The organism is uncultured Thiodictyon sp., from assembly GCA_903837595.1.
Taxonomy (GTDB): domain Bacteria; phylum Pseudomonadota; class Gammaproteobacteria; order Chromatiales; family Chromatiaceae; genus Thiodictyon.
On the sequence record CAILVI010000359.1, the window covers coordinates 1 to 53,632 of the forward strand.

Annotated in this window: 50 protein-coding genes and 2 pseudogenes; 19 read left to right on the forward strand and 33 right to left on the reverse strand. The window is 66.5% G+C overall.

Annotation, left to right across the window (positions count from 1 at the left end):
• Positions 1 to 432 precede the first annotated feature (432 nt).
• The 4 genes from QZY44_RS20375 to argH all read right to left on the reverse strand — a co-directional run bounded on the left by QZY44_RS20375 (position 433) and on the right by argH (position 3,879).
• On the reverse strand, positions 433 to 702 hold the full coding sequence (locus QZY44_RS20375) for a UPF0175 family protein (protein WP_295450961.1): 270 nt from the start codon (positions 700 to 702) through the stop codon (positions 433 to 435).
• 182 nt (positions 703 to 884) lie between these two features.
• Positions 885 to 1,763 carry a hypothetical protein gene (locus QZY44_RS20380; RefSeq protein ID WP_295450963.1) on the reverse strand — a complete coding sequence of 293 codons (879 nt, stop codon included), beginning with the start codon at positions 1,761 to 1,763 and terminating at the stop codon, positions 885 to 887.
• A 332-nt stretch (positions 1,764 to 2,095) separates the two neighbouring features.
• Complete coding sequence (locus tag QZY44_RS20385; RefSeq protein ID WP_295450965.1) at positions 2,096 to 2,461, reverse strand: nucleotide pyrophosphohydrolase; 366 nt, start codon at positions 2,459 to 2,461, stop codon at positions 2,096 to 2,098.
• Between the two features lie 5 nt (positions 2,462 to 2,466).
• Positions 2,467 to 3,879: an argininosuccinate lyase gene (argH, locus tag QZY44_RS20390; protein WP_295451137.1), complete on the reverse strand. Its 1,413-nt coding sequence runs from the start codon at positions 3,877 to 3,879 to the stop codon at positions 2,467 to 2,469.
• 178 nt (positions 3,880 to 4,057) lie between these two features.
• Here argH and QZY44_RS20395 point away from each other — a divergent pair, with 178 nt between their 5' ends.
• Positions 4,058 to 4,459 (forward strand): LytTR family DNA-binding domain-containing protein, encoded by a 402-nt coding sequence (locus QZY44_RS20395; RefSeq protein WP_295450967.1) that lies wholly within the window; start codon positions 4,058 to 4,060, stop codon positions 4,457 to 4,459.
• A gap of 60 nt (positions 4,460 to 4,519) precedes the next feature.
• Here QZY44_RS20395 and QZY44_RS20400 read toward each other — a convergent pair whose 3' ends face one another.
• The 4 genes from QZY44_RS20400 to QZY44_RS20415 are packed head-to-tail and all read right to left on the reverse strand — an operon-like array spanning position 4,520 to position 8,611.
• Entirely contained in the window at positions 4,520 to 5,695 is a 1,176-nt protein-coding gene (locus tag QZY44_RS20400) for a serine/threonine-protein kinase (RefSeq protein WP_295450969.1), read from the reverse strand.
• 11 nt (positions 5,696 to 5,706) lie between these two features.
• The gene (locus tag QZY44_RS20405; RefSeq protein ID WP_295450971.1) at positions 5,707 to 6,318 is read right to left on the reverse strand and encodes an OmpA family protein; all 612 of its coding nucleotides are present in this window, start codon (positions 6,316 to 6,318) and stop codon (positions 5,707 to 5,709) included.
• A 38-nt stretch (positions 6,319 to 6,356) separates the two neighbouring features.
• The gene (locus QZY44_RS20410; RefSeq protein ID WP_295450974.1) at positions 6,357 to 7,688 is read right to left on the reverse strand and encodes a DUF4384 domain-containing protein; all 1,332 of its coding nucleotides are present in this window, start codon (positions 7,686 to 7,688) and stop codon (positions 6,357 to 6,359) included.
• 2 nt (positions 7,689 to 7,690) lie between these two features.
• Positions 7,691 to 8,611: a CPBP family intramembrane glutamic endopeptidase gene (locus tag QZY44_RS20415; RefSeq protein WP_295450976.1), complete on the reverse strand. Its 921-nt coding sequence runs from the start codon at positions 8,609 to 8,611 to the stop codon at positions 7,691 to 7,693.
• 264 nt (positions 8,612 to 8,875) lie between these two features.
• Here QZY44_RS20415 and QZY44_RS20420 point away from each other — a divergent pair, with 264 nt between their 5' ends.
• The 4 genes from QZY44_RS20420 (at position 8,876) to QZY44_RS20435 (ending at position 14,418) form a co-directional block, all read left to right on the forward strand.
• Positions 8,876 to 10,135: a phosphatase PAP2 family protein gene (locus QZY44_RS20420; RefSeq protein ID WP_295450984.1), complete on the forward strand. Its 1,260-nt coding sequence runs from the start codon at positions 8,876 to 8,878 to the stop codon at positions 10,133 to 10,135.
• A 37-nt stretch (positions 10,136 to 10,172) separates the two neighbouring features.
• Complete coding sequence (gene asnB, locus QZY44_RS20425) at positions 10,173 to 11,990, forward strand: asparagine synthase (glutamine-hydrolyzing) (protein ID WP_295450987.1); 1,818 nt, start codon at positions 10,173 to 10,175, stop codon at positions 11,988 to 11,990.
• A 386-nt stretch (positions 11,991 to 12,376) separates the two neighbouring features.
• The gene (locus QZY44_RS20430) at positions 12,377 to 13,501 is read left to right on the forward strand and encodes a glycosyltransferase (RefSeq protein ID WP_295450991.1); all 1,125 of its coding nucleotides are present in this window, start codon (positions 12,377 to 12,379) and stop codon (positions 13,499 to 13,501) included.
• Positions 13,489 to 14,418, forward strand: coding sequence for a glycosyltransferase (locus QZY44_RS20435; RefSeq protein WP_295451001.1), 930 nt, complete (start codon positions 13,489 to 13,491; stop codon positions 14,416 to 14,418). The genes QZY44_RS20430 and QZY44_RS20435 overlap by 13 nt, the downstream gene beginning before the upstream one ends.
• A gap of 1 nt (position 14,419) precedes the next feature.
• Here QZY44_RS20435 and QZY44_RS20440 read toward each other — a convergent pair whose 3' ends face one another.
• The 3 genes from QZY44_RS20440 to QZY44_RS20450 form a co-directional block, all read right to left on the reverse strand.
• Entirely contained in the window at positions 14,420 to 15,049 is a 630-nt protein-coding gene (locus tag QZY44_RS20440) for a hypothetical protein (protein ID WP_295451004.1), read from the reverse strand.
• A 23-nt stretch (positions 15,050 to 15,072) separates the two neighbouring features.
• Positions 15,073 to 15,489, reverse strand: coding sequence for a type II toxin-antitoxin system HicB family antitoxin (locus QZY44_RS20445; protein WP_295451007.1), 417 nt, complete (start codon positions 15,487 to 15,489; stop codon positions 15,073 to 15,075).
• Between the two features lie 664 nt (positions 15,490 to 16,153).
• Positions 16,154 to 16,261, reverse strand: coding sequence for a DUF1778 domain-containing protein (locus tag QZY44_RS20450; protein WP_295451010.1), 108 nt, complete (start codon positions 16,259 to 16,261; stop codon positions 16,154 to 16,156).
• A 174-nt stretch (positions 16,262 to 16,435) separates the two neighbouring features.
• Between QZY44_RS20450 and uvrD the strand changes: the two genes are divergently transcribed.
• The 6 genes from uvrD (at position 16,436) to QZY44_RS20475 (ending at position 20,336) form a co-directional block, all read left to right on the forward strand.
• Complete coding sequence (gene uvrD / locus QZY44_RS20455) at positions 16,436 to 18,619, forward strand: DNA helicase II (RefSeq protein WP_295451013.1); 2,184 nt, start codon at positions 16,436 to 16,438, stop codon at positions 18,617 to 18,619.
• Entirely contained in the window at positions 18,619 to 18,816 is a 198-nt protein-coding gene (locus QZY44_RS20460) for a type II toxin-antitoxin system HicB family antitoxin (RefSeq protein ID WP_295451016.1), read from the forward strand. Before uvrD ends, QZY44_RS20460 begins: the two co-directional genes overlap by 1 nt.
• Positions 18,817 to 18,831: 15 nt before the next feature.
• Entirely contained in the window at positions 18,832 to 18,948 is a 117-nt protein-coding gene (locus tag QZY44_RS35880) for a toxin-antitoxin system HicB family antitoxin (RefSeq protein ID WP_365304943.1), read from the forward strand.
• Between the two features lie 31 nt (positions 18,949 to 18,979).
• Positions 18,980 to 19,276, forward strand: coding sequence for a hypothetical protein (locus QZY44_RS20465; protein ID WP_295451018.1), 297 nt, complete (start codon positions 18,980 to 18,982; stop codon positions 19,274 to 19,276).
• Positions 19,277 to 19,369: 93 nt separating this feature from the next.
• Positions 19,370 to 19,891, forward strand: coding sequence for an acyl-CoA thioesterase (locus QZY44_RS20470; RefSeq protein WP_295451020.1), 522 nt, complete (start codon positions 19,370 to 19,372; stop codon positions 19,889 to 19,891).
• A gap of 7 nt (positions 19,892 to 19,898) precedes the next feature.
• Positions 19,899 to 20,336: a phosphate-starvation-inducible PsiE family protein gene (locus tag QZY44_RS20475; protein WP_295451140.1), complete on the forward strand. Its 438-nt coding sequence runs from the start codon at positions 19,899 to 19,901 to the stop codon at positions 20,334 to 20,336.
• Positions 20,337 to 20,702: 366 nt separating this feature from the next.
• Here the strand turns inward: QZY44_RS20475 and pepN are convergent, their stop codons facing one another.
• Positions 20,703 to 23,363, reverse strand: coding sequence for an aminopeptidase N (gene pepN / locus QZY44_RS20480; RefSeq protein ID WP_295451023.1), 2,661 nt, complete (start codon positions 23,361 to 23,363; stop codon positions 20,703 to 20,705).
• Positions 23,364 to 23,516: 153 nt separating this feature from the next.
• On the opposite strand from pepN, the gene grxC reads away from it, so the two are divergent.
• The 6 genes and pseudogenes from grxC to QZY44_RS20505 all read left to right on the forward strand — a co-directional run bounded on the left by grxC (position 23,517) and on the right by QZY44_RS20505 (position 27,851).
• Positions 23,517 to 23,771: a glutaredoxin 3 gene (gene grxC, locus QZY44_RS20485; RefSeq protein ID WP_295451026.1), complete on the forward strand. Its 255-nt coding sequence runs from the start codon at positions 23,517 to 23,519 to the stop codon at positions 23,769 to 23,771.
• Entirely contained in the window at positions 23,768 to 24,160 is a 393-nt protein-coding gene (locus QZY44_RS20490; RefSeq protein ID WP_295451029.1) for a S4 domain-containing protein, read from the forward strand. The genes grxC and QZY44_RS20490 overlap by 4 nt, the downstream gene beginning before the upstream one ends.
• 728 nt (positions 24,161 to 24,888) lie before the next feature.
• Positions 24,889 to 25,827 (forward strand): LysR substrate-binding domain-containing protein, encoded by a 939-nt coding sequence (locus QZY44_RS20495; RefSeq protein WP_295451032.1) that lies wholly within the window; start codon positions 24,889 to 24,891, stop codon positions 25,825 to 25,827.
• A gap of 414 nt (positions 25,828 to 26,241) precedes the next feature.
• Positions 26,242 to 26,826, forward strand: a complete 585-nt coding sequence (locus QZY44_RS20500) for a CsgE family curli-type amyloid fiber assembly protein (RefSeq protein ID WP_295451040.1) — start codon at positions 26,242 to 26,244, stop codon at positions 26,824 to 26,826.
• 193 nt (positions 26,827 to 27,019) lie between these two features.
• A pseudogene (locus QZY44_RS35885) lies at positions 27,020 to 27,256 on the forward strand (CsgG/HfaB family protein); the annotation flags it as partial.
• Between the two features lie 175 nt (positions 27,257 to 27,431).
• Complete coding sequence (locus QZY44_RS20505; protein WP_295451043.1) at positions 27,432 to 27,851, forward strand: hypothetical protein; 420 nt, start codon at positions 27,432 to 27,434, stop codon at positions 27,849 to 27,851.
• Positions 27,852 to 27,884: 33 nt separating this feature from the next.
• On the opposite strand, the gene QZY44_RS20510 is transcribed toward QZY44_RS20505, so the two are convergent.
• Positions 27,885 to 28,595 (reverse strand): response regulator transcription factor, encoded by a 711-nt coding sequence (locus QZY44_RS20510; protein WP_295451046.1) that lies wholly within the window; start codon positions 28,593 to 28,595, stop codon positions 27,885 to 27,887.
• A gap of 58 nt (positions 28,596 to 28,653) precedes the next feature.
• Positions 28,654 to 29,481: a sensor histidine kinase gene (locus QZY44_RS20515; RefSeq protein ID WP_295451049.1), complete on the reverse strand. Its 828-nt coding sequence runs from the start codon at positions 29,479 to 29,481 to the stop codon at positions 28,654 to 28,656.
• 262 nt (positions 29,482 to 29,743) lie between these two features.
• Between QZY44_RS20515 and QZY44_RS20520 the strand changes: the two genes are divergently transcribed.
• On the forward strand, positions 29,744 to 30,565 hold the full coding sequence (locus QZY44_RS20520; protein ID WP_295451052.1) for a CbiX/SirB N-terminal domain-containing protein: 822 nt from the start codon (positions 29,744 to 29,746) through the stop codon (positions 30,563 to 30,565).
• Positions 30,566 to 31,017: 452 nt separating this feature from the next.
• Here the strand turns inward: QZY44_RS20520 and QZY44_RS20525 are convergent, their stop codons facing one another.
• Genes QZY44_RS20525 through QZY44_RS20535 form a run of 3 tightly spaced genes read right to left on the reverse strand, consistent with a single transcriptional unit; the run spans position 31,018 to position 32,910 of the window.
• Complete coding sequence (locus QZY44_RS20525) at positions 31,018 to 31,506, reverse strand: hypothetical protein (protein WP_295451055.1); 489 nt, start codon at positions 31,504 to 31,506, stop codon at positions 31,018 to 31,020.
• On the reverse strand, positions 31,503 to 31,832 hold the full coding sequence (locus QZY44_RS20530) for a hypothetical protein (protein WP_295451062.1): 330 nt from the start codon (positions 31,830 to 31,832) through the stop codon (positions 31,503 to 31,505). Before QZY44_RS20530 ends, QZY44_RS20525 begins: the two co-directional genes overlap by 4 nt.
• Positions 31,833 to 31,866: 34 nt before the next feature.
• Positions 31,867 to 32,910, reverse strand: a complete 1,044-nt coding sequence (locus QZY44_RS20535; RefSeq protein ID WP_295451075.1) for a M35 family metallo-endopeptidase — start codon at positions 32,908 to 32,910, stop codon at positions 31,867 to 31,869.
• Between the two features lie 257 nt (positions 32,911 to 33,167).
• On the opposite strand from QZY44_RS20535, the gene QZY44_RS20540 reads away from it, so the two are divergent.
• Positions 33,168 to 34,328 carry a RuBisCO large subunit C-terminal-like domain-containing protein gene (locus QZY44_RS20540; RefSeq protein WP_295451088.1) on the forward strand — a complete coding sequence of 387 codons (1,161 nt, stop codon included), beginning with the start codon at positions 33,168 to 33,170 and terminating at the stop codon, positions 34,326 to 34,328.
• A gap of 32 nt (positions 34,329 to 34,360) precedes the next feature.
• Here QZY44_RS20540 and QZY44_RS20545 read toward each other — a convergent pair whose 3' ends face one another.
• The 16 genes and pseudogenes from QZY44_RS20545 to QZY44_RS20620 all read right to left on the reverse strand — a co-directional run.
• Positions 34,361 to 35,809 (reverse strand): FAD-dependent oxidoreductase, encoded by a 1,449-nt coding sequence (locus QZY44_RS20545; protein WP_295451093.1) that lies wholly within the window; start codon positions 35,807 to 35,809, stop codon positions 34,361 to 34,363.
• Positions 35,810 to 36,153: 344 nt separating this feature from the next.
• Positions 36,154 to 37,224 carry a uroporphyrinogen decarboxylase gene (gene hemE, locus QZY44_RS20550; protein WP_295451099.1) on the reverse strand — a complete coding sequence of 357 codons (1,071 nt, stop codon included), beginning with the start codon at positions 37,222 to 37,224 and terminating at the stop codon, positions 36,154 to 36,156.
• Between the two features lie 249 nt (positions 37,225 to 37,473).
• Positions 37,474 to 38,760, reverse strand: a complete 1,287-nt coding sequence (locus tag QZY44_RS20555) for a ribonuclease H-like domain-containing protein (RefSeq protein ID WP_295451101.1) — start codon at positions 38,758 to 38,760, stop codon at positions 37,474 to 37,476.
• Entirely contained in the window at positions 38,750 to 41,158 is a 2,409-nt protein-coding gene (locus QZY44_RS20560) for a DEAD/DEAH box helicase (RefSeq protein WP_295451103.1), read from the reverse strand. The genes QZY44_RS20555 and QZY44_RS20560 overlap by 11 nt, the downstream gene beginning before the upstream one ends.
• Before the next feature lie 667 nt (positions 41,159 to 41,825).
• Positions 41,826 to 42,137 (reverse strand): hypothetical protein, encoded by a 312-nt coding sequence (locus QZY44_RS20565; RefSeq protein WP_295451105.1) that lies wholly within the window; start codon positions 42,135 to 42,137, stop codon positions 41,826 to 41,828.
• Positions 42,138 to 42,166: 29 nt separating this feature from the next.
• Positions 42,167 to 43,498 (reverse strand): hypothetical protein, encoded by a 1,332-nt coding sequence (locus QZY44_RS20570; protein WP_295451107.1) that lies wholly within the window; start codon positions 43,496 to 43,498, stop codon positions 42,167 to 42,169.
• A 4-nt stretch (positions 43,499 to 43,502) separates the two neighbouring features.
• Positions 43,503 to 44,390 carry a hypothetical protein gene (locus QZY44_RS20575; RefSeq protein WP_295451110.1) on the reverse strand — a complete coding sequence of 296 codons (888 nt, stop codon included), beginning with the start codon at positions 44,388 to 44,390 and terminating at the stop codon, positions 43,503 to 43,505.
• Positions 44,391 to 44,522: 132 nt separating this feature from the next.
• A pseudogene (locus QZY44_RS20580) lies at positions 44,523 to 45,029 on the reverse strand (Uma2 family endonuclease); the annotation flags it as partial.
• Positions 45,030 to 45,261: 232 nt separating this feature from the next.
• Entirely contained in the window at positions 45,262 to 45,531 is a 270-nt protein-coding gene (minE, locus tag QZY44_RS20585; RefSeq protein ID WP_295451112.1) for a cell division topological specificity factor MinE, read from the reverse strand.
• Positions 45,532 to 45,534: 3 nt separating this feature from the next.
• The gene (minD, locus tag QZY44_RS20590) at positions 45,535 to 46,344 is read right to left on the reverse strand and encodes a septum site-determining protein MinD (protein WP_295451114.1); all 810 of its coding nucleotides are present in this window, start codon (positions 46,342 to 46,344) and stop codon (positions 45,535 to 45,537) included.
• Between the two features lie 66 nt (positions 46,345 to 46,410).
• Positions 46,411 to 47,133: a septum site-determining protein MinC gene (gene minC / locus QZY44_RS20595; protein WP_295451117.1), complete on the reverse strand. Its 723-nt coding sequence runs from the start codon at positions 47,131 to 47,133 to the stop codon at positions 46,411 to 46,413.
• Positions 47,134 to 47,215: 82 nt separating this feature from the next.
• Positions 47,216 to 47,560 (reverse strand): histidine triad nucleotide-binding protein, encoded by a 345-nt coding sequence (locus QZY44_RS20600; protein ID WP_295451124.1) that lies wholly within the window; start codon positions 47,558 to 47,560, stop codon positions 47,216 to 47,218.
• Positions 47,561 to 47,596: 36 nt separating this feature from the next.
• Complete coding sequence (gene recR / locus QZY44_RS20605; protein WP_295451128.1) at positions 47,597 to 48,193, reverse strand: recombination mediator RecR; 597 nt, start codon at positions 48,191 to 48,193, stop codon at positions 47,597 to 47,599.
• 85 nt (positions 48,194 to 48,278) lie between these two features.
• Positions 48,279 to 48,605, reverse strand: coding sequence for a YbaB/EbfC family nucleoid-associated protein (locus QZY44_RS20610; protein ID WP_295451145.1), 327 nt, complete (start codon positions 48,603 to 48,605; stop codon positions 48,279 to 48,281).
• 67 nt (positions 48,606 to 48,672) lie between these two features.
• The gene (dnaX, locus tag QZY44_RS20615) at positions 48,673 to 50,319 is read right to left on the reverse strand and encodes a DNA polymerase III subunit gamma/tau (RefSeq protein ID WP_295451131.1); all 1,647 of its coding nucleotides are present in this window, start codon (positions 50,317 to 50,319) and stop codon (positions 48,673 to 48,675) included.
• Positions 50,320 to 50,520: 201 nt separating this feature from the next.
• Positions 50,521 to 53,632: CARDB domain-containing protein (locus QZY44_RS20620; RefSeq protein WP_295451134.1), on the reverse strand; the 3,112-nt coding region annotated here is incomplete at its 5' end.

The window sequence follows — 53,632 nt, forward strand, 5'->3', positions numbered from 1 at the left end:
AATTCTCCCTCCCCTATTGGGGGAGGGCCGGGGAGGGGAACGGCCAAGGCGCCCGCCCCTTTCATCTTGCGGGGTGGTGCGGGCGCCATGGCCGTTACCGTGAAGGCCAGGCTCGTACCCAGTGGGAGCGGCTTTAGCCGCGACGGGACCGCGCAAGCTTCCGTGTCCTCGTCGCGGCTAAAGCCGCTCCCACGGCGGACTTTCATCGTCCAGGGTGGTTAGTCTGGCTGCCATGGCCGTTAGCCGGTCCGACGTGCAGGCGCCACTGACTTCGCTTGGGCATCTCGGGTACCGCCACCGGCTAAAGCCTCGACCTCCAGTTGCTGACGAGCCGCCACTGGCCGGAATGATGACCAAGGCTGAAGGGCGAGGGATACAAGGGATCGTATTTCATCCTTCATACTTGATCCGGGCTGGCATTGGATACGACAATCACGCCTTGTCCATCAACTCAACAAATCGACGATAGCTCTCGTCCAGGTCTTGAGTGCTGGCGTTGATCGGGCTGAGCCCCTTGCTGCTAAGGAGCTCAAAGACTTCGGGATAGCTAATACCGAGCAACTCCGCCGCCTTACCCAGGCTGATGACGCCGCGTTGGCGCTGCTCGATGACGAAATCCTCGAACAGCGCCCTACGGATCGCGTCGGGGGTATCGAAATTGGCCGCGAGTTCATCGGGGATGTCAACGGTAATGGCAAGCATGGATCGGCTCCGGGCAAAGTACGTTGATCATCATTCCGGTCGCCGGCACTCGGGACGCACAGCGCCTGGGACACGCGTGACACCGCCGGAGCGGTGTCACGAGAACGGGGTCAGATGCTGCGGCCGGCAATAATCAAAGACAACGGGGATAGCTGAAGCAGCAATTGCGGCTCGACGCACGCTTAATGCAAAACCTCATCAATATTCCCGGCAGTCAAGACGCGATCCGACCATGTCAACAACGTATCGGCATCGGCGGCCTGGATGTGCCGGCGCTGCTGATCCGATACCGCACCAAACTTGCCCTCCAGGATTCGCAGTAGCATGGCGGCTTCACCAATCTGCTTGCCGCGCTGCTCGCCGATCTGCTCAAAACGGGTCTGGAATGAAACCATGGCCTTCGTCTCCTCGGGATAGTCGTGTTGATACTGTTCGCGTTCAGCGTCACTCAAGGCGGCATAGATATCGACAAACTGGACGTATTTGAGTTGCTTCTCGGGGTTGGGTTCGAGGGCCAGCAGACCACGCACCGCCCACGCATAAACTGCGACGCGCTCTTCGGCGCGGTAGCGCATGTTGGGGAGGTTCAGCCTTGCGACCAGGTTATCGCTGTCGCGGTAAGTCTGCCAGTCTAAATCGAACAGGCTACACGACAGATAGCGGAACGCGAGATAGCGCTGGCGATCGCCGCCGAGCAGCAACTGCGCTGGTCGCTGCCCCTTGTGCAGGAAGATGGCGACCGGCACGACGCGCTCGGTGCCGAACAGTTCGGCCAGATCCAGGCAATAGTGGGCGAGCCGATGGATCGAGAACCGGCGTGCCTCGGTCTCCTCCTCCAGCACGAACAGCAGGGCCTCGCGGCGACCGTCCGGCCACTCGACCAGCAGAGGCACGTCCAGTTCACGGAAGCGCTCGCCCAGTCGCTCCTTCAGTTGCTCCTCGCGGATCGGAATGATCCGGGCCTGGTCGTCAACGCCCTCGGCCTCGTCGGCCGCGAAGAACCGCAGCGACTCCCGCGGATAATCAACGATCAGGTTCTTGAAGTTCTGGTCGTGGTCCATGGCGGTTCCTCAAGCGTTCTCGGTCAGCCGTCCTCGGGTGTGTCTGGCGCTGTCATACGCGAATTCTGAGGAGAAGCGGGCGTGGCTGCAAGCGGTCCTTCGGTGGCCCTGACGGCTTCCGCGCTCCCGGCGCAGAGCGCCAAACACAGGCGTAACACCGCTGGAGCGGTGTTACGAGCGCCACCCCGCCACGAACCGCGCCGCTGCGGCTTAGGGCGAGGCCGGGCCGCACTGGGGTGCGGCGCTCCCAGGGCCGCAGCGCTTCGCGCCAGTTGCATCAGTGGCCGAAACGCTGATCGAGTCCCCACCCTTCATCTTTCACCCTTCATCCTTCATCCTTCATCCTTCAAACCATACTCCCCCGCCCGCCGCGCATCCCCTCGCACCAACTCCGCCGGATAGCGCTGCTCATTGATGGCGATCTTGCGGTAGGCGGCAGCGATGGGGTCGATCCCGAGCCGCTCGGCGAGCCGGATCAGATAGATCAGACAGTCGGCCACCTCCAGTGCCACCTGCTCCTTCTTGTCCGGCGCCAGGTCCAAACTCTGCTCTTCCGTCAGCCATTGGAAGTGTTCCAGCAGTTCGCCCACCTCCCCGGCCAGGGCCATGGACAGGTTCTTGGGTGAGTGGAACTGCTCCCAGTCGCGCTCCTGGGCGAAGCGGACCAGGCGGGCATTGAGATCGTCCAGGCTGTCCACGGCCGCTAGCCCTGCGCCAGCCGGACCCGGGCGCGGGCGATGGCGGCACGCACCTGGGCCGGCGCCGTGCCACCCAGGTGGTCGCGGGCGGCCACCGAGCCATCCAGGGTCAGGACGGCGTAGACATCGGGTTCGATGCGATCCGAAAACCCGCGCAGTTCCTCGATGGTCAGCAGTGAGAGGTCACGCCCCTCCCGCACCCCCAAGGCCACCGCCTGGCCGACGATCTCGTGGGCGTCGCGGAAGGGGATGCCCTTACGCACCAGATAGTCCGCGAGATCGGTGGCCGTGCTGAATCCCTGGGCGGCGGCGGCGCGCATCCGCTCCCGCCGACAGGTGACATGGCCCATCATGTCGGCATAGACCTTGAGACAGCCCTTCACATTGTCCACGGTGTCGAAGAGCGGCTCCTTATCCTCTTGATTGTCCTTGTTATAGGCGAGCGGTTGACCCTTCATGAGGGTCAGCAGCCCCATCAGATGGCCGAAGATGCGCCCGCTCTTGCCGCGCACCAGCTCCGGCACGTCCGGATTTTTCTTCTGCGGCATGATGGATGAGCCGGTGCAGAAGCTGTCCGACAGCTCCACGAAGGCGAACTGGGCGGAGGACCAGAGGATCAGCTCCTCGGAAAAGCGCGATAAATGCATCATCAGAATCGCCGCCGCGGCGCTAAACTCAATGGCAAAGTCCCGATCCGAAACGGCGTCCAAGGAGTTCTCCGCCGGGTGGTCGAAACCCAGGAGTTCCGCGGTAAACTGGCGGTCGATGGGGTAGGTGGTGCCGGCCAGGGCGGCGGCCCCCAGGGGCATGACATTGACGCGGCCGCGGCAATCGGCCAGGCGTGCGCGGTCGCGCTCCAACATCTCGAACCAGGCCATCATGTGATGGCCGAAGGTGATCGGCTGGGCCACTTGGAGGTGCGTGAACCCGGGCATGACCGTGTCCGCCTCGCGTTCCGCCAGGTCCAGCAGGGCGCCCTGAAAGCGGGTGATTGCCTCACGGATGGTGTCGATCTCATCGCGCAGCCACAGCCGCACGTCGGTGGCGACCTGGTCGTTACGTGAGCGCCCGGTGTGAAGGCGCTTGCCGGCCTCCCCGATGGCCGCCGTGAGGGCCGTCTCCACATTCATGTGGACATCCTCCAGCGGGATGGACCAGACGAAGTCGCCTGCGTCGATGCGGTTGCGCACCGCCGTGAGGCCGGCGACGATCTGATCGACCTCGGTCTGGCTCAGGATGCCCTGGCGGGCCAGCATGGTGGCATGGGCGATGGAACCCTGGATGTCGTAGCGGTAGAGTCGACGATCGAAGTCGACCGAGGCGGTAAACGCCTCGACGAAGGCGTCCGTCGGGGCGCTGAAGCGCCCGGCCCAGGGTTTCTCGGCGACGGCGAACGGGGTTTGACTGGGCTCGTGCATCATGAGGTCGGACCGGTGATAAATTGGTCATTCTACATGGGCACCCGTCGGCACAGGACAGCAAGACGGACAAGCCCCCCTTGTAGACTCGAGAACCGGCCGCGCGACGACTCCAGGCCCTTGCCGACGCGCGCCCCCGCTGGCCCTTCAACCCACTGGTGGAGAACGCGGTCCATCCATGAACACAGCGACGACAAGCCGGGTGGTTGACGACGACTCCCGCGCCGCACCCCACCCGCAGCGACGGCTCTCGCTCAGCGCCCATTACCGGGGCGGCGTGCACACCGTGCCGATCGATGACATCATTTTTCTCCAGGCCGAGCACAAATATGTCACGGTCCGGCACACCGGGGGCGAACTCCTGGTGGACGAATCGCTGAAGGCACTGGAGGAGGAGTTCGCCGATCGTTTCCTGCGCGTCCACCGCAACGCGCTGGTGGCGCGCTCCCGGCTGTTGGCCCTGGAGAAGACCGCGACCGGCGGCCCCGCGGTGCGGCTGCACGACTGTCCGGAGCGACTGCCGGTCAGCCGTCGACACCTGCCCGAGCTGCGCCGTTGGCTGCAGGGCGACACGCACTGATCCGTCGCGTCACCGCGATGGGCCCCGCCCGGGCGGCCCGAGCGTGCGCCGCCGCGAGTGCTATGGTTTCAAACGCACCAGCGGCAGCTCGAAGTCGATATCGGCACCGGGCTCAACCTCCAGGTTGGTCGGCAGGTCCGCGTAGCCGTCCTTCTTGATGATGATCGCGTGCCGACCGGCGGGCAGTTCGAAGCGGTACGGGGTGGTGCCGAGCGGCCGGTCGGCGAGCCAAACGGTGGCCCCGGGCGGTTGAGTGGCGACCTGGATCGTCCCCGGTTTGGTAGGCGGTGCGACCGGCCAAAAGAGCCAGGCCCCGCTCGCGGCCAGGGCCACGACGATGAAGGCCGCGGCCGGCCACACCAGGCGCTGCCATGGGCGCACCTTGGGCCCTGGTTGGAGTCCCGCCAGGGCGGCGGCGAACTCATCCGCGCTCTGAAACCGGTCCGCGGGCCGCAGGGCCAGGGCCTTGCGCAGCACCTTGTCGACGGCCGGGGGCAGTTTCGGGTCGACCGAGGTCACCGACCGGTAGTGGATGTCCGGCATCCGTTGTCCAGCGAACGGGCGCGCGCCCGTCAGCAGTTCATACAGGACGATACCCGCGGAGAACAGGTCGCTACGGATGTCGATCGTCTCGCCGAGAAACTGCTCCGGGGACATATAGGCGGGTGAACCCAGCTGGTCACCGAAGTGTGTCAGGTCAGAGTTCAGGACGCGGGCGATACCAAAATCGGCAATCTTGATCAGGCCATTGGATAACCTGAAGCAATTGGCCGGTTTGAGGTCGCGATGGACGATGCCTTGGGCATGGCAGTAGGCCAGGCCGGCGAGCAGTTGGCGCATCAGGTCCAGGGTCTGCACCAGCGGCGGCAGGCCATTGGCACGGACATGGGCGCCCAAGTCCTGACCGTCGATCAGCTCCATGGCGATATAGGGGATACCGTCGTCTTCACCGTACTCATAGACCGTGACGATATTAGGGTGATTGAGCGCGGCGGCGGCCTTGGCCTCGCGGCGGAAGCGTTCCAGGTATTCGCCGTCCTGGCCGGCATCGAGCAGCAGACTGCGCAGGGTCTTGATCGCCACCACGCGTTCGAGTACCGGGTCGAATCCCTGATAGACGGTCCCCATGGCGCCCTCGCCCAAGACCTTGTCGATCCGATACTTGCCCAGGGTCTGCGGGGGGCTCGGCGTCACCAGGGTGCGGCGGCCGGTCTGCAGAATGGTCGGTGTAGACATGGCGCGTCGACCTAGTGCACAGCCGCGGCTGATGGCACGAGCCGCAGTTCGACCCGGCGGTTTTGCGCCAAGTCCGCGGGACCCAGCTCCGGGTTGACCAGGAGTTCGGTCTCGCCCTTGCCTTCGGCCAACAGGCTGTCGGCGGGCAGACCGTAATCAGCGACCAGCGTGCGCTTCACCGCCTGGGCGCGACGCTCAGAGAGCGTCAGATTTTCGTCATCGGGGCCGCGGCTGTCGGTATGGCCGATGATCTGGAGCTGGGAGGGACCGAGGTTGAGTTGCCTGGCCGCCTCGGCGATCTGCTGGACCTGGGGGCGCGAGCGGGGATCGATGGCGTCGGACCCCGTCGCGAAGTGGATGGTGAGGTCGATGTGGCGCGGCGGTGGCGGGGCGCTCACCGGGCGTTGGGGCTTGATGCCGCGGGACCGCGGGACAGGCTGACCGGCGGGTGTAGTTGGGGGCGCCTCGGCGGACAGGGTGTTGACGATCTCAGCGGCGTTCTTGATGTCGTCAGCCGCCAGCGGCGCGGGCAGGATGCTGGCCAGGGCACCGCTCAGCATCCAGACCCCCAGTGTCCGAAACAGGGGTTTGCAGGTCAGGGGTGGTTGAGGATTCAGCGGCATATTGTCGGTCTCCGGGACAGTCGGCAAGGTGGAACCACTCACTCACGGCTGGTATCGAGCAGCAATTGGGCCTCGGCGTAGGCGGCGTCCGGGCCCGCCAAACCCCTGACCCGGTCCATGATGGTCGCGGCCTTGGCCCATTCGCCGGTCAATTCCGGCGGCAGGTCGAGCGGGCGCTCCGAGGCCACGACCCAGACCCGATCCCGTCCGGGCGGTTCGGTCACCTCCAGGGCGTAGGCCATGCCGTCGTCGGGCAGCAGCAACGGCTGGCCCGCGGGCAAGGGTGTCGCCTTGACCTGAAAGGCGGGATACAGCAAGGTCGCCTCGCCCTGGGCGTCGAGATCGAACAGGTAGACATAGGCGTCGCGATTGACCCTGACCAGGAAGGCGATCTTTTCGCCGATCCGGTACTTGGCCTTGCCCTCGCCGTGCGAGGTAGACAATTCCACGGCCAATCCCCGGCGCGATAGCGGCGCCTGCGCCGCGTCGCCCGACGCGCCCGCACCGGCCAGATCGGCGGCCACAGTCGCGGGCAGCACCGCGAGCGGGACCTCCACGGCGGCCTGCACCAGGGCCTGGCCCTGAGCGTCGTGCAGCACACTGTCGATCCGGACCTGCTGTTGGCCCAAGACCACCGCGCCCGAGACCTCCCCCTGCGCCGCCACCAGGTCACCGGTCAGACTCATGCCAGTCGCGGCCTTGGGGCGGATGCCCCGGGTCCGCAGGGTCGACTTGTCCAAGGCGGCGAGCGTCTGCGCGCTCTGCACCGCGATCAGCAGGTTGCTCTGCGCCACGGCCTGGCTCAGCCAGGTGTTGAAGAAGTCATTGGCGGGCCGGCCGCCGACGACGCTCCCGACCTCCAGGGGGCGCAGGTAGACCCGCCACGGCTCCTTGAGGTGCTCCTCCAGTGCCAGGCGGTGGACCAGGGTGCGGCCGTAAGAGGCCAAATCCGGCCGCAGCAGCTCGCTCACGGCGGGGGTGACCGGCAACCATCCGGCGAGGACCTGGACGGTCCCGCGTTGACCCGCCACCCAGGGCGTGGCCGTCAGGGTGACGGACAGGCGCTCCCCGGCGACCTTCCAATGGCACTCCAAGACCCAGACATCGGTCATGGCCGCCGGCGGCTGGCCCAGATGGAAATCGGCCGCTTGCAGGGCTGCCACCACCCGCGAGCGCAGTTCCACGGCCAGCGGCAAGCTCATGCCGGTCGCGGCGTCATAACAATCGGTTGGGCTCATCAACACCGCACGCGGCGCGGCGGCACCCGACAGAGCGCTCACGGTCTTGGCCGTGAGCGCATCCAACCCCTCCAGCGACCAGGCAGGCCCGGAAAAAACAGCGAAGACGATCAGCGAGTGTAGAAAACGCACGCCTACTTGCCCCTATCCGCGCCATGACTGCCGACTGCGGGGCCTGAGCACCCGCCGCGGCGCGCGACCCGCGGCCCGGTCCAGTACCAGTAGGCCAGGGTCACCACGCCGACCCAGGCCAGCATCAGGGCACCGATGAATTCGTCATAACTCCCCACCAGGAAGGCCAGCGGAGCGTCAGGGTTCGCGTCAGTCAGGGCGCGCGTCGTCTGGATCAACCAGACCCACCCGGCATGCAGACCGATGCACCAACCGATGTGACCCGTGCGCTCGCGCACCAGCGCCAGCAGCACACCGGCCACGAACAAGGCGGCCAGTGAGTCCAGGTTCTGCCACCGCAGGCCATCGATGAAGACGTGAGAGACCATATAGAAGGCCCCTGACCAGTCGAAGGCCATCCCCGCGGGGAGTCGCCCCGGTTTCAGGAAGTGCACCAGGGCGTAGAGCGCCGCGGGCCAGAGGGCCGCGGCGACCCAACCCTCGCGCCGCCGAATCGCGCTAAACAGCGCCCCGCGAAAGAAGGTCTCCTCCAGGAGGGCGATCAGCAGACCACCGGCCAGGGCCTGCGAGGACTTACGCCCGATCAGCGCCCAGTCCGGCGCCGTGACCGGCACCAGGACCGCCGCCTGCACCAGCAGCAGTGCCGGCACCGCGAGCAGGATCACCCCGAGCAGCCAGCCGCCGCCCAGCGCGCGGCGCAATTCGGGTCCGGGGACCCCATATCCCAGCGAAGCCCGATTGGCGAGCCCGAGGCGCCGCAGAAAGACCAACAGACCGAGCAGGATAAAGACCTGGGCCAGGCGACCCACGACCCGCGCGGATGGCGCGTCGATCCACCCGGTCTGCACGAGCGGAACGCTCAGCACGGCGGCCAGGAGCAGACAGGCGAAGAGAAAGAGGAAAGCGAGTAAGGTCGCACGCATTGATTGTTCGCGCTCGCAACAGTCAAGAAAAGGGCGGGGCTAGGCCGGCATTGGGCACCACCTGGAGCGACCAGAACCCGCGCAACGCTGAAATGGGAATGGTAACCCCCCGGGCCACCCAACGCCGCCCCCGCCGCCAAAAAATTGAGATTCCGGCGCCGGACGTATAACCTCCCCTCTCGACGACCCCGGCGGCCCGCGCGCGCCGCCCCCAGCAACCACCAGCGACTCCCCCTGGTGCCATTTCCCCGGTGCAATTCCCCGGTGCAGACACCCACACACTCACGTCGCTACTGGCTCCCACAACTCTTGGCCCTGGCCTTGCTCGCCCTGATCGGTACCCTGCCCTTCTGGTTGAGCGACCTGGACCTGCGTGCCGCCGCGCCTTTCTACCACGGTGCGGCCCCGGACCCTTGGTGGGAGTCGAGCGCGAGCCTGTGGGTATTCTTCTATCAGGCATCCCCACTGCTCAGCGGTCTGATCCTGATGGGCAGTCTGCTCGCCATCGCCGCGGGTACGCTCTGGCCCGCCTGGCGGCGCCGACGCCGCTCGGCGATCTTCGTCCTGGCGGTGACCCTACTGGGGCCGGGTCTGGTCATCAACGGGGTCTTCAAGGATTATTGGGGACGCCCCAGACCGCACCAGACACTCGACTTGGGTGGCACCCACGCCTATGTCCCGCCGCTCGCACGCACCCCCGAATTGAAGGGCAAGTCCTTCCCGTGCGGTCACAGTTCGGTCGGTTTCGCCCTGGGGGCCTTTTCGCTGATCTGGCTGCGCCGTCGGCCACGGCTGGCCTGGGCCGCGCTCGTCGTCTCGGCGGTCCTGGGCACCCTGCTCGGGGTCGGGCGGATGACCGCCGGGGATCACTTCCTGTCGGACGTCATCTGGTCCGCGGTGATGGTCTATGGCATCGCCTTCGTCCTGTATTGGGTGGTCCTGCGGCTGCCCCAACTGGAGGACGCGGCCGCCGCCCGGCCGCCACTCGCCCCGCGGCCACTGCGTCACCCGGCCTGGACCGCCACGGCCTATCTGCTAGCCACGGTGCTCCTGCTGTTCGGTGTACTGCTCGCCACCCCGGTGCAGGAGACGCGTAATCTGAGTATCCAGGCACTGGCCGCCGACCCCCAACCACGCACCCTGCGACTGGTGGCGGACACGGCGACCCTGATTCTGTTCCCTTTGGGCCCGACGGGCGAGGCCGCCTCCATTCGGCTGAAAGGGCGCGGCTTCGGCCTACCCACCAACCGCGTGCGGGGCCAGCTCGAGCAGACGGCCACCACCCTGACCTACACCGTTACCCACACCGGGGTCTTCACCGAACGCGACAGTTCACTCACCGTCGGCATTGAGCCGAGCGACTGGGAGCGCATCGAGATGGTCACCAGGACGGGCGATATCCGCATACTCCCACTGGGGAAGCCGCTGCCGCAACTGGTTCTGAAGACCGACCACGGGGTGGTGCTGGACGAAAACCGCCTACCCGCAACCGCCGCGGCCAGTCCCCCGGAGGCACCGCGATGAGCGCCACTCGCCACCACGAAACTGGGGGGCAGACGCCATGTGCGGCCTAGCCGGTATCCTGATGCGCCCGGGTCTGCGCCCGGACCCGGACCAACTCCGCGCCATGGCCGCGACCCTGGCCCACCGTGGACCGGACGACCACGGCAGCCACTACCATGGTCCGCTGGGGCTAGCCCAGACCAGGCTGTCCATTATCGGGCTCGCCACCGGCCACCAACCCATGGTCAGCACCGACGGGCAACTCACCCTGGCCGCCAATGGCGAGGTCTACAACTATATTGAGCTGAACGAGGAACTGCGCCGGGCCGGGCGACACTTCCTGACCGACTCAGACTCCGAGACCATCCTCCACGCCTACGCGGTCCACGGGCTCGACTGCTTGGCGCGCCTGCGCGGCATGTACGCCTTTGCCCTGCACGACGCCCGCTCCGGTCAACTGCTGCTCGCGCGCGACCGACTCGGGATCAAGCCACTGTTTTACGTCAGGCTGCCGGATCGGATCGCCTTCGCCTCCGAGATCAAGGCCCTGCTGCCCTGCCTCCCGGGCCGGCCGGAGATCGACCCGGGGGCACTGCGGCGCTTCCTGCAGAACCAGTTCGCCGGGGGGGAGGAGACCGTGCTCCAGGGCATCCGCCGGGTGCTGCCCGGCGAGGCCCTGATCGTCCACCCGGATCTGAAGCTCGAGCACCACCGCTATTGGTCGCCGCTGACCGTCACCCGCCGCCGCATCGGCCATGAGGAGGCCCAGGCGGAACTGGACGAACTCATGCACCTGGCCATGCAGGAGCACATGCGCTCGGATGTGCCGTTCGGGCTCTTCCTCTCCGGCGGGGTGGACTCGGCCGTCCTGGCGGCACTGCTCCACGCCCACGGGGCCGGACGCATCCGCTCCTTCTCGGTCGGCTACCGCGGCACCGCCATGGCCCATGAACTGGACGAGGCGGCGCGGGTGGCGGCCCACTTCGGCTTCGACCACCGGCCGCTGGAGCTCAGCCTGGAGCAGGTCTTTGAGCGCATCCCCCATACCATCTGGGCGGCGGATGAGCTGATGCGCGACTACGCGAGCCTCCCCACCTCCATCCTCGCCCAGACCGCCGGGGCCGAACTCAAGGTCGTCTTCTCCGGCGAGGGCGGCGACGAGGCCTTTGCCGGTTACCGCCGCTATCACCCGCGTCCACTGGAGCGCTGGTTCAAGGCCCTGATCCACCCCGGCAGTGGGGGTTTCCGCACCCGCGGACAGTGGTCGCGGCACTGGTCGCAGCGGGTCTTCGGCCCGACCTTGCGCGGCGCCCCCGGGACCGACCGCGCCCCCTTCCTCGCCGCCTGGGCCGCGACGCCCAAGCGGTGGTCGGCGATGCAGCGCCGCCAATACACCGATCTGGTCACGTCCCTGCCGGACAACCTGATGGTCAAGACCGACCGGATGCTCATGGCGTTTGGGGTCGAGGGTCGGGTGCCCTTTCTCGACCACCGGATCGTCGAATTCGGCCTCTCGCTCCCGGACCGGCTCAAGGTGCGGCGGCACCACGGCAAATGGCTGCTGCGGCACTGGGCCGAGCCGCTGCTGCCGCCTGGCCACTTGGAGCACCCCAAGCGCGGCTTCCACGTCCCGGTCGGTGACTGGCTGACCGGCGACCTGGCACGGCGCCTGGGTGAGCGTCTGGCCGCCAACCAGGGCATCCGCGAGTGGTTCGAGCCCGACGCCCTACCCGCCTTGGTCGCGGCCCGCCAGGCCGGCCGGGGCGGCGCCCGGGAACTCTTCGGCCTTATGCAATTCGCCATCTGGCACCGGATATTCATCGAAGAGCCGGGGCTCAAACCGGCACCGGATGAGGACCCGTTGGAGTGGGTCTGAAAACACTAGCGGGCACCCGATGGCGGCCGATGCACCGTCGTTTAGCTCTCGTGACACCGCTTACCTCTCGTGACACCGCTCCAGCGGTGTCACGCCTGTGTTGGGCGGTGCGCGCCCCGAGTGCCGATGGCCCGAATGGCGGCTTTGACCATGATTCCGGCCACTGCCGGGGTGGCTTTGGTCGCGGCCTGGGGGCCGCTCCTACGGCCGTAGGAGCGGCCCCCAGGCCGCGACGGGTTGCCGGTGATCAAGGCCCGAATAGCGATCAAGGTGTCACGAGCGCTGTGACAGGGGTCGGCGAATCGCCAACCGTTTCTTTCGCGTGTTTCGCCGACTGATCACCGAATCCAATGACCGCTTTGACTGAAGCCCGAACCAACGCGCCCATGCCCACCCGTATCGCCTGTTTCTTCTCCACCTCCGGCCACAGCGGTGTCGACCGGGCAGCGGGGCACCTGATCCCGGCCCTCGCGCGGCGCGGCTACCGGGTGGATCTCCTCAAGGTGCGTCGGCACGGACCGAACCTGCCGGAGATCCCGCCGGGGGTGCGGGTCATCGATCTGGGCTCCCGCCACACCTACGCCTGTCTCCCGGCCATCGCCCGCTATCTGCGGCGCGAACGCCCGGCAGTGCTGCTCTCAGACAAGGACCGGGTCAACCGCACCGCGCTGTTCGCCCGCACCCTGGCCCGGATCGGGACCGAGATCCCGACCCGCCTCGTCTTCAGCTCCGGCACCACCATCTCGATTGATCTCGCCACCCGCGGCCCGCTGGAACGCTGGGTGCAGCGCAACTCCATGGGCCGGCTCTATCCCTTCGCCGACCAGGTCATCGTCACCAGCGCCGGGGTCGCCGACGACATGGCCGCCTATACGGGACTCGCTCGCCACCTGATCCGGGTCGTACCCTCACCGGTGGTGCCGGAGTCACTGTTCACGGCCGCGCTGCCCCGCCCGGACCACCCCTGGCTCGGCGACCCAGCGGCGCCCCTGATCCTGAGCGCGGGGGAACTGTGTTACCGCAAGGGTTTCGACACCCTGCTGCGCGCCTTTGCGCGGGTGCGGGCACAGCGCCCCTGCCGACTCATGATCCTGGGCCGGGGCGGGGAACGCGACACACTGCTTGCCCTGGCCGCACAGTTGGGTGTGGCGGACGCCTTCGCCCTTCCCGGTTATGTTCCGGAACCCTATGCCTACATGGCCCATGCGGACGTGTTCGCCTTCACCTCACGCTGGGAGGGGCTGGGATTCGTACCGATCGAGGCCCTGGCAGTCGGCACCCCGGTGGTGGCAACCGACTGCCCGAGCGGCCCGCGGGAGATACTGGCCGACGGCCGCTACGGCCCACTGGTCCCGGTGGACGACGACGCGGCCCTGGCGCAGGCGCTGATCGCGACCGTGGACCACCCGCTCCCCCCCGAGCGTCTGCGCGAGGCCGCTCGCCCCTATGGGATCGAGGCCAGCGCCGACGCCTACCTGAACGCGCTGGGACTACCACCATGCCCCGAATAACCGCCGTCATCCCAGCCCACAACGGCGCGGCCTTCATCGGCAGCGCCATCCGCAGCGTGCTGGCCCAGACCTGCACCGATCTGGAGGTCCTGGTGGCGGACGACGGCAGCAGCGACGACACCGCCGCCATCGTCGATGCCTTCGGCCCGCCGGTGCGCCTGATCCGGGTACGGCACGGCAACACCCAGGCCACCCGCAATGCCGCCATCGCCGCCAGCGACAGTGAGTTCGTCGGCCTGCTGGACCAGGACGACACCTGGTGGCCGCAGAAGCTCGAACGCCAACTTGCCCTGATGGACGCCGACGCGGCGCTTGGACTGTGCTACACCGACACCCGCGGGGTGGACCCGGCCGGCCGGGAACTGCCGGAGCGGCACAACCCCTTGCAGGTCCCGCTGGACCAGACCGACGCCCTGGGCCGACTGCTGCGGGTCAACATCATGGCCGCCTCCACCGTGCTACTGCGCCGTTCGGTGCTCACGCGGGTCGGCACCTTCGACCCCGCCTACCACCTGGCGGGGGACTGGGACCTGTGGCTGCGGCTGGCCGAAGAGGCCCCCATCGCCGCGGTCCCGCAGGTCCTGATCGACTACTGCTGGCACGGCGGCAACCTCTCTCACGGGCGCATCGCCATCCTCGACGAAGGGATCGCGGTCCAGGAGACGGCCCTGGAGCGCATCGCCCGCCACCCGCGCTGGTCCAGCGACACGCGGCTGCAAACGTACCTGCCCGCCGCGCGCCGCAAGCTCGCCGCCCGCTGCTCAGAGGTTGGGCTCCTCTATGCTCGCGCGGGCCAACGCACCCAGGCGCTGGCCTGGCACGCCCGGGCACTGCGTTTGAGCCCCTGGACGCCACGCACTTGGTCGCGCTGGGCGCGCGCCTTCGTGAGGGGCGGGCACACGAAGACGGGGTCCTGATTCACGCGAACTCGGGATCATCGTCATCGTCATCGTCCAACTCGCAGAACGACAACTGGCCCGGTAGCGATACGGAGCCGCCACCCTCCGCCTCGTCGGTAAGCGCGATCCACTGCCCCGGCAACGCCTGCTGCTCATCCCCCAGAGTGCCATCGAATACTGAGAGCAGAAGCCCGTAGGATACCCGCCAGCGCATCGCATCGACCTGCACCGACGCGGATTTTTGGTTCAGCTTGACCACCTGGCCGAACCGCTCCTGGCCGCTGCCGTCCTTAAAGCCCACCCGATCGCCGACGCGCAGACTATTGCGATCAAGCCGCTGGCGCTTCTGCGCGGCGATGGCCACGTCCTGACCGTCGAGATCGATGAAATAGAACGGAATGTTCCAGATCTTGCCGTCGGCGACATTTTGCACCCGCGCCCGCGTCCGGTTGACGCTCACGAGCTTCGCTTCCACCAGCCGGTTCTCCGCGCTGTCGAACCAACGCAGGGTCTGACCGATCCGCAGCACCCCCTTCACTGCAGCGATGCGCGCCGGGTCATCGAGTTGGTTGGTGATGGCCGCGTTCAGGCGATAGAGCTGAAACAGGCTGGCCTGGCCCAGCGCGTCGAGGATGGCGGTATAGTTCATCTTTAATACTCAAAGTCGAGTGATCAAACCGGCGGCTCGCGCCGCCCCAGGCCCTCGACGATGAAGGTCAACGCCAGCGCGTTGATCGAGACACCCTCGGCCTTGGCGCGATAGGCCAGTCTGGTGTGAATGGATTTCGGCAGGCGCGCCACCAGCCGGCCAGCCGCATCGCGCGCCCCTGCCGTGTCCGGACTGAAGGTCGGTGCGGGGATCTCGCGACCCAGCGCGTACAGCGACGACACGGTGGCGGTAAAGGCAGCGCGCGCGTTGGCGATGGCGTCGGCCGCGGTTGCGCCATCGGCCATGCAGCCCGGCAAATCCGGGAAGGTCATCAAAAAACCCCCACCATCCTCGGCGGGCACCGGGCTGATGGTATAGGCATAGGCCTCAAATGGCCAGGGGGCCGCAGCGCAGGGGCAGGTCTTGACGTCATCGTTCATGCTGGCGAGTCCTCCTCGTGGGCAAGTCCGCACAGCTTGGCGCGGAAAAAATTGAAGCTGGCCGAACGATTGGCATCCGGATCCATGTGTGGCGCGGCAGATAGGCGAAGACCTTGAGAGTTCCGTCGGACATCTGACCCGCTTAGAACGGATCGGTAAGACCCTTGTCGTTGAAGCGCAGGACCAGCGGGTTATCGATCGTCTTTGCGTAATCGATCCGGTCGATACCCAGGATCTTACGGCGATCCGATCCAAGATACGCTGGAAGCGCTCGGGGTACTCGCGCTCAATGAAGCGGAAGTTCTTGACGCGAAATCCTTCGATCTTTGCCATAAGGTCGATCCGAGGGTTTACCAAAAATGTATGAACCAGTGACGCATAACCGCAGCAGCGGCCCGGCGCGCCAGCTGCGAGCCTGCCAAGTATCGCACCGCACGCACCCATCCCCCAACGCTGCCGGGTGCTCCAGACCGCCAGTCCCGACCTGAGTTGAGCGCAGCGGATCGATCGCGAGCAGTCGGGTCTTGACCGTCTTCCTCTGCGCGGACTATGAGCGCAAGGAAGTGGTGCGGGCTGGAGTGGTGCGCCCTGCGCGACCTAATCAAGCGTCGCCAGGCGGACTCGACACGCGAAGCTCGGACAGCCCCTCGACGATAGGTTTTCACTAGCGCGCCCGCGTCAGCACGAAGTCGGACACGCTGGTCCGGGCATAAGCGGCGGCCTTGTCGAGCAGTTGCAGGGCGCGGTCGTCGCAGCGGATGTGCAGGCCCACATCCCTGGTCCTTGGGGTGTGGATGGAGGAATCCGGAAACTCAAGCGATGAAAAACCTTACTCCGGTTGTGGTAAAATCTCCAGGCAACCGGCATCAGGCCGACAAGCCCGCCCCCCCAGACCGTCAACGGCGCGCCCGCGCGCGGGACCCGCGCGGGCGCGTAGAATGCCGCCATGGATGTTTCAAAAATTCTCGATCCCTTAAACGATGCCCAACGCGAGGCGGTCAGCGCCCCGGCGGGCACCCGTCTGGTGCTGGCCGGTGCCGGCAGCGGTAAGACGCGGGTGCTGGTGCATCGCATCGCGTGGCTGATCCAGGTGGAGCAGGCGCCGCCCTGGTCCCTGCTGGCAGTCACCTTCACCAACAAGGCGGCGCGCGAGATGCGCACCCGCATCGAAGAGATACTCGACCACCCGGTGGGCGGCATGTGGGTGGGCACCTTCCACGGGCTCACCCACCGCTTCCTGCGCGCCCACTGGCAGGACGCGGGGCTGCCCCAGCACTTCCAGATCCTGGACGGGGACGACCAGTTCCGGCTGATCCGCCGCGCACTCAAGACCCTGGAGCTGGACGAGGCCAAGTGGCCGCCGCGCCAGGCCCAGAGCTTCATCAACAAGCAGAAGGACGAGGGTCGGCGCCCGGACCATGTGGACGCCGCCGGTGACCGCTATCTGACCCAGATGGTCACCATCTACCGGGAGTACGAGACGGCGCGCCTGCGCAGCGGGTCGCTCGACTTCGCCGACCTGCTGCTGTGTGCACACGAGCTGCTGCGCAGCCGTGCGGACCTCCTGCACCACTACCGGGAGCGCTTCCACCACATCCTGGTGGACGAGTTCCAGGACACCAACGCCATCCAGTACGCCTGGTTGCGGCTCTTGGCGGGCACCAACGACAACCTGTTCGCGGTGGGTGATGACGACCAGTCGATCTACGGCTGGCGCGGGGCGCGGGTGGAGAACATCCAGTCGCTGGAGCGCGACTTCCCCGGTTGCCAACTGGTCCGCCTGGAGCAGAATTATCGCTCCACCGGCACCATCCTCAAGGCCGCCAATGCACTGATCGCCCGCAACCCCCACCGGCTCGGCAAGAACCTCTGGACCGAGGACGGCGAAGGGGAGCCGATCCGCCGCTATGCCGCCTTCAACGAGGTGGACGAGGCGCGCTTCGTGGTGGAGCGCATCCGCAAGTACACCACCGAGGAGGGCTACCGCCGCGCCGAGTGTGCCATCCTCTATCGCACCACGGCCCAGTCCCGGCTGTTCGAAGAGGCACTGATGAACGCCCAGGTCCCCTTCCGGGTCTATGGCGGGCTGCGCTTCTTCGAGCGCGCGGAGGTCCGCGACACCCTGGCCTACCTGCGCCTGCTGAACAACCCGGACGACGACGGCGCCTTCGAGCGCGTCATCAACACCCCCACCCGCGGTATCGGTGATCGCACCATCGACCTGCTGCGTGAGCAGGCCCGCGGGTCCGCGGTCTCACTGTGGCGGGCGGCGCTGGACCTGATCGACGCCGGCACCCTGGGGCCCCGCGGCACCACGGCACTCGCGCGTTTCGTCGATCTGATCCGCGCCTGCAACACCGCCACCCAGGGCATGGACCTGGCCGAGATGGCCACCCATGTCATCGAGGCCGCTCAACTGGCGGACTTCTACCGCAAGGCCAAGGACGGTAAGGGCGAGGAGCGTATCGAGAACCTGGCACAGTTCGCGGAAACCGCCGGGCGCTTCCGCCAGGAGATCGAGGACGCCGAGGCCGACCCCCTGGGTGCCTTCCTGGCCCACGCCGCGCTGGAGGCGGGCGAGGCCCAGGCCGATGCCTTCACCGACGCGGTCCAGCTCATGACCCTGCACAGCGCCAAGGGGCTGGAATTCCCCAACGTCTTTCTGGTCGGCCTGGAGGAAGGGCTCTTCCCCCACAGCATGTCCGCCGAGGACCCGGCACGGCTGGAGGAGGAACGCCGACTCTGCTATGTCGGCATGACCCGCGCCATGCACCGACTCTATGTGACCCATGCCGAATCCCGGCGGCTCTATGGCAAAACGTCCGACCAAGCGCCCTCCCGCTTCCTGCGCGAGGTCCCTTTGGCGCTGATGGAGGAGGTGCGCGCGCGCGGGATCTCCTATCCGGCGGCGGCGAGCGCCCGGGCGCCGGCGCCCTTCGCGACTGGCTCCATGGCGGGCGATGCCGGCGGCTTTCGCCTTGGTCAGCAGGTCACGCACCCCAAGTTCGGGGAGGGCGTGGTGCTCAACAGCGAGGGGCACGGACCCCAGGCGCGGATTCAGGTCAACTTCAAGGAGGCGGGCGCCAAATGGCTGGTGTTGGCGTATGCACGGTTGGAACCTGTGACTTGATGGACATCGACGGCTATCGTGCGACGGTTGAGTACGACCCGGACATCGAGATGCTGCGCGACGCATTTGTTGACCTGAACGGCGGGGCCGATTTTTATGCAGCCGACCTGGCCAAGCTTCGCGAAGAAGGGCGGCAGTCTCTAAAGGTCTTCCTCCAGATGTGTGAAGAAGACCACGTCGAACCGCGCAAGCGATAGACCGGAGATATCGACGTGCATGTCCCGCCGCAGTTACATGCAGAGATTGCAGCCCTGGCAAGGGCGCAGGGGAAGTCGCCTGAAGCCTGGGTCACTGAGGCCATCGGGCAACAGATGATAGCGAGTCGATAGCGGCAACACGAGAATTAGAGAGCGACGCGTCATGGCAAAATTCAAGTTTATCTTTAGCTTCAAAAGCCCCAATGCCTTCGGGTTTAAAGAGGAAGAAAAACAAGAGATTACTGATGTCGCATCTAGCCTCAATCCATTGCCATCCGAGCTATCATACTCGAGTCCGGATCCCAACAAAGCCGATATTGGGTTTTGTGTCGAATGCGACAGTCAGTTTGCCGCCCCCCAAATCCAAAACGATCTACGGAAGCAGATTGCCAATTCATCCCTTGCTCGCTATGAGTGCAACTCTGAGCATCCAGTGCAATTCCGAGCATCCATCCGATAGAGGATAGTTCTGGCCGCTGGAGCGGCCAAGGCTGCATTCCCACGCGGAGCGTGGGAACGAGTATAGAGAAGCACTAGAGAGGCGAACCTGACCATGGAAAAGCAGCACAAAACACTGAGCATGACCCTGCTGATGACCCCGGACATGGCCAATTTCTCCGGCCATGTCCACGGCGGCGCCACACTACGCCTGCTCGATCAGGCGGCCTATGCCTGTGCCTCACGCTATTGCAATCATTACGTGGTCACGCTGTCCGTGGATCAGGTATTCTTTCGGCAGCCGGTGCGGGTGGGTGAGTTGCTGACCTTCCTCGCCTCGGTGAACTACACCGGCACCACCTCCATGGAGATCGGTATCCGCGTCATGACCGAGGATATCATTCACAAGACGACCCGCCATGCGATGACCTGCTATTTCACGATGGTGGCGGTCGATGAGCAGGGCCAGCCGGTCCCGGTCCCGCCGCTCGCCATCGAAACACCGAATGAGCTGCGGCGTTATGAAACCGCGGCCCTGCGACGTGAGTTCCGGCGGGAGATCGAAAAGCGCCACAATGAGATACGCCAGATGCACAAGGCGGCGGCCAAGGTGACCGACGTGACCCGGCAAGGATGAACCTATGCTGACCAACGAACAACGACTCGACCGCTATCTATCCACCCTCTTCCGCTATGTCGAAAAGGGCGTTCTGCTCCTAGTCGGGGGGCTGGCCCTGGTCGCGATAGCCCAACAAGTCATAGGGATTTTCGGCAAGCACCAGGTGCGGCTGGAAGACGTGCTCCTGATCTTCATCTTCCTCGAAATCATGGCGATGGCGAACATATACTTCATCCGCCACAGCGTCCCTTTCACCTATCCCATGTTCATCGCCGTGACCGCCCTGTCACGACTGGTCGTGCTGCAAGGCAAGAATATCGCCCCCGAGAACCTGCTGTTCGAGGGGGGCGCCATCCTGCTGGTGAGCATCGCCATCCTGGTCATCCGCTTCAGTCAGCGCTACAGCAGCGACGCCACGGAGCACTGCGAGAACGCGGCGGCCGAGGATGACAAGACGCAGTAGAGCATTGATCTAGCACCCTAATTCCGCGCTATCTTGTGTACCGACCCCAACGGGGTCGAACATACCAGCCCAGGGCAACGCCCTGGGATACCATTGAGCCATTAAGCCCAGCCCTGAAGGCGCGCGACATAACGGCGGAGCACTGTATGTCACGCCCTTTCAGGGCTGGTTTTCCTACTAGACCTTCATGCCCAGGGCGTTGCCCTGGACTGATATGTCACGCCCCTTTGGGGCTGAGACGCCTCACAAGACACGGCGGGACACCCTACCTGCTCCGACGACCGATACTCGCAACACGAAGCGCCTGATACTTTCGTAACACCGCGCAGCGGTGTTACGAGATATTCCATGTTACGAGATATTCCATCAGGTGCCTTCCAACGCCTTGGACGCCACCTCATAGGCGTCTTTGGACAACAGGGCCGCCGCGTCCAGTACACGCGCCAATTGCGCACGCATCAGCTCTTGGCGACCCTGATCGAAGCGGCGCCAGCGAATCATTGACTTGAGCAGCCGCGAGGCAATCTGCGGATTCAGCGGATCGAGTTCCAGTACGCGGTCGGCCAGGAAACGGTAGCCGGCACCGTCCGCGGCGTGGAAACGCACCGGGTTGCCGGTGCAGAAGGCGCCGATGAGGCTACGCACCCGATTGGGATTGCGCAGCGAAAAGTCCGGGTGGTCCATCAGGTGAAATACCTGTTCCAGGGTGTCGGCCCGGATGCTGGTGGCCTGGATGCTGAACCACTTGTCGATGACCAGGGGCTCCGTGGACCAGCGGCGATAGAACTCGACCAGTGCCGCCTCGCCCGCCGGACCGCCGCGGTCGACCAACAGCCGCAGGGCGACCATCACGTCGGTCATGCTGTGGGCGGCCGCGAACTGGTCGCGGCAACGGGTCAGTGCCTCCTCGCCCCCGCCCGCCATCAGATAGGCCAGGGCCAAACCCTTCAGTGCCCGGCGACCGGCACTCTCCGGGTTGAAGGCATAGGGGCCGGTTTCCGCCTGGGCCGCATAGACAGCCATCAGGTCGTCACGCAGTTCCTCACCGATACGCCGACGCAGAAATTCCCGGGCGCGGTGGATACCGTCCACGTCCACCACCCGCATCTGATCGGCCAGATACGATTCCCCGGGCAGGGTCAGCACTTCAGCGCGCAGTGCCGCCGCTACGTCAGTGTCCAGCAGGGCGAGCCGACAGGCCCCGAAGAAGGCGCTCGGTGCATCGCTCCCGGGCTCCGCCACCAACCGCAGTAGTACACGCTGCATCAGGGTCTGGGCGGCATCCCAACGGGCGAAACCGTCGGTGTCCCGGGCCATGAGGAACTCCAGGTCCTGGTCGCTGTAGTCGAAGTGCAGCTTGACCGGGGCCGAGAAGCCGCGTAGCAGCGAGGGCACCGGTCGCTCGGGCAGGCCGACGAAGCGAAAATGCTCCACCGCGGCACGGACCTCCAGCACCCGGGTGCCGGGCGGCAGCGGTGCCTCGCACGCATCGCCCACCTCATCGCTCAGACGCAGCGCCAGTTCCTGACCGCCCGCATCCAGCAAGCCGATGGCCAGCGGCAGATGCAGCGGCCGCTTCTGCTGTTGGCCCGGGGTCGCCGGGGTAAACTGGCGCACACTCAGCCGATAGCTGCCATCCGCCCCGTCATATTCGCCCTTCACCCACAGCTGCGGGGTCCCCGCCTGCTCGTACCAGCGGCGGAACTGGGTCAAGTCCCGGCCGCTCGCATCTTCCATACAGGTCACGAAGTCGTCGGTCGTCACGGCCTGGCCGTCATAGCGCGCGAAGTAGAGGTCGGTGGCCTTGCGGAACAGCGCGGGGCCCAGCAGATTGGCCTGCATCCGCACCACCTCGGTACCCTTCTCATACACGGTCGACGTATAGAAGTTATTGATCTCGATATAGGCCGTGGGGCGCACCGGGTGGGCCAGGGGACCCGCATCCTCGGCGAATTGGTGGGCACGTAGTCCGCGCACGTCATGGATGCGCTTCACGGCGGACGAACCCATCGCCGCCGAGAACTCCTGGTCGCGGTAGACCGTAAATCCCTCTTTCAGACTCAACTGAAACCAGTCCCGGCAGGTGATGCGGTTACCGGTCCAGTTGTGAAAATATTCGTGTGCAATGACCCCCTCGATCCCGGCAAAATCCTGGTCCGTGGCGGTGTCCGGTCGCGCCAGGACATATTTGTCGTTGAAGACGTTAAGCCCCTTGTTCTCCATGGCGCCCATATTAAAATGACTGACCGCAACGATCATGTAGAGAGCCAGGTCATATTCGCGCCCGAAGCGCTCCTCGTCCCAGCGCATGGCCCGCTTCAGGGATACCATGGCGTGTGCGCACTGGTCCAGGTTGTGGGGTTCGACATAGATGCGCAGACCCACTGGACGCCCTGAGGCGGTTGTGTACTGATCCTCGACCAAACCCAGGTCCCCGGCGATCAGCGCGAACAGGTAGCACGGCTTGGGAAAGGGGTCTTCCCAGCGGATCTCATGGCGACCATCCCCCAGGTCACGCGACTCCCCGGGATTGCCGTTGGACAGCAGCACCGGGAAACGCGCCTTATCCCCCACCAGGGTGACGGCGTAGCGGGCCATCACGTCCGGGCGGTCCAGAAAATAAGTGATACGCCGGAACCCTTCCGCCTCGCACTGGGTGCACAACATCCCTCCGGACTGGTAAAGTCCCTCTAGGGCCGTGTTGCTGGCGGGATGGATGTGGACCCAGGTCTGGAGCAGGAAGCTGTCCGGCACCCGTAACAGGGTCAGCGACTCGGCGTCCAGTCGATACTCGGCAGGGGTCAGGGGGTAGCCGTCGAGGCTGACCCCGTCCAGTTCCAACTGCTCCCCGTGCAGGGTCAGACTGCCGTCCCCACGGGTTGCGGCCGGGTTGCGGCGGACCTGTAGGCTCGCCGCAACCCGGGTCAAGTCCGGGTCCAGGTCGAAGTTGAGATCCACCCGGTCGATCAGGAACTCGGGCGGGCGATAGTCCTCCAGCCGGATCGGGTGCGGGGCGTCTCGGTACATGCTGCTCTCGGTGGACCATGGCAGGGGGAACCCCTGCGGATCGACAATTGTATGCCCATGGCCGCAACCATGAGCAAGGCATGCGCAACCTTAAATTTCTTGAACGGCGGGCGGGCAACCGACCCGGGAAACGCCAAGCACCAGAGCACGACGATGCCCGAAGTCCAGATTTATACCAAAACGCCATGCAGCTACTGCACCCGCGCCCGCAACCTGCTCCAGCGCAAGGGGGTCGAGTACACCGAGATCCCGGTGGACCACGACCCGGCGCAGCAACAGCAGATGTTCGAGCGCAGCCGCCGCCACACCGTACCCCAGGTCTTCATCGACGACCGGCACGTCGGCGGCTACTCCGACCTGGCCGAACTTGACTCGTGCGGTGAACTGGACCCCCTGCTCGGCCGATGAACCAGATCGACGAGGTCCGCCTGGACAAGTGGTTATGGGCCGCGCGTTTCTTCAAGACCCGCCACCTGGCGGTCGAGGCCATCAACGGCGGCAAGGTGCAGGTCAATGGCAGCCGTGCCAAACCCGGTCGGGACATCCGCCCGGGGATGCAGGTATCCATCCACAAGGGATCGCTCGTTTGGGAGGTGCAGGTGCTGGCAGTCAGCCAGCAGCGCCGCCCGGCCGCCGAGGCCGCGCAACTCTATCTGGAGGACGCGGCGAGCCGCACCCGGCGCGAGGAACTGCTGCTGCGCCAACGCGAGGCCGGCCCCCAGGATACGTTCGGAGAACGACCGACCAAGCGTGACCGGCGGCAGTTTGAACGTTTTACCATGGACCAGGGCGGCTGAGTCGGCACCGGTCGGCGCCCCCCCACATCCGGACCACGGCACGCTGCCCGGGCCTCAATCATCGCCCTCGTCCCCACGCGCCGCGTGCGGATGTAGTCGCGCCGCGGTGCGCGGCCGGGCGCAGCGCGCCGCGGCCCTGGGCCGGACGGGGCATTCGCCCCGTCCGTAACGTTTTCTCCCGACCCGCGGGCCAACTGCACCGATCACCAGCTGAGCAAACATTCGGGACGGGGCGAATGCCCCGTCCCGCGCGAGGCTTCAGCCTTAGCGTCTCTCCAAGGCTGAAGTCCTGGACTCCAGGGGGTGCTGCGACGCTTCACTTAATGGCAGTGACGCGGCGCGTGGGGACCAGATCCAAGACCGCGTCGCGCCCCAGCTCGCATTGGGATTGGAGGCCCAGCTTCGCCATCATGCGCCAAGGCTCGGTAGCGGCCGTCTTGATCACCGCCCCCGGTGGTTTCACTCGCTGCGCTTCACACAAACTTAACCGAGCAGTCCCTCAAAGAGGGCTATCCTGCTGCGCTTGCCTTAAGCGACGGCGGCGCAGAACGCCGCACACCGCCTGCCCGGCAGCGGTTTCAACGGTTCAACCGAATGCCGACAAGTTAAGGCTTTTCCGTTCGCCCTGAGCGGCGAGCTGGTCGAGCGGTCGAAGGGCGGCATAGAGTGACCGCCGTCGACGAGCACGGTCGCGTGCCGAGGTCCGTGCAATCGATTTAAGGCCTGTTATGAAACTGCGGCAATTGGTCTACCTCAACGAGGTCGTCCACCAAGACTGCAACATCTCGGCCGCGGCCAAGGCCCTCTACACCTCCCAGCCCGGCATCAGCCGCCAGCTCCAGGATCTGGGTGCGGAGCTGGGCTTGGAGATCTTCCAGCGCCAGGGCAAACGCCTGATCGGCTTGACCCAACCGGGCCTGGAGATCGCGGCGGTCGCGGCGCAGGTGATGGCGAATATCAAACACATCCGGAAGATCGCCGCTGCCCATGGCAGCGGGCAGTCCAGCCGACTCGTGGTGGTGGCAAGCCGCTATGCCGTGGCGACCCGCGTTCACGATGCCGTGGTGCGCTGCCGCACTGAATTGCCCGGACTCCACTTTCAGATTTCCGAAGAGGAGCCCGGCGCCGCCACCGCGATGCTGCGCTGCGGCGAGGCGGACCTGGGGGTCTTCGTCGAGTCAGCCACGCGGTACCCGGACCTGGCCTATTTCCCGCTGGAGGAGTGGCGACTGATCCTGGTCATCCCCCGGGACCATCCCATCGGCGCGCTGCCGCGGGTGACCCTCAAGGCGCTGGCCGGTTATCCCTGTTGCAGCTACAACCGCTCCGCGCGTACGCGCCAGGTGCTGGATGAGGCCTTCGCGTCAGCGAGGTTGGAGTCTCCCATCACCGTCTCGCTGGGCAGCAGCGCCGAGATCCTCAATTACGTGGCGACCGGGATCGGCATCGGCCTGGTGGGCGAGGCCGCCTTCGACCCCGCGCACTATCCGGACCTGCGCCCCGTCGACCTCGGCCACCTGATCCGCCCCCTGACCACCAACCTGGGGCTGCGCCACGCAGCACTCCAGTCGCAGGCCGTCCGCGCCTTCGTGCAGGTCATCGATCCGACGCTGTCACTCGATCGGCCGGAGCCTGCGCAAGGCAGCGCCGCGCCGCCGGTTTCGTGACACCGCCCTAGAGACCGGGCAAGTATTCCGTAGGATGGGTAGAGCGCAGCGAAACCCATCGTTTGCGCGCGCCTAAGGCGTTGATTGCTGGGTTTCGCTGCGCTCTACCGAGCCTACAGGTCGCGCGCGCAAGGGACCGGCAGCGAATACTTGTCCAGTCTCTCTAGCGGTGTCACGCCAATGTCGGGCACGGTGTGCCCCAAACGCTGCTGGAATCCAAGGCTGAAGCCTTGGACTCCGGCCCCCGGGGTGGCCGAGGGGCTATGCGATTTTGGCATAGAAGCCAGATCCCGAAGTAATTCTCCAAAACAGGTGAGTTTTACTATCGTCATCACCAAGAAACGACGGCCACCGCGCGCACCGCACAGCGACCGCACGCAGTCCGCCCCGATCGCCGGACCACAGGACACGCGCATGAAGCCCAGCCACCGCCTCGCCGACGCCGGACGCCTTAGCGCCAGGACGTTGTTGGGCACCGCGCTCTGGGTACTGCTCACCGCAACGGCCGCGGCCGCCACCAAAGCCCAGACCCCGCCCACCCAGGCGACCAAGCCGGCACCCCAGGGGCAGGCAGGCAAGCCCGGCGCAGCGGCCCCAGCGGCGGAGTGCGCCAAGCCGGCGCGGCCCCAGGCGCGGCTGCTCGACGACGGCCTCATCGACCAGGGCGTGCTGGAAGGCACCGACCTGATGGAACAGGGGCTGGAGATCGGCGGCCTGACCACCGACCAGATGGTCACCAAGTTCGGCCACGACCTCTTCGACGCCTTCATCCTCTACTGGCGGCCGCCGCAAGGGGTGAACCACAACCTCTTCTTCAGCGAACTGCCCGATGCGCAGCGCGGCAGCGTCGCCACCATCCGCTTGAACGACCAGGTGATCTTCGAGGGGCTGCTGGTCCCGCGCGACGAGGTCATCCAGGAGCTCGGCAAGGGGCTGGCCCGGGACATCCGCAACCTGCTGCTCAGCAACGCCCGGCTGGAGGAGGAGGAATATTACTGATTTCGCAGCGCGCCCCAAAGACGGGAGTATCTGGGCATCGGTGGCCACACTGAATTCCAGCGCGACACCGTGACGGTGTCACTGCGCGCCGTCTCGGTAACGGCCATGGCGCCCGCGCCACCCCGAACGATGAAAGTGGCGGGCGCCTTGGCCGTTCCCCCTCCCCGGCCCTCCCCCACAAGGGGGGGGAGAAGTGGAGCGCGCTCCCGGCGCGACTTTCACGGTAAAGGACGGCCGGGTGCTCAAGTCAGTGGAGACGCGCAAGACCATCCTGTCCTACAAGGTGGACGCCAGCGTGTTCAAGTTCGTCGGGCTCAAGGACCTGCTGGAGGGGGAGTCCGGCTTCAGCTCCAACGAGCCGCCGCAGATGGCGGCGAAGGAGGCGATCGAGGGTGCCGTCTACAGCCTGGCGCTGGAGGGGGCGGCGGACAGACTCTGGTCGTTTAAGGACCCGGAGCCGGGCAAGCGCCTGATCCGCAAATACGAGGAAGAAAAGCAGGTCCAGCCGGGGGTGCGCGGCACGAGCGCTGGGACTGACCCTGCTGGCAGCGGGACTCTGCCCGGGCGGGTCCTTGGCCGGACCGCCAGCGGACAACAGTGTCAGTTTGGACGGCCTGAGGTGCCGCTATGCAACCCGGGCGCACTGGCTGGCGGACCAGGCCGAGCCCCCCGGCGGCCCCCGGCGGCTGGCCTTGGACGTCATCTGCGAGACCGCGAGCGGACGCGACGCGCGCACCGCCGCGCTTGCGGCACTCACGCTGCTGGATGCGGCGGGCCAGTCCTACCCGGGGGCAACCCAAGCGGCGTCCCCGGAGCCGGCCGGCGCCGCGTCCAAGCCGGCGCTGCCACAGGCGGACCGCGCGCCAGGGCTCCGCTCGCGAATCACTGCACCGCCGCCGGGGGAGGCCATGCGCGTGCGCACCCTCTTCACCGTGCCGGCCGTTCTGCCCGCCGGCCCCTGGCAGTTGCAACTGACCGCGCCGGACCGGACCATCCGGTTGCCGCTGGAACTGCCGCCCGAATGAGCGCAACCGCAAGAGCAACCGCGGACAGACCGCTCAAGGCGGCGATGAATTGATCGGCGGTGCGGCCGCCAGCACCCCCTCACGATCGGTACGCGGCATGGCGCCCGAACACGGCGTTACCCCGCCCAAGGTGACCGCATAGCGCACCAGTTCAGCTTGGGACTGGAGGCCGAGCTTGGCCATCATGCGCCGGCGATAGGTATCGACCGTCTTGACCGCCACGCCCAGCTGTTCCGCGATCTGACTGCCGCGTTGCCCGGCCGCCAGACAGACCAACACCTCCCGCTCGCGCCGCGAGAACAGGGTGCGCCCCGGCCGGATGGGGGTCGGGGTCGGGGTCGGGGTCGGCGAGCCCGACGGCGTCGGCAGCCAGGTCCCGCCCGCATAGACCTGGCGCACGGCCTCAACCAGGGTAGTCAGCGGTTCACTCTTGAGCACATAGCCCTTGGCCCCCGCCTCCACCATCTGCTTGACGAAGCACTCCTCACCCAGGGCCGACAGGGCAAGCACCCGACACCTCGGCGCCAACTTGCGCATGCGCATCGCGGCCTCAATGCCGTTCAGATCCGGCATCCGCACGTCCAGGATCAGGACATCCGGGCGCAACGCCTCAACCTGCGCCAGTGCCTCGCGGCCATCCGCCGCCACCCCAACCACCTCCACACCGGGGGCCGTGTCGAGCATCCCGGCGAGGGCCTCACGCACCATCATGTGATCGTCCGCCAGCACCACCCGTATGGTCATCTGTCCCATCCTCCTCACCGTCACTGGTACTAAGAAGAGCCTATGCGCGCATTCGCGTTTATCTGCAGACACCGTCATTTTGATGGGTGGCGACGGCCTCCCACGCCAGGGGGACCCACAGGCTCGCCTGGGTCCCACCGCCCTCCCGCGCGTCCAGGTTCAACTGGCCGCCGATCAATTCGATGCGCAGTCGCAGGCTGAAGAGCCCGAAGCCGTCACCCGCCAAACCCTGGCAGGGCCGCAGCGCCCGCCCCGGAGCGATCCCGATCCCATCGTCGCTCACCACCAAATGCGCGGCCTGTGGCTCGCCCCGCACCAGCACCTCGGCCTGGTTGGCCTGCGCGTGCTTGCAAACGTTGGTCATGAGTTCCCGGGCGGCCTGGAACAGTGTCACCTTCATATCATCGGGGACCAGCGGCAACTCACCCTCCAGGCGACAATCGAAGCGTACCGGCCAGCGTCGGTTGAAGTCACCCGCCAACCATTGGATGGCCGGGGCCAACCCGGCCTGATAGAGAATCGGCGGGCTCAGTTCGAACACCAGGGTCCGCAACTGGCCCAGTGAGAGGTCAAGCAACTCGCGCAACTGCTCCAGCCGCTCCGGCTTGGCCAGCCACGACCCCGCCGCCCCCTCGGCCCCCGATCCAAGGAGCATCCGCGCCAAGGCCAACTGCTGGATGGTGCTATCGTGGAGCCGATCGGCCAGACACCGGCGCTCGCGCTCCTGCGCCAGACTGAGCTCGGCGGCCATTTCGCGCATCCGTTGGTGGGCCAGGCGCAGACTCTCGGTACGGGCCTCCAGGCTCGCTTGGAGACAGACCAACCGGGCGCCGACCGAATCATCATCGATGCACGGCAATCGGGACGAAGCAGGATCGCAATTCACGAAGCGACATCTCCTTAAACGAACCCGGGAACCGGGAATCAAGTTGGCCGCGAAAGTCGGCAAGGGCCTGGTCGCAGTGCACCGCAAAGTGTCCCGGCGGCGCTCCTTGCCATGACGCATATTAAACCGCCTGCGTGTCAGGCCGTCACCTACTTTGTCAAGGGGCACGACCCGACGCCCGCAACCGGGGTCGGCCTATTGCTTTTCCGACCGGCCGCGGCCACTTGGGAAGCACCTGTTCGCCCCCTACCCCGCGCACCCCATGCCCGAGACGCTCCTGATCGATAACGGCTCCTCCCGCCCGGAGTCCACCTTGGCCCTGCGCGCCTTGGCCCGGTCACTCGGGGACCTGAGCGGCCGACTGGTGCACCCGGTCTCGCTCCTGCATGCCGATCGGATTGCCGCCCACACCGTGGGCGGGCAACCGGCAGATACGCTCGAACCCTGGTTGCGCCGAGCCCTGGCCGCGGGCCGCCGCGACTTCTTGCTGGTCCCCCTCTGGTTTGGACCCAGCCGCGCACTGACCGAATTCATCCCCACGCTGGCGTTGGAACTGAAGCGCGACTATGGCCCCCTGCGGCTGCGCTGCGCCCGCGAACTCTGCCCGCTGCCGGGTGGCGAACTGCGCCTGGTGGACATCCTGTTCGACCACCTTCGGGCGACCGCCGCGGCTCAGGGCTGCCCCCTGCGGCGCCTGATCCTGGTGGACCATGGCTCACCGCGACCGGAGGTCACCGCGGTGCGCAACTGGCTGGCCGCGAAATTACGCGACCGACTCGGCCCTGACATGCAGCTGTACGAGGCCGCGATGGAGCGTCGAGCCGGTGTTGACTATGACTTCAATGGCGAGCGGCTGGAGGGCGTCCTGCAGCACCTCGCCGCCGCAGACCCGACGAGCCCCGTGATCCTCCCCCTGCTCTTCCTCTCCCCCGGCCACCACGCCGGACCGGGCGGCGACCTCGCGGCCATCTGCGGCCGCGTGCAATCCGCGGTCCCCGGCTTCCGGGTCTACCCGACGCAGGTGGTGGGCACCCACCCGGCGCTCATCGAGATCCTGGCGGAGCGGATGGCGCGGCGGCCTTGATCATCATCCCGGCCAGCGGCGATCCATCCGCAACCGGAGGTCGAGACTTACCGTGAAAGTCGCGCCGGGAGTACGCTCCAATTCTCCCTCCCCTATTGGGGGAGGGCGGGGTGGGGGAACGGCCAAGGCGCCCGCCACTTTCATCTTGCGGGGTCGTGCGGGCGCCATGGCCGTTAGCCGGTAGCCGAAGGCACCTTTATAGCCCAAGGGATGCCAACGCGCGACAACCGTATTCCACTGCGCCACCGCCACAGCGTGGGCGCGCACCGGCTCGAGGGGCACCGGGCGAGCGCAGCCAAGCGGCCGTGAATCGGCGCCGGCGCATCCACCACCGGCGCCGCGGGTGCCGGGCGGGGACGCCGCGCGACCTGCAACGGGGGCAGCGCCACCAACCCGGCGGTCTCCAGGCCGCCGACGCGTACAGGTGGTTCATTCGCGTGCACGGGCTGCGCTCAGCGCCGCAGCGGCGCGACCTCCCGGGTCTTCAGGTCGAGGGTGAATCGCTCGCCACGCTCGTTGCGCAAGGTCAGGACGTTGCCCAGCCAATCGAGTTGCATGTCCGTGATGAACACATCCTGCTTGTCCGACTCCATCGCCGCGTCATAGCGGATGTCGTAGACCTTGCGCAGCCACAACTCCTCGCCGGTCGCTTCGCGCGTCGCCAGGATGTAACCGCCGTTCTGGCCGAGCCCCCGCTCCTTACCCCAGCGCAGTTCGCGGTAACGAATGCCACCGTGGATCACCGAGCGAGGCTCCCCGGTATCGACAAAGCGTTTCTTGGCGATCCGCCCCGGCGACGCGTCCTGAGACTGAGGATCGGACGCTGTCTGCGCAGGAAGGGGATAGACCCACGCGAATAACGGCGCCGTCAGCAGCAGCGGCGCCAACCAGTACCGGCATGGACCCTTACCGCCGCGGTACCGGGTGTGCCGGCAGTTCACTGCTTGAGGATCTCGCGCGTCGCGAGATCGATCAGGAACCGCTCCCCACGCTCGTTGTCGACCCGTAGACGGGGGTCGAACCAGCCGATGGACAAGCGGGTGATGAAGACGTCCTGCTTGTCGCCCTCCCGATCGTCGTCGTAGCGCACATCATAGACTTTGAGATGCCAGAGCTCGGCACCGGTCTGTTCGTCGACCGCGACGATGTAACCCCCGTTCTGCCCGAACCCCCGCTCCTTGCCCCAGTGCAGGGCCTCGTAGCGGACACCCCCTTTGCGGACCGGATTAACCGCGGCCGGCGCCTCGCGCTTTTTCTGGATTGCCATCACTGCCTCCCGTTTGATAGTGAGCCCCGGACCTTCACTTGGTGCCGGCCAACGCGGCGTTACGATCACACTTGGACAGCATGCCCTTCAGATCAACGCAGAAATAGGCCCAGCTATCCGCGTTGTTTGTGGCATAGTCGAAGGTGAAGGTCCCATCAGGCTTCAGACCCCGACCGCCGACTTTACCGGGAGAACCATTGTCGTATCGATTATCGTCGGTGGCGGCGACGCGATGGGAGACCTCGTGTACTAGTGTCAGAACGCATTTCCACAGATCGCCGGAGTTACCGCTCGCCTTGAGAAAGGCATTTTGCAGGTAAACCACATCCATTTTTTCGCTGCTGTAGACAAATCCCCAGTCCTTCCAGCCGCCGGACGTGCGATCCTTCGGCTCGTCGGAAAACACCAGGAGGTTCGAGCCCAAAACGGCGGCGATACGGGTAAACTCAGTGCCCATGCTGGTCATCTTGGCGGCAATGTCCGTCTCGGACGCGGTGCCGTCGGCGAACCAGCGCTCGAACACCGTCGTGGTCGCGGGGTCTGGGCTGCCCAATTTGACCGCACTGTACTGGGCACAGGCGACGGCCTGGTGCAGCGCCGTGCACATGGTCTTGCGATTGGCCGCGGAATAGACCTCAGCCTCCTTGCTCAGCAACGCCGTGAGGTTCTTTTCGGTACCGACGATCTCGTCGAAGACCCACTTGGAATACGCCTTAGGCGGCGATAGAATCCACACGCTCTGGGCGCCGGTTTGTTCTGCGCGATACAGATGCTTGAGCATCTTGAGCGCGGCGCAACGCCTGGCCAACCCGGCCTCCGCGCCAGTCTTCTTCGCCGCGGCGACGATGGCTTCCCCGACCAAGCCGCCCAAGAAAAAGGAGGCGAAACCGCCCCCGCTGCTATCCTCGATCCGCTCGCGTAATTTGTCGAGGCCGGCGGCATGTGCGGAGTCCGGTCCGCTCGTGCCCAGTATCGGAACAACCTCCTTATTAAGGAATTTTTGCCATTCTGCGTCGAACTCCGCCTGGGTGACAACCACCTTGCGGAGTGCGTCGTATGCCTCGGAGAACATTGACATGGCCATCTTGAATCAGCCCTCTGGGTTACCCTGACGGGGTGGCGCGGGTCGGTACCCGCATGGATGACTGGAACAGGTACTCATAAGCGTAGCAAGAACAGCCTCCCTCGGGGGACCGGTTACGTTTGGATGAAGCCGGCAGCCGCCATGGTAGCCCGCGGCGCACCGCAGCGCCGCGGCACTTGCAGGCGAACGACCGAGCACCAGGGCGGTTGCTCTGGTAGAGTCCGGGTAAGTGCCCATTCCACGATGCGACGATGACTGCCCAAGACCAGCCACTAACCCTAAGCGGTGAGCGCTTCACCGCCGTCTATCACCTCAGCGGCGCGCCCACGGCAGCGCAGGCGAGCCGACGGGCGCAAGACATCTGTCTGGAACAGACGGTGGAGTTTCCGCCCGACCTGATCCCGAGTGCCGCTATCCGCGACCAGATCGTCGGTCAGGTGGCGAGCCTGGAGCCGTTGGGCGCGGACCGTTGGGAGGCGGTCATTCGCTATCCGCTGGAGGTCGCGGGACGGGAACTGACCCAACTCGTCAACTGTCTGTTCGGCAATATCAGCATCAAACCCGGCATCCGCCTCACGCGTTTCGACTTGGGCGAATCACTGGCGCGACTCTATCGGGGTCCACGCTTCGGTCAGGCCGGCCTGCGGGCGCTGCTCGGGGTCCAGGACCGGCCACTCCTGTGTACCGCGATTAAGCCCATGGGGCTCAATCCGCGGGAGCTGGCGGACCTGGCCTACCGACTGGCCCTGGGCGGGATCGATCTGATCAAGGACGACCACGGTCTGACCGACCAGTCATTCTGTCCCTTCGACGAGCGCGTCTCACGCTGTACCGCCGCGGTGGCACGCGCCAATCGGGAGACGGGCGGACGCGCGCGCTATCTACCCAATGTCACCGCCCCGGCCACCGAGATCGTCCGACGCGCCCGGCTGGCCCAGGGGTGCGGGGCCGGGGGCCTGCTGTTCTGCCCGGGCCTGGCCGGACTCGATGCCATGCGCACGCTGGCGGACGACGACGCCCTAGCCCTGCCGATCCTGAGCCACCCGGCATTTCAGGGGAGTTTCACCCTCAACCCTGACGGGGGTCTGACACACGGCGCACTCTATGGACAACTCAACCGCCTGGCCGGCGCGGACGCAACGATCTTCCCGAGCTATGGCGGGCGTTTCGCCTTCACGGCGCAGGAGTGCCGTGACATCGTCGACGCGACCACCCAGCCGATGGGCGCATTGCAGAGCATCTTCCCCGTGCCGGCGGGGGGTATGGGACTCAAGTGGGTGCCTGAATTGGTCCGCTTCTATGGACGCGACTGTTGTCTGCTGATCGGTGGGGACCTGCACGCACAGGGGGCGGACCTTACGGCCAACTGCCGGGGCTTCCTGGCCGCGGTCAGGACGGCCTGCGCGGGATGAAGCGCCGCGGGCGGCGACTGCGCGCCGGGGCGCTACCCGCGGGCGCCCAGCACCGGCCCAGGGTGATGGCGGGCACCACCGCCGCACTGAACGCCCGCCCAAGTCAACCGACCCCAAGGCCAAGGCTTGGCCTGTTTGTGCCCGACCCGAGAAACTAACTCATTGAATATATTTTGCATGACGACCGTAACCGCCGACTGATCCAGCGGCATCTCGACCATCTCCTGCGCGGTCAACCGCCGTTGGACGCACCACGCGAGTGCCTGGGCCAGGCGCTCGCAGCCGGGGCCGATCATGGCACCACCCAGAACCCGACCGTCGCGCCGGTCGGCGTAGACCCGCAACAGGCCCGGGTGGCGGCCCCGACTCGGGGACGGGTCGCCGTCCAACGCATCGACACCCATCTGCGCAGTCATCAGGAATGACTGGTCCAACGCCGACCAGGAAGGACCAACCCAGGCGATATTGGGCTCGCTGAAGACCAGGGTGGTAGGGACCCCGGTGGCGAGCGCGATCGGTATGCGGTGGCAGGCGTTATAGCCGGCCACCCGCCCCTGCTCCGCCGTGCGCGCCAAACCGCCAACTCCACCCGCAGCGTCACCGGCGATATAGATGGACAAGCGCCCGAGTCGCAGATGTTGTGCATGGTGGAGCGGCACGCCCCGGGCATCAAGGGCGCAGCCGGCCTGGGATAGACTCAGGCGTTCCAGGTTCGGGTGACGGCCAACGGCGACCAGCACCCGATCAACCAGGGCCTCGTGCGGTCCCGCCCGCACCAACACTTGGTGACCACGGGGCTCGACCAGGGCCGGGGCGCCAAGCCAGAGCGGAAACTCGCGGCCCAGAAGGTCCACCGCCAGCGCCTTGACGAGCGGGTCCTGCAGGCGGGCGATCGTCTGACTGGACTCAATACCGATCACCTGCACCCCCAGCCGGTGCAGGACCTGAGCCACCACCAACCCGGCAGGTCCAAGACCGATCACCGCCACCGACGCGGGCAATCGCTCCTGCTCGAATGCCGTCTCGACCGTCAGTAGCCGGTCGCCGAGTATGTCCCGCCAATAGGGCGGCACCTCACTCCCGGCACCGGTCGCAATCACGATGGAGCGTGCTTGAATGGTTTGGCCGCCGGCCCGCAGGGTGTTGGGGCCGATGAAGCGGGCCTCACCCATAATCAGCGCGTCGGCCGGCAGGCCCTCCCGATCGGGCGGCAGCGCGGTGGCGTGCGCCGGGGAGCGATGAGCGTTCCCCAGCAGCTCTGACCGGGGCAGGCCACCGACGCCCAAGACGCGGCGCCGCGCCAGGCCCGCCGCCAGATGGGCAGCCACCGCGGACGGTTGGCAGCCGATCCGGGCACAGGTACTGCCGAAGCCGCCGTTGTCGATGAGTACGAAGTCACGCGTCGTCTTGCAGACTTCCGCCGCCGCGGCGAGGCCCGCCGGGCCGGCGCCGATGATCGCCACCGCTACTTGTCTGTACATGAACCTGCCCTCTGTTGAGTCCGGGGCGGCCCGTGCGTCGGGGGCCTAGGTTCACGCCAACCCCGACTTCTAGGTTCGGTGGCAGCGAGGACCCGACTTCATCAATGACAAGCATAACCGTGATGGCAGTCACAGTCACTAAGACATCGGCTGCAACTGGGGTAGGAATAATCTGAACCGGGCACGGCTGGAGCAGGAACCGTCTTGACGGTGAGGTGCAGGAGAAAGGGCACAGGCGAACGCCCGGGTAGGAGCGGCCCCCCGGCCGCGACGCGACGCCGCGGTAACCCGCGACGCCACGCCGGTCTCACACGGCCGCGTCGCGGCCGGAGGCAGGTCAGAACTTAGACGCCTTGGTGATAGGCGGGGCTCAGTTCATGGACCGCGGCCACCATGGCCCCGGCGTGCTCCGGATTGACGTCCGGGGTGATCCCGTGGCCCAGGTTGAACACATGGCCGTGGCCGTGGCCGTAGCTCGCCAGCACCGTCGCCACTTCCTCTCGGATGCGCTCTGGGGAGGCGTAGAGGACACAGGGGTCCAGATTGCCCTGCAGGGCCACCTTGTCCTTGACCGCCAGACGGGCGGCGGACAGGTCCGTCGTCCAGTCCACGCCCAGTGCATCGCAGCCGGTCTCGGCCATCCGATCCAGCCATTGACCGCCGTTCTTGGTGAACAGGACCACCGGCACCTGCCGGCCCTCGGCCTCGCGGGTCAGACCCGACACCACGCGCTGCATGTAGGCCAGCGAAAATTCCAGGTACTTGGCCGGGGTGAGCGCACCGCCCCAGGTATCGAAGATCATCACCGCCTGGGCGCCGCGGGCGATCTGGGCGTTGAGATAGACGGTCACCGAATCCGCCACCTTGGCCAGCAGGCTGTGGAGCAGTTCCGGGCGGTCATACATCATGCCCTTGGTGAAGGCATAGTTCTTGGTGCTGCCACCCTCGACCATGTAGGTGGCCAGGGTCCAGGGGCTGCCGGAGAAGCCGATCAAGGGCACGCGGCCGTTGAGTTCGCGCCGGATCAGGCTCACCGCGTCCATCACATAACGCAGACCATCCTCCGGGTCAGGTACAGCGATTCGCTCCACATCGGCGGCGGAGCGCACCGGGTGCTCGAAGTGCGGTCCCTCACCCTCGGCGAAATACAGCCCCAGGCCCATGGCGTCCGGGATGGTCAGGATGTCGGAGAACAGGATGGCCGCGTCGAGCGGGAAGCGCTCCAGCGGCTGGAGCGTGACCTCGCAGGCCAGTTCCGGGTTCATGCACAGGTCCATAAAACTGCCGGCACGGGCGCGGGTGGCGCGGTACTCGGGCAGGTAGCGCCCGGCCTGGCGCATCATCCACACGGGGGTGTAGTCCACGGGCTGGCGCAACAGGGCGCGCAGGAAGGTATCGTTCTTGAGCTGAGTCACGGTGCAGAGGCTTCCAGAGCTGGTTGAGCGGAACGGATCGATCGCGAGCGGTCGGGTTTTGACCGTACAGGATACACCAGGGCGGGGGGTTAGGCCCAAGGGCGGGCGTTGCTCGGCGCCGCTCGCCGTCTGATGCGACCAGCGCCGCAATCGACGCTGATGTTGGCGACTGCAACCCGATGCCCCCAGCTGGAGTGATGATCAAGCCCTCCATCCGGACTAAAGGAAAGAGCCCGACGCCCCGTCAGGTCACCCCAGTCCACCCAGACTGAGATTGCGCCCCGCCCGCTCCAACTTCTCCGCGATCCGCCGGCAGCGCCGCTCCCGCTCCGGCCCCGGCGGGAGGGCCAGTGCAAGTTCCAGGGCCCGGCCCAGGTCGCCGCCGCGGTGCTCGTGGAAGCGCGCCAGGGCGGCGTGGGCCTGCGGGTCGCCGCGCGCCGAGAGTTCCTCCCAGATGCCGACCGCCCGCCCCCAGTCCTGGGCGTGGCGATAGAGTCGCGCCAGGTCGTGCAGGCCCGCCGCGTCCAGGTCGCGCCGGTTGGCGGCCAGGATGCGCAGGGCCTGCGCCTGATCGCCCCGTGCCTGGTGGGCGGCGGCGACTGACCGGCAGTCGGCACCGAAGGCGGCCGGGTCACGGTAGACGGCATCCAGCACCGGAAGCAGTCCGGCTAGGGACAAGAGATCCGCCCGGTTGTGGCGCAACACGGCGGCGAGCGGTCCGGTCTCACCGCGCCGCAACCAGCCGAGCCAGGCAGCCGGGGCGGCGGAACCCGGGAGGTCGTCGGCCCGCTGGACGCCGAGCAGGCGGGACTCCGCGGTGGCGAGCCGGCAGTCGGGCCAGACGCGGGCGAAGGCACGGCGCGTGGGGGCCAGGAGATCCAGATGGGGGAGCGCGACCAGTGGGGCCGAGCGGTCGGCGAGGCGGAAGCGGGTGGTGAGCAGCGGGGCATCGAAGCTGCGGCCATTGTAGGTGAGCAGGCAGGCAGGCCCGGCGTCCGCGCCCAGTTCGGCACCCATCAGTTCCAGATAGGCGGCCTCCGCGTCCAAGCGGGCCAGCAGGTATTGGCGCAGGCACCAACCGGAGCCCTCGGCGCGCAACAGTCCGGTGAGGAAGGCCCAGGTGCCGGTGCCGCCGGCCAGGCCGCTGGTCTCGGTATCGAGGCAGAGCCAGGCGCCGGGCGGATGGGCTTCTGGTGGATGCGCTGCGCTTATCCACCCTACGGGATGGACCGGCATCCAGGGCAGGTGTTGGGGGACATGGGCCTGCCCGAGCAGACCCCGGCCGTGCCGCAACCGCGCATCGATGCGCCGCTCCAGCCGCAACACCCCAGGGGCCAGAATGTCGGCGCCCAGGACGGCGGCGAGCGCGGCCTCGTCGGGCGTCCGGGTCACGGTAGGCTCTGGCACCGCCCGCCCGGTCGAGACCCGACGCAACCGCTCGGCCAGCGTCGGCCCGTCGGTCGGGGACGGCACCGGCGGCACCTCAGTGCCCCCCCCCTGACCGCGGATGCGCCGCAAGCGGTCTTCAAACCCCATGCTCAGCCACGACCTCGACCGCCCCTCCCAGAAGCCCCAGCACGGCCAAGGCCGCCGCCCGCGGCGTGATGGCCCGCGCCTCATCCCCCGGCATGATGGGTCCCACGCAGGCCGGGCACCCGCCGGTACAGGCGCACCCGGCCACCAAGTCGCGGGCATCCCGCACCAGGGTATCCGCCGCGTCATAGAGCGGCGCCGAGAGCCCCACCCCGCCCGGATAGTTGTCATACAAAAAGAGCGTGGGCTCGAAACGGTCGACGCCCTCCCCGTCCACCGGTGCATTGTCCGGCCCGCGCAACTGGCCGCGCCCCTCGGCCCCGGTCACGGCAAACCAGGTCCCCTGCCCGTCCCCCACCGCGCGGCCCAGGTCGTGCAGCTCGGCCATGGAGCGCAGCGCAGCGACATGGTGCAGGGCATAGGCGGCGCCCAGGAAACCCTCAATCGCCTGTGCGCGGTCAGGCAAGGCCGACTCCAGCGCGCGCGGCTCGGCCTGCCACCAGACTGAGGTCGTGTGCATCTCCTGGTCCGGCAGGTCGATGTTGCCGTAGCCGATGTTGTCGTGGCTGTAATAGCGGATCTTCTTGTAGCCGGGATAGCGGCGCACCAGGTGGACCTCGCCGTTGGCCGTGGCGCCCAGCCCGCACGTGCGCCCCTGGAAGCGGTCCAGGATCTTGAGCCGGGTGTAGTCGATGGCGTCGGTGTAATAGTCCGCCTGGGTGCGGGTGACGAAGGCCTTGCGCCCCGGCCAGTCCAGGCGCTCCACCTGGTAAGGCTGGGCCTGGATCATATAGATGGCGCCGACATAGAGGGTGCCGGGGGCACTGGACCAGTCCACCTCGGCGATGATGGTCTGGCGTCCGCCGGTGGTGTCGATGACCACAAAGTTGCCCTCAGCCACCGAGCGCAGTGAGACCGCGTTGGCCGGATAGCTGTCGGCCACCCAGAACCATTGGTCGCCCTGGTGTTGCAGCACGCCCTGGTCGCGCAGATAAGAGAGCATCTCGGTGAGATCCTCGGCGCCGAAGGTCTCGCCGTCGCGGAACGGCAGCTCAAAGGCCGCGCAGCGCACGTGCTCCAGCAGGATCAGCAGCTGGTCCGGGTGGATGCGCGCGTGCTCCGGGGAGGCGCCGAAGAAGAACTCCGGGTGCCGCACCAGATATTGGTCGAGCGGGTCACTGGTCGCGACCAGCACCCCGAGCGATGGCCGCAGCCGCCGCCCGGCCCGCCCCAGTCGCTGCCAGGTGGCGGCGACGGTGCCCGGGTAGCCGTTTAAGATCGCCACGTCCAGTGCGCCGATGTCCACCCCCAGTTCCAACGCGGATGTGCTCACCACCAGGTCCACCCGCCCGGCGCGCATCGCCTGCTCGGCCAAACGCCGCTCACTCGGCAGATAGCCGCCGCGGTAGGCCAGCACCCGCGGCGGATGGCGCGGGTCCTTGTCGAACACGTCCTTAAGATACTTGGTGATCACCTCCACCATCAGCCGGGAGCGGGCGAACACGATCGCCTTGAGCCCGACCACCGCGGCCATGCGGGCGATGCGGGTGGTCTGGGAGCGGGCGGAGGCGCGAATCCCCAAGTCCGGGTTGATCACCGGCGGGTTCCACAGCAACAGGTGACGCTCACCCTGGGGGGCGCCGCTCTCGGTAATGGCCGTCACCGTCTCACCGCACAGGCGCTGCGCGAGTTCCGCCGGATTGGCGATGGTGGCGGAGGTGAAGATGAAGGTCGGCCTGACCCCGTAGAAGCGGCACACCCGCCGCAGCCGGCGGAACACGTTGGCCACATGGGAGCCGAACACGCCGCGGTAACTGTGCAGCTCGTCCACCACCACGTAGGCGAGCCCCTCGAAGAACTGCGCCCACTTGGTGTGGTGGGGCAGGATCGCCTGGTGGAGCATGTCCGGGTTGCTGACGACGATGTCACCGCGGGTGCGCACCGCCTTGCGCGCGTCGCCGGGGGTGTCGCCGTCGAAGGTGTAGGCGCGCACGCCCTCGCCGCCCGCCGTCTTGAGCGCCCGACCGAGTTCGATCAGCTCAGCCACTTGGTCCTGGGCCAGGGCCTTGGTGGGAAAGAGATAGAGCGCCTTCTTACCGCCCCGGAGTACGGCGTCCAGGACCGGCAGGTTGTAGCAGAGCGTCTTGCCGGAGGCGGTCGGGGTGGCGACCACCAGGTGCCGGCCGGCCTGGGCCAGGTCGAAGGCCTCGCGCTGGTGGGAATAGAGCTGGGACAGACCGCGGTCGCTCAGTGCCTCGCGCAGGCCCGGGGCGAGGTCCGGCGGCAGCTCGAGCAGGCTGGCCGCGGTGGCCGGGCGGACCAGGTCACCGCAGATCCGGGCGCGGTAGCTTCGCAGCAAGCGGGCCTTGAGGCGGATGACGGCCTGGTCCGGTGCGGGCATTTTGGTTGATTCTGGCCCTGAATCTCGCATAAGGGACTGGTCCCGTGATGGTATCAGCAATTCCAAACTTGGGTGGCATCATGCAACGGAATGGTGGATGCGGCGCGCGCGACCCGGGAGCCCAGTCCCCAACAGCGTGCGGCGCGCCTGATCCACCCTACGGCCGCGCTGGTTTCGTAGGGTGGATAAGCGCAGCGCATCCACCAGAAATCCGGCTAACGCCCAAATTTGGAACGGCTGTGATGGTATGGCGCAACCGACAGGTTACACCAGGGAGCCCCACGGGGTCCGCCGGGCAGACCTGAGCGGACCGCGGCCCAGACATGGGCCCACGCATCCCTATCTTGGGGCCCTGCGTTCCTATCTTTGGTCCATGTGTTTCTATCTTTGGTCCGTGCGTTCCCATCTTTGGTCCATGCATCCCTACCTTGGGCGCATGTTAGCCTGTCTTGGGCTCAAGTCGACCTACCATGGGCCCAAGGCCGGCTCGCTGGGTCCCAAGGGGGAAAGCCGGGGCACCAAGTTGAGAAACCACGGCATCAAGCCCCGCGGGGTCCGCTGCACGAACCGAATCCCGCGCGAACCCGGCCGATGAAAGGTCCGCACGGCGGACCCTACCGGCCAAGACCCCTTCTGTTCCAGGGGAACAAGGACCGGTCAAGAACGCCTATGCGCCATCCCGATAGCGCCGCAACCAATCCTCAAAGAGCGGCACCCGCAGCCGCACCCGAGCCCCGTCCGCCACCACATAGCCATTGTCCAGCAGACGCCGCAAGGCCGCCCGGTCGGTCGGCGGCTCACCCGCCAATACCTGCTCCACACAATCACGGCAGGCCGGTTCCCGGCAGAACTCGTGCCAAAAGCGCTCCATCGGCGGCGTCTCTCGCGCGAGCACCTGCCCAAGCGACTCATCCAGGTCCGCCATGGTCATGGCATGACGCCCCTCGCGGTTGGCGATCGACACCAGTTGGTAACACAACCGCTGGAGCAACTCCGGATGCCCCTGGGTCAGGTCAAATCTGTGGCGGTCAGGACCTCGCGCGCGAGCGCCTGGCGCAAGTCCTCGCGGCCGAAGAAGACCGCCTGGTCCTGACCCGGACGCAGCGGGGTACCGGCGCGGTAGCGGTTGGGTGCCATCGGCTCCAATGCACTGGCCTGGTCGGCGAGATTGCGGCGCTCCTTTCCCGCCTCATCCAGCCAGGCGTCCAGCGCCTGCAGGTACCAGCGGTTCCAGCGCGGCGGCTCGGCCAGGGTCAATCGGCGCAATGCCTCCAGCCGGCGATAAAAATGCTGGAAGGCGTCGCGCTTGAGGCGGATATTGGTCTGGGTGCGCACCGCACACAGGTCGGCCCTCAGGGCGGCGAGCGCCGCTTGCCAGTCTGCGCTGGGTTGGAAGCCGGTCTGTTCCTTGGGCAGTAGCGGCGGCACCAGGACCCCGGGTTCCAGCGGATGGAGCCGCCAGCCCCCGGCGTTGGCGGCGTGCAGGACGGCGGCGGCGAGTCCGGCCTGGAACGGGCGATATTCGAGCAGGAAGGCGCCGAAGGCCGCGCCGGTCTCGGGATCGGCAAAGGACTCATCGGACAGGCGACGCCGGGCGCGCCAGAGCGGAAGCCGCACCCCGACATCGTAAAGATAGGGATTGTGGCGCAGGTCCAGGCGGACCAATGCGATCAATGATTGGGGGACATAGACGGGTAGCCGCAGCCAACCGGCTAGCCAGCCCGCGCAGAAACCACCCCCCAAACCCACACCGCTGAGCAAGCCATCTGTCAGGCCCACTGCCAGGCCCCCTGCCAGGCCAAATGCCAGGCCCCATGCCAGGCCCACTGCCAGGCCCAATGCCAGGCCAAATGCCAGGCCCAATGCCAGGCCCAATGCCAGGCCCGCTGCCAGACCCCCTGCCAGACCAAATGCCAGGCCCAATGCCAGGCCCAATGCCAGGCCAAATGCCAGGCCTTCTGCCAGACCCGATGCCAGGCCCACTGCCAGGCCCAATGCCAGACGTCGGAGAACTGCTAATGCAGAATCAGCGACTAGCCAATAGAACCGCCCACCCCAGTCGGTCGTGTCCTTGAAGGCCGCAACGACGCCGGACCTGAACTGATCGGGAAAGTGCAGCGGCAGGTCGGTCGTCGCGATGAGCGCGGAGGACAACAGGTAACAGACGATGGCCAGGGACGCCAGCCAGGGCAGTGCCCGCAGATAGAGTGCCTGGACCCGCCGCCGCGGCAGCCGCTGCGACCAGGCCACCAACCGTGGCCACTCGAAATAGGTCCACCACAGCAGGTCCAACCCGGTCTTGGGCTCGGCCGGCAACCGGAAAGGCGTCCGGCGGTCCATGCCTTCAGTCCCCCCCATTCTTGCCGCCCAGCCACCGCTCGACCGCCTTGGCGAGCCCTGCCAAAGGCCAGCGGATTTCATGGCCGCCGATGGCACGCCACCAGACCCGCAGCCGTCGGCGCAGCCGCTGCGCATCCGCCGGGGTGATTCCATGCCCTTGCCGGGCGGCGAATTCGCGCCGCCAGCGCCCATGCTGGTTCCGTCGGGTCAGCCAGGACCCCAAGCGCTCGCCGTCGCCGACGCGACCCGCCACGAAATCGAGAAAGGACAACGGCATGGGGTGCCCGGCGATCCACTCGGCAAGCCGCGCCCGCTCGGCCTCGGTCAGTTCGGGCAGACGCCGGGCGACCTCGGCCGCCGCCTCGCCCCGGGTCAAGGGGCGCAGGTCTTCGCGCTCCAGGATCAGGGTGGAGACCCGCCGCTCCCCGGCCCTGGTCACCATCACATAGTTCGTATAACCCCGTTCGGTCACCCCCAACAGGGTCAGGCCGTGCGCCTTGAGTGCATTGAGCCCGTTGAGGAATTGGACATCGAAGCCGGCATCGACATCCGGCTCGTCGAGCACGGCATCGAAGTGGTGCAAGAGCAGGCAGGCGCTGCGCCCGCGCAGCCGGTCGGCCAGCTCGCCCAGGGTCGCGGGCTGACCGCCGGGCAGCCCGGTCTGGTCCCAGAGCCTGGCGATCAGGCCCGGGAAGTCATAGCGGTATTCCTTGAGGTCGGCGCAGAGCCAGAGGGTCGTACCCCCGGTGCGCTGGAGGTCGGCGAGGAGCCGCCCGCGCCCCTGACCGGGAGCCCCAACCAGGTTGATGCAGCGGCGCTGCTCGGTCAGGTCCCGGGCCAGACGCGCCGTGAAGGCCGGGCGTAGACACTGTGCACAGTCGGTTTGCGTCATTGTGGCGGGTCAATCCCTCGGTTGGAGAGGGGCGATAGTGTAACCCGGCGGCGCAACGGCGAACACCCGACCGGTTGGCATTGCAGTGATCGCTATCCGCGGTGACTGCCGGACGCGGCCAGGCGAACCAGATCACGCGGGCGCGACCACCGCCAGCCCCGGCACCTCGAACACCTCCCACAGCGGTATCTCAATCGCCGCCAGGGTGGCTGAACTCAAGACCTCATCGGCGGCAAAGACGGTGCCCTTGTCATACCCGTCGGCGGTCCGTAGAAAACGGATGGCGTACTGCTCGAGCGGGTCGACGACCAGATATTCGCGCACGCCGGCACGTTCATAGAGTGCCTTCTTGTCGCGCAGGTCCTTGGCGGAGGTTCCAGCGGAGAGGACCTCGACGATCAGGTCCGGGGCGCCTTCGATGTGGCTGGGGGTGATCTTACCGGGGTCGCAGACCACCAGGATGTCCGGCTGGACCACGTCTGATTCCGAGAACTTCACATCGGTGGGAGCGACAAAGGGTCGGCAGGGCTTGCCTCGCAGCTGCTGCTCGATCCGACTGGACAAGCGCAAGACAACATCCTGGTGTCTGATCGATGGCTCCGGGGACATGGCATAGGCCACCCCGTCGATCAACTCCCAACGCTGGTCATCCGGCTAGGAGCGGTAGTCACTCCAGGTGAAACGGTCCGCGGACCGGGCAAGCACGGGTAGCGACATGGATGCCTCCGATTGGGTGGATTTCTGGCTCCAGGCTCCGGCGTCGCGTGCGGATTCGGGCCGCAGGAGCGGCCAAGACTGCATTCCCACGCTGGAGCGTGGGAACGAGATCACGCAGAGGTAGGAACGCGGTCAACCCGCCGGCCGGCTGCCGTCAGACCACATGCCGCACCGTATCCGGCAAGATGATGTTGAACTCCAGTACCTCGTGGGACTCCTCTTGCTCGTAGTTGACTGAGACCGCGCTCATATCCACGTCTACATACTTGCGGATCACCTCCAGGATCTCACGCTGAAGCTTGGGCAGATAGGAGGGGCGATGGCGCTCGGCCCGGTCATGGGCGACCAGGATCTGCAATCGCTCCTTGGCCACATTCGCCGTCCCGTCGGGCCGGGAGTTGCGGAAGTAGTCGAGTAGACCCATGGCTTATCCCCTGAACAGGCGGTTGAAGAAGCCTTTTTTCTCCGCGGTCATGAAGCGGTGTGGTACCTCTTCCCCCAGGTACCGACTCACCGCATCACTATAGGCCTGACCGGCATCACTCTCGCGGTCGAGGATCACCGGCACCCCGGCATTGGAGGCGGTGAGCACCGCCTTGGACTCCGGGATGATGCCCAGCAGATCGAGTGAGAGGATGTCCTGCACGTCCTTGACGCTCAGCATCTCCCCGGTCTCCACCCGCGGCGGGTCATAGCGGGTCAGCAACAGGAGTTCGCGGATCGGCTCCGCGTTGGTCTCGGCGCGGCGCGACTTGCTCGCCAGAATGCCGAGCATGCGGTCAGAGTCACGCACGGAGGACACCTCCGGATTGGTCACCACCACCGCGTCGTCGGCGTAGTACATGGCCATGGTGGCGCCGTGCTCGATCCCAGCCGGGGAGTCGCAGACGATGAACTCGTAGCTTTGGGAGAGTTCGTCCAGCACCCGCCCCACACCCTCCTTGGTCAGGGCCTCCTTGTCGCGGGTCTGCGAGGCCGGCAACACATAGAGGTTGTCGCACCGCTTATCGCGGATCAGGGCCTGATTCAGATTGGCCTCGTGGTTGATCACGTTGACGAAGTCATACACGACTCGCCGTTCGCAGCCCATGATCAGGTCCAGGTTGCGCAGCCCCACATCGAAGTCGATGACAACGGTCCGATGGCCCCGCTGGGCCAGCCCCATGGACAGTGCAGCGGAGGTGGTGGTCTTGCCCACACCACCCTTACCCGACGTGATTACGATGATTCTCGACAAGTTACGACCCTCCTTTTGGGGTATACCGGCACCTGCTCAAGGTACCTTGGACCCGCCGTTAAAGCCTCAAATTCGCTCGATCCGCAAGACCTTCTGGTCCAGAAAGACCTGCACCGGGACCCCCCTCAGGTCAGCCGGGATATTCTCGGCGACCCGGTAATGCCCGGCCACCGAGACCAGTTCGGCCTGGAGGTCCTGGCAGAAGATGCGCGCGTCGGCATTGCCGCGGTTACCCGCCAGCGCGCGTCCGCGCAGGCAACCGTAGATATGGATGTTGCCGTCTGCGGCCACCTCGGCACCGGAACTCACGGACGCCACCACCGACAGGTCACCGCCCGCCGCATAGATCTCTTGTCCGGAGCGCACCGGGCGGGTCACCAGGGTGAAGGTCGGCAGACCCCGCCGGGGCGTCTCCGGCGCCGGTTCGGGCGCCGCCTTGGTCGGGCGCAGGTAGGCGTCACCCAGGATGGCCAGCTCCATCGCCTCCGCCGCGACATTTTGCGCCTTGTTCCCGCCGCGCACACCGAACGGTATCATTCCATAGCCGCGCAGCAGACCTACCAACAGTGGAAACTCAACCTCCGTCCCGTCCGGGAAGGCCCCGAGGTCGATCACCACTGGCGTATTGCGAAAAAAGTCCGGGGCCTGCTCCACCTTGGCCCCGATCTGCTCGGCCAGCACCTCCATGTTGCCATTCAACAGGCGGATAACTGGCAGGGTAAAGCCCGCCGCCTTCAGTTCGAAGGCGGGGGACGCCTCGCCCGTGGATGATCTGGAATTCACTGCCATAATGCTACCCGTTAACGGCAAGACGGCCTAGTACCGTCGTGTTCCTTCGGCCTGCGGTGCCTGACCCTCAACCCGGTGGCACTCAACCCGGCGGCCACTGCATCGGGCGCCCACCCAGTACGTGCAGGTGCAGGTGAAACACCTCCTGCCCCCCGGCCGCGTTGCAATTGAGCACGGTACGATACCCGCTATCCGCAATGCCGGTGAGGGCCGCTGCCTTGGCCGCCGCCAGCAGCAGCTTGCCGAGCAACTGCGCGTCTGCGGGTTGCGCGTCGTTCAGGGTGGCGATGGGCTTGCGCGGAATCACCAGCAGATGGACCGGGGCCTGGGGGCCCAGATCGCGGAAGACGAGGACCTCGTCGTCCTCATAGACCACATCCGCCGGAACCTCGCCGCGGGCAATCTTGCCGAAGATGGTGTCGCTCATAGGCCAGTCATCCGTGGTTAGTGGTTAGTGGTTGGGTCACAGCGTGCGCCGCCCGCTAAAGGCGAGCGCCAGGGTACCGCCGTCGACATGCTCCAATTCCCCCCCCAAGGGGACGCCGTGGGCGATGCGGGTGACATGGACCCCGGTCGCCCCAGCGCACTCGGCAATATACTGGGCGGTGACGCTGCCCTCCACCGTCGGGCTGATGGCCAGAATCAACTCGCTGACCAGACCCTCGCGCAGCCGCGCCTCCAGGAGATCCAGCCCCAGGTCCGCGGGCCCGATGCCGTCCAGCGGCGACAGGTGCCCGCCCAAGACGAAATAATATCCGCGAAAGTCAGTGGCGTGCTCGATGGCGACGATCTCCGAGGGCTGCTCCACCACACACAGCAAGCTCGGATCGCGGTTGGGGTTGGCGCAGAGTCCGCAGCGTTCATGCTCGCTCAGGGTCCGGCAGCGGCTACAGCGGCGGATGCGGGCCATCGCCTCACCCATCACGCGCGCCAACCGGCTACCGCCGTCGCGATCGCGCTCCAGCAGGTGGAAGGCAATGCGTTGGGCGGACTTGGGCCCGACCCCCGGCAAACAGCGCAGGGCATCGATCAACTGATTGAGTAGAGTGCGCTCGGCCATGGGGTATCAGTGCGCTCGGCCATGAATGGTCATAATGGATCGCTCGGGGATCGCCGCCGGACCGGACGCCAGGCCGCGATCCGCACTAAAACGGTAGCTTGAAGCCGGGGGGCAAGGGCAGACCCGCGGTCAGCTCGGCCATATTTTCTTTCGTCTTCTCGGCCACCCGCTGGGAGGCGCCGTTGAACGCGGCGGCCAACAAGTCCTCCAGCATGTCCTTGTCGTCGCCCATGAGTGCGGCATCGATCTCGATGCGCTTCACCAGGTGCTGGCCGGTCATGGTGATCTTGACCATGCCGCCGCCGGCCTCACCCACCACCTCCTCCGCAGCGAGCCGTTCCTGGGCGTTCTTCATATCCTCTTGCATCCGTTGCGCCTTCTTCAACAGATCACCGATTCCGCCTTTCACAATGCACTGCCTCCAGGTTGGCGACGACGGCCGCACGGCCAGGTCGCCGGGTTGATGAAAAAGGGCACAGTCAGTCCACGGGCTCAATACTACCCGGAACCCACTGGCCATCGAATTGATCACGCAGGCGCCGCCCCATCGGATCGGCCGCCAGGGTGTCCTGGGCGGCCTGCGCACGCGCCTCCTGCTCCCGGCTGAGCCGTTGCGCCGGGGTCTCCTGCAGCGGCCGCAGCACACGGATCTCAAGGCGCAGGGGGGCACCCAGGGCGGCCTCCAGAGCGGCGCGCAGGCGCTCCTCGGTCCCCGGCGAACGCAGTTGCTCCGCGGCCGGGTCCAGGCTCAAAACCAGCCGACCCGCGCCCTGCTCGATGAATCCGCAGTGGTGGGCGAGCTGACTGGCAATGCCGCCCACCCCCAACCGATCGACCAACTGGTGCCAGTCGGCGGTGCTGGTCAGCGTCGCCGCTGGCGCCGACGGTGCCGACGGCCGCTCGGACTCAGGACCCGGCCGGGGACTGACCGCCGCGCGAGTCTCCTCGCCCCCCCCGCCGACCACCCCGGCGGGCGGTACGCGGGCCGGCGGACGTGGGCCCTGACTCGCGGTACCCGCCAGCGCCCGCAGCTCCGCGCCCTCCGCGGGCCGGAAGGCCAGTGCGCGCAGCAGGACCATTTCGAATCCGGCACGCGGGTCCGGGGCCAGGGCCAGGTCCGCCTGACCGGTGAGTGCGACCTGATAATAGAGCTGGATGTCAGCCGCGGCGAGCCGCCCGGTCAGGGCCGCGATGCGCGTGTACTCAGGGTCGTCGGCCGCCAGCGTCTCCGGTACCTGCTGGAACAGCGCCAGGCGGTGCAGCAAGCCGATCACCTCACGCAGCAGCTCGCCGAAATCAGGCGTCAGAGTACTGGCGCGCTCCACCTCGGCCAGCAGCCGGGCGCCGTCGGCATCGGCCAGGGACTCGACCAGGCCGAAGGTCAGATCACCGCTGACGCTCCCCAGCATGGCCCGCACCTCGGCCTCGGTGACCCGGCCGGCCCCGTAGGCGATCGCCTGATCCAGCAGGCTCAGGCCGTCGCGCATGCTGCCATCCGCCGCCCGCGCCAACAGGGCCAGGGCGCCGGCCTCGGCGTCGATGCCCTCGGTCTCTAACACGAAGCGCAGACGCTCTCGGATCTCCTCGGGCAGCAAGCGGCGCAGATTGAACTGGAGACAGCGCGACAGGACCGTCACCGGCACCTTCTGGGGGTCGGTGGTGGCGAGCAGGAACTTCACATGGGGCGGCGGCTCCTCCAATGTCTTCAACAGCGCATTAAAGCTGTTGTTGGAGAACATATGTACCTCGTCGATGAGGTACACCTTGAAGCGCCCGCAGGCCGGGGCATAGGGGACATTGTCCAGCAGGTCGCGGGTCTGTTCGACCTTGGTGCGCGAGGCCGCATCTACTTCCAGCAGGTCCACGAAGCGCCCCGCATCGATCTCCCGACAGGCGCTACAGACCCCACACGGGGTGGAACTCACGCCCCGTTCACAGTTCAATGCCTTGGACAGGATGCGCGCCAAGGTGGTCTTGCCGACCCCGCGTGTCCCGGTGAACAGATAGGCGTGGTGGAGCTGATCACGGTCGAGCGCGTTGCTCAGTGCCCGCACCACATGCTGTTGGCCCACCATATCGGCGAACGACTTGGGACGCCATTTGCGGGCGAGCACCTGGTAGGTCATGCGCTGAAGGGGCCTGGCAAGGGTTGGGCCGAAAGTGGCGCTGGGGTGGCGCACAGTGTAACCGAATGCGGCAGCGCGCGGGGATGCGCGGACCGCGACAGGCGACCCGACCCGCCCCGCCCCGCAGGGCAAGAAGCCCCGCTCGAGAGTGTACCGGACCCGCAGCCCCGACGGGACGCCGAAGTCCGACAAGCTGCTAACTCATTGCCCCAGGACGGCACGCCAACCGCCGCGGCTCGGCAGTACCAGCGCCGTCTTAAGATACATTGCCGTGACGGCCTTGGCTGAGGTGACGTTGCTCAGAGTGCAGGTCGCGCCGACCTGCCCCGCGCAGTCCCCGCGCCAACCGGCGAAGATAAAACCAGCGCCAGCCCGGGCGGTGCAGATGCCGGTACCGGCCGGCGTGACCGGGTTGGGCGTGCAACTGGCCGTCCCGCCGGCCGCCGGGTTGGCGGTAGCGGTGATGGCGTAAGTGTTGAGGGTAAAGGTCGCGGTGCAGGTGGTGTTGGCCGTCAGCGCAAAGGCACTGGCGCAGGTGTCGGGGCTCCAGCCGGTGAAGGTGGAGTCGATCGCGGCGCTGGCGACCAGGGTGACGGCGGTACCTTTGGGATAGCTTTCGGTACAGTCCGTTCCGCAGTCGATCCCGGCTCCGGTCACCGTACCCGAACCCGTTCCGGCCTTGGTCACGGTCAGCAGCGGTCGGCTGAAGGTGGCCGTGACGCCCTTGGCCGCGTCCATCGTGACCGTGCAGGCACCCGAGCCCGTGCAGGCCCCGCTCCAGCCGGTGAAGATGGAAAGGCTGTCGGCCACGGCCGTGAGGGTCACGCTGGTGCCACTGACCAAGAGCTCATTGCAATCAGTGCCGCAATCGATGCCGGTGCCGGTTACTGTGCCGCCCCCCACACCGGGCTTGCTGACCATGAGGGGGTAGATACGGTTCTGCGCAGTGGCGACCCAAGCACCCTTGCTCGCAGCGGAACACGTTATATTGAGTGTACCGTTATTATAAGGTAGCTGTCGGCTGTCAGTGTCTGTAAAATCAAACGTCCCCCCCACACTATTGGGTGTATCGAAAGAGCCATTTACCAACAGCACTTGTCTCCAGCAGCGGTTGTCATTTGTGCCGCACCCTTCGAAAGAACCACCAATAGCGCTAAATTTTGAATTTTCAATGCTGATTGGGAGGAAACCAGCGCCATTCCTAGGATTGTATGGACCATCGTAAAATGGGCACAATGGCGAAGTGCCAGAACAGTGACAATATCCTGTAGCTCCAATATCAGCAAGAGACTGCATCCCGGATATTGCGCCATCCGCGGCTACATCGAATTGTTCCACAACACCATTACCATACCAACGCCCCAGAGCAATATTCAAAGGGGCGGGGCTGACGACATAGCCCGTGGTGTATTGGTTATTGCCGTCGTCGGTCTCCGCGGTCTGACAGGCGCTGTCGATGAAGGCGCGTAGGGTCTTGGCCCCGACCACACCCGCCGGCAGGCCGGTGAGCGTGACCGTCTGGCTGGCGCCCGCCGCCAGGCTAGCCAGGGTAGTGGACTGGTCGCCCACGGTACCGCACGTCTGCACGGTGGCCTGGTTGGACCAGACCTGTAACGTCCCCGCCGGACCGGCCATGCCGCCCTGATTCTGTACCGTGATGGCGGCGCTGAAGGTACCGTTGGCCGTCGGGCTGCTCGGAGTGAGGACAGCCCCGGTAATCACGAAGTCCGGGGGTGGCGGTGCCGCCACGGTATAGGCCGTAGTAGATTGGTTGTTGGTCTCGTCGGCCTCTGCGGTCTCACAGGCGCTGTCGATGAAAGCGAGCAGGTCCTTGGCGCCGGCCACACCCGCCGGCAGACCGGTGAGCGTGACCGTTTGGCTGGCACCCACAGCCAGGCTCGCCAGGGTGGCGGATTGGTCGCCCACCGCGCCGCACGCCTGCGCAGCAGACTGGTCGGACCAGACCTGCAACGTCCCCGGAGTACCGGCCACGCTGCCCTGGTTTTGCACCGTGACCGCGGCACTGAAGGTGTCACCGGTCGTTGGGCTGCTCGGGGTGAGGACGACACCGGTTACCACGAAGTCGGGGGACGGTACCGCGACGGTATAAGCAGTAGTAAATTGGTTGTTGGTCTCGTCGGCCTCTGCGGTCTGACAGGTGCTGTCAATGAAGGTGCGCAAAGTCTCGCCCACACCCGCCGCCAGACCGCTGACTATGACCGTCTGGCTGGCGCCCGCCGCCAGGCTCGCCAGGGTGGCGGATTGGTCGCCCACAGCGCCACAGTCCTGTAGGCTGCCCTGGTTGGCCCAGACTTGCAGGACCCCTGGAGTACCGGCCACGCTGCCTTGGTTCTTCACCGTGATTGAGGTACTGAAGGTACCGTTGACCGTCGGACTGCTCGGCGTCAGGATGACACCGGTTACCATAAAGTCCGGCTTGGGGAAGAGCCCGATCTCGACCGGACTGCAGCGATCAGTGGCCGTACCGTCGCCGATCTGTCCATACCGATTATCTCCCCACGCCCAAAGACTACCGTCAGTCTTGAGAGCCAGGTTGTGATCGACAAGGCTTGCCATCGCCGAGACTCCGGTAAGCACCAGGTTGGGTGTCGGGCGTGTCGTGGTTGTACCATCGCCGAGTTGGCCGATCCAGTTGTTCCCCCAGGCCCAGAGGCTGCCGTCGGTCTTGAGGGCTAGGGTGTGAAAATAACCGGCCGCCACGGCCGCGACACCGCTCAGGACCTGGACCGGACTCAGGCGGGGCGTGGTAGTGCCATCGCCGAGTTGGCCGTCGCTGTTCGCCCCCCAGGCCCATAGGCTGCCGTCGGTCTTGAGCGCTAGGCTGTGATAGGAGCCAGCCGACACTGCCGCGACCCCGGTGAGTACCGCGACCGGAACCCTATGACTTATGGTCGTGCCGTCGCCGAGTTGGCCGGTCCAGTTGTCCCCCCAGGCCCAGAGGCTACCGTCGGACTTGATGGCCAGCGTGTGCTTACCTCCGGCCGCCACGCCAACGACCCCGGTCAGGATCTGCTCTGGATTCTGGCGATTCGCCAAGCTGCCGTCGCCGAGTTGGCCATCTTCGTTATGTCCCCACGCCCACAGGATACCGTCGGTCTTGATGGCGAAGCTGTTACCATCAACGCCGCCCGTCACCGCCGCGACCCCGGCCAGTATTTGAACCGGCATCAAGCGCTCCATGTCATTGCCGTCGCCGAGTTGGCCGTACCAGTCTGCTCCCCACGCCCACAGACTGCCCTCGGACTTGATGGCCAGCGTGTGCCGATCACCAGCCGCCACCGCCGCCACCCCG

Coding starts and splice junctions, on each gene's coding strand:
- QZY44_RS20375 (WP_295450961.1), bottom strand. CDS start 702: ATGCTTGCCATTACCGTTGACATCCCCGATGAACTCGCGGCCAATTTC.
- QZY44_RS20380 (WP_295450963.1), bottom strand. CDS start 1,763: ATGGACCACGACCAGAACTTCAAGAACCTGATCGTTGATTATCCGCGG.
- argH (WP_295451137.1), bottom strand. CDS start 3,879: ATGCACGAGCCCAGTCAAACCCCGTTCGCCGTCGCCGAGAAACCCTGG.
- QZY44_RS20395 (WP_295450967.1), top strand. CDS start 4,058: ATGAACACAGCGACGACAAGCCGGGTGGTTGACGACGACTCCCGCGCC.
- QZY44_RS20400 (WP_295450969.1), bottom strand. CDS start 5,695: ATGTCTACACCGACCATTCTGCAGACCGGCCGCCGCACCCTGGTGACG.
- QZY44_RS20405 (WP_295450971.1), bottom strand. CDS start 6,318: ATGCCGCTGAATCCTCAACCACCCCTGACCTGCAAACCCCTGTTTCGG.
- QZY44_RS20415 (WP_295450976.1), bottom strand. CDS start 8,611: ATGCGTGCGACCTTACTCGCTTTCCTCTTTCTCTTCGCCTGTCTGCTC.
- asnB (WP_295450987.1), top strand. CDS start 10,173: ATGTGCGGCCTAGCCGGTATCCTGATGCGCCCGGGTCTGCGCCCGGAC.
- QZY44_RS20430 (WP_295450991.1), top strand. CDS start 12,377: ATGCCCACCCGTATCGCCTGTTTCTTCTCCACCTCCGGCCACAGCGGT.
- QZY44_RS20435 (WP_295451001.1), top strand. CDS start 13,489: ATGCCCCGAATAACCGCCGTCATCCCAGCCCACAACGGCGCGGCCTTC.
- QZY44_RS20440 (WP_295451004.1), bottom strand. CDS start 15,049: ATGAACTATACCGCCATCCTCGACGCGCTGGGCCAGGCCAGCCTGTTT.
- QZY44_RS20445 (WP_295451007.1), bottom strand. CDS start 15,489: ATGAACGATGACGTCAAGACCTGCCCCTGCGCTGCGGCCCCCTGGCCA.
- uvrD (WP_295451013.1), top strand. CDS start 16,436: ATGGATGTTTCAAAAATTCTCGATCCCTTAAACGATGCCCAACGCGAG.
- QZY44_RS20460 (WP_295451016.1), top strand. CDS start 18,619: ATGGACATCGACGGCTATCGTGCGACGGTTGAGTACGACCCGGACATC.
- QZY44_RS20465 (WP_295451018.1), top strand. CDS start 18,980: ATGGCAAAATTCAAGTTTATCTTTAGCTTCAAAAGCCCCAATGCCTTC.
- QZY44_RS20470 (WP_295451020.1), top strand. CDS start 19,370: ATGGAAAAGCAGCACAAAACACTGAGCATGACCCTGCTGATGACCCCG.
- pepN (WP_295451023.1), bottom strand. CDS start 23,363: ATGTACCGAGACGCCCCGCACCCGATCCGGCTGGAGGACTATCGCCCG.
- grxC (WP_295451026.1), top strand. CDS start 23,517: ATGCCCGAAGTCCAGATTTATACCAAAACGCCATGCAGCTACTGCACC.
- QZY44_RS20490 (WP_295451029.1), top strand. CDS start 23,768: ATGAACCAGATCGACGAGGTCCGCCTGGACAAGTGGTTATGGGCCGCG.
- QZY44_RS20495 (WP_295451032.1), top strand. CDS start 24,889: ATGAAACTGCGGCAATTGGTCTACCTCAACGAGGTCGTCCACCAAGAC.
- QZY44_RS20500 (WP_295451040.1), top strand. CDS start 26,242: ATGAAGCCCAGCCACCGCCTCGCCGACGCCGGACGCCTTAGCGCCAGG.
- QZY44_RS20510 (WP_295451046.1), bottom strand. CDS start 28,595: ATGACCATACGGGTGGTGCTGGCGGACGATCACATGATGGTGCGTGAG.
- QZY44_RS20520 (WP_295451052.1), top strand. CDS start 29,744: ATGCCCGAGACGCTCCTGATCGATAACGGCTCCTCCCGCCCGGAGTCC.
- QZY44_RS20530 (WP_295451062.1), bottom strand. CDS start 31,832: ATGGCAATCCAGAAAAAGCGCGAGGCGCCGGCCGCGGTTAATCCGGTC.
- QZY44_RS20535 (WP_295451075.1), bottom strand. CDS start 32,910: ATGTCAATGTTCTCCGAGGCATACGACGCACTCCGCAAGGTGGTTGTC.
- QZY44_RS20540 (WP_295451088.1), top strand. CDS start 33,168: ATGACTGCCCAAGACCAGCCACTAACCCTAAGCGGTGAGCGCTTCACC.
- QZY44_RS20545 (WP_295451093.1), bottom strand. CDS start 35,809: ATGTACAGACAAGTAGCGGTGGCGATCATCGGCGCCGGCCCGGCGGGC.
- QZY44_RS20555 (WP_295451101.1), bottom strand. CDS start 38,760: ATGGGGTTTGAAGACCGCTTGCGGCGCATCCGCGGTCAGGGGGGGGGC.
- QZY44_RS20560 (WP_295451103.1), bottom strand. CDS start 41,158: ATGCCCGCACCGGACCAGGCCGTCATCCGCCTCAAGGCCCGCTTGCTG.
- QZY44_RS20570 (WP_295451107.1), bottom strand. CDS start 43,498: ATGGACCGCCGGACGCCTTTCCGGTTGCCGGCCGAGCCCAAGACCGGG.
- QZY44_RS20575 (WP_295451110.1), bottom strand. CDS start 44,390: ATGACGCAAACCGACTGTGCACAGTGTCTACGCCCGGCCTTCACGGCG.
- minE (WP_295451112.1), bottom strand. CDS start 45,531: ATGGGTCTACTCGACTACTTCCGCAACTCCCGGCCCGACGGGACGGCG.
- minC (WP_295451117.1), bottom strand. CDS start 47,133: ATGGCAGTGAATTCCAGATCATCCACGGGCGAGGCGTCCCCCGCCTTC.
- QZY44_RS20600 (WP_295451124.1), bottom strand. CDS start 47,560: ATGAGCGACACCATCTTCGGCAAGATTGCCCGCGGCGAGGTTCCGGCG.
- recR (WP_295451128.1), bottom strand. CDS start 48,193: ATGGCCGAGCGCACTCTACTCAATCAGTTGATCGATGCCCTGCGCTGT.
- dnaX (WP_295451131.1), bottom strand. CDS start 50,319: ATGACCTACCAGGTGCTCGCCCGCAAATGGCGTCCCAAGTCGTTCGCC.